This window comes from Kocuria sp., from assembly GCF_030538595.1.
Classification (GTDB): domain Bacteria; phylum Actinomycetota; class Actinomycetes; order Actinomycetales; family Micrococcaceae; genus Kocuria.
In genome coordinates this window covers 1-56,787 of record NZ_JAUNTS010000012.1, presented here as the reverse complement: position 1 = coordinate 56,787, position 56,787 = coordinate 1, and the positions used below count along the sequence as shown (strand labels likewise).

Below are 56,787 nucleotides of genomic sequence, written 5' to 3'. Positions count from 1 at the left end.
GGGAACCGAACGCTGCCTGTCCTCCCTGGTGCTGCACCACGCCATCCGGGAAGAAGATCTGTTCCTGGACAGCCTGGCCCATCAGTGGTCCACGCTGCTCACCGGGAACTGACCCGGCAATCACCCCGACCACCTGCGGGCAGCACGATGCCCCGCCGGGCGTGCTCCTGGCTGGAACACTCCGACGGGGCATCGGACGAGGAGTCGAGAATCAGGAAGCAGAGGAGCCGCTGTCAGCGTCGGCTTCCTCCGGGCTGGATGGCTCAAAGCTCCAGGCACCGTCAGCTTCCACCACCACGTAGTACTCACCGGCTCCGATGTCCAGGTAGCCGTACCCGGAGCCGATTTCATTGAAGGTGTACTGGGTGCCCTGGCCGCCCGGCTGGGTGTCCTCACCGCGGACAATGAAGTTACCGCTGCCCTCATGGCTGGCCTTGACGGTCACGTCCTCATCGCCTTCCCACTTGAAGACGCCGAATCCCTCACCCGTGATGGACTCATCCGGGCCTGCGGTGGGCAGCGCATCCACCTCGTAGAAGCTCATGGTGAAGGTCTCATCGGAGTCGCCTTCGACCGTGTAGGACTTGGTGTTGGTCTGCCGGTAGGACGAGTACGGGTCCACAAAGTTCACTGAAGTCTCACCCGTGTCCACACCGCTGAGCACTCCACCGTGATCTGCCGTGGCGTAAATGTAGGTGTACTGGCCGGCTGAGGTGTTCTCAAAGACCACGACGATCGGACCGTCGTGCTCGGGAACATCAACCGTGTCACCACCCTTGCCGGTCACGGTTGAGATGGGGTCGCCCGCCAACTCGGTGGTGTCAACATCACCGGAGGTGGCCACCCCGCCACCACCACTGGTGGGGCTGGGGGAGCCAGTTGCAGTCTTGTCAGCAGACGGAGAGCTGGTGGCAGGCTCCGTGGTGGTCGTGGACTCCGCGGTGGCTGTGGGCTCCTGAGTGGTCGGCTCCGCAGTCTGGGTCTGAGTGGTTTCTGTGGTTTGCGGGTCGCTTCCACCGTTGCCGGTGGGCACACAGCCAGCCAGACCGAATGACGCGGTCAGAGCCAAAACGCCCACGGTCAACGGGGTACGCAGAGAGTAGTTCTTGGTCATGACGACCTCCTTGAGGAGAAAGGACACTGGGTTTTCAGTTGGTCAGTGTGTGCCTTGGATCACCGGCACATCACAAGTGAAACACCTGGCGTTAACGATTGCAAATACAGCGAACGTCATAATGTGTCATGCAGTAGCAAATACGCAGGTCACTGAGCATTTACTCAATTCTGCGCGGTCCAGAATTTTGAGTCCGCATTCGCCCCGTCGTCGTGCTCCCACCTGCGGTCCGCATTCGCCCTCATTTGGTACGCAAAAGTCCCCGAATCGCCTCGATCAGTGGCGATTTGCGTACCAACTCAGGCCAGCCGCGCCGGAGTCCGTCATCCACGCCCCAGAACCAGCCCCCCTCAACCACACGTCGCACTTCCACCGAGAACCCCGGTCCTTCTAGGCTTAGCCCATGTTGAACACCGCGCTGCTGAGCACAGCCCGAACCGCTCTGTTCGCCCCCGCCAGCCGACCAGACAGGGTGCTCAAAGCCCAGGAGTCCGGGGCCGACGTTGTGATTGTGGATCTGGAGGATGCCGTTGCCGGGCAGGACAAGTCCACGGCGCGGGAAAATCTCACTGCATTGTTGGCGGGTACCAGCGCGCAGGGTTCACTGAGCACCCCCGTTGGCGTGCGCATCAACTCCCCCCGTACCGCAGCCGGGAAGGAGGACTTGGCAGCCCTGTCCGCGTTGACTGACCTGAGTCTGCTGGATGCCGTGGTGGTGCCCAAGGTGGAAGAGGTCCAGCACATCCGCGCGGTCCGGGAAGCCTTGCCCACGGTGAGTCTGGTGGGAACCATTGAATCTGCGGCCGGGCTCCTGAATCTGGAGCTTCTGGCCCAACAGGATGGAATGCTCCGGCTGGCAACCGGCACCCTGGATCTTGCCCAAGACCTTGGCTGCACTTTGGATTCACGCACCATGGACGCTGCGCGGGCCCGGCTGGTCACGGTCTCCCGTGCACTCGGGCTTGCTGGACCACTGGATTCCCCCACCCCGCAGTTCCGGGATCTGCGCCCGGTCCAGGTCTCCGCCCGACTCGCCAAGGAGGACGGCTTCACGGGGAAGGCCTGCATTCATCCCGCCCAAGTCCAAGCCGTGGCAGAGGCATTTGCCCCCTCCACCGACGAAATCGAGTGGGCACGGTCAGTCATTCACGCAGAAGATGGCGCAAGTTCCATCAACGGTTCCATGGTGGAAGCTCCGGTGATCGCACGGGCACAAGCCATCCTGGACCACTCTTGAGCCGCACCGCGGAACGTATGGCATGACCGTGTGCGCCGTGGGTTGGCCCCCGAACCTCTGAGGGGCCGACCCACGGCGCACACGGCATGTTCAAACCGCGAAGATCAGCAAGCAGCTCCGGCGGGCTGTCCGGCCTGCTCCATGTTCTGGGGAGCTCCCTCTGCGCCGAATCCGTTGGCGGCACCCATGGCTTGGTCACCGGCGGGCCGCTGGCCATCAGCCGGGGCACCGAAGTTGGGCTCACCCTGGGGTGCCGATACCTCCTGGGCACCCGCAACATCCTGCACGCTGAGCACGGACTCGTCCGTGGCAACCTCTGAAGCGGCAGTGTCTTCAGTGGTGGCAGCAGCCGAGTCACTGGAGTCTGCAGCACCGGTGGAGGAGGTCACGGCACCGGACCAGCAAGACTCAGAAGCCGCCCACGGGGTGGTGCCCTGAGCGTTGTAGAGCTCAATGGCTGCGGCGTCCTGCACGGATTCCGGCGCGCTGGAGGCGGTGGCGTATCCGGCAGAAGCGGACAGGGACTGCCACGTGGAATCCAGGAACTGGTAGGCCCCGGAAGCACCCGAGGATGCGTTCACTGCGGTGTAGTCGCCGCCGGATTCACAAGTCTTGATCTGCTCCAGGGCGGGGATTCCGGTGTCGGCAGCCTGGGCAGGTGCGGCGGCAAAGCCCGCACCGATCACCAGGGCTGCGCCACCGAGCCCCAAAGCACCGCGGCGCATCAAGGAACGACGACGAGTGGTGGTCAACGTGCTGGTCATGTTGTCTCCATTTCAGTTCACTGCTGTGTTGGATCCCGGCCGTCCTGCGTGCCGGGTTACGTCGAACAGCGTTCAGGGTTTGGGTGTCCGGACTCTGAGGGATTTCTGTTGGACGGACACAGACAGGGCTCATGTGAGGGATGGTGGGAGGGCGTCGTCGTCGCTGCGAACGGGCCGCACCACCCGCTCCACCGCCAGCGTGTGCGGAAGTGAGGACTCAGCACGGGCAGGTGCGCGCCACAGGCTCAGCACAGAAAATTGACCAATATTTTCTGTCATGCGAATTTTCACCGTGGATCTGGGATCCACACTCCAGACTGACGCCAGCCACATCCAACCGGACGCCGCCAGCACTCAGCCGGACTGGGCTGACACCGCGGACACGGTGCAGGTGATTGGCCGGCCGTCGTCATTGGCATGGGCCTGTATTGACCACCAGCCCGATGCCGTGGTGCTCACCGTGGACACGGCAGGCACCTACGACACCGTGGTGACCCAGGCCTTGCGGACCCAAGGCGTCCACACCCCCGTTTTGGTTCTGGCGCAACGCAGTGATCCCCCGTCCGCAGCCAAAACCTTGGAATCCGGGGCCGACGACGTCCTCAGTGCGCCTGCAAGCGTGGTGGAGCTGCGAGCACGGTTGCGCGCCCTGGCACGGCGCCCAGCCACCTGGGAGCCGGATGAGTTCTCCAACGGAGAGGTGACAGTGGACTTGCTGGGTCACCGAGCACTGGCCAACGGTCAGGATCTTGATTTGACCCCGGTGCAATTCCGGCTGCTCAGCGTTTTGATGCGCAACGCCGGGCGCACCTTGACCAGGGACCAGCTGCGGGAATCCGCTTGGGATCCGGCAGAGGTATTGGGGTCCAACGTGGTGGAGCAGGCAGTTTCCGGGCTGCGCACCAAGCTGGCCGAACGCAATGTGCGGGACTGTCTCAAAACCGTGCGCGGAGTGGGGTATCGCATGGAACTGGTGGAACGGACCGAGTCCGCGGCCTGACCCGCCCGGCACACATGCGGCCAGACCGGCCCGGTCACGGACTCGGTGAGGGTGGTGGACTCAGACGTCCCGGCGGGTGCGATTGACCACCTTGGAGCGCACGGTGATGGCCAAGATCAACAGCAGCACCGCGTAGAGCACCAACGGGATGGGACCGGTCACCAGGATGGACCAGTCACCGCCGGAGCTCAGCAGCGCATCCCGCAGGCTGGATTCTGCCAAGGGGCCCAGGACCATGCCGATCATCAGGGGCGCCAGGGGAACCCCGTAGCGGCGCATGACAAAGCCCAGCAATGCCAACCCCAGCAGCAACAGCAGATCGAAAATCCGGCCTGACGTGGCGTACACGCCCAGGCCACAGAACACCGTGATTCCGGCATACAGGTACGGCTTGGGGATCAGCAGGAGCTTGGCCCACAGCGGGGCAAACGGCAGGTTCAAGATCAGCAGGACCACCATGGCCACAAAGAAGCTGGCCAACAGTGCCCACACCAGCTCCGGTGAGCGATCAAAGAGCAACGGACCCGGCTGCAAACCGTACTGCTGGAAGGCCGCCAACATGATGGCCGCCGTGGAGGACACCGGGAGGCCCAAAGCCAGCAGGGCGCCCATTGCCGTACCGGTGGTGGCGTTACCCGCAGCCTCCGGTGCAGCCAGACCACGGATGGCACCCTTGCCGAACTGCGGATCTTTGCGGCGACGGTCCAGGCGACGTTCGACGTCGTAAGCCATGAAGGTGGGGACTTCCGAGCCGCCCACGGGAATCACACCGAACGGAAGCCCGATGGCGGTGCCACGCGCCCAAGCCGGTGCGGCTTCCTTGAACTCGTGCGCCTTCAGGAAGGGCCGTCCCTTGATGTTGATCTGCTTGGGATCGCGCTCGCGCTTGATCCGTGCCGCAACGTGCAGCACCTCACCCAAGGCCAGAATTGCCACGGTCACGGTGATCAAGGAAATACCGTCAAACATCTGCGGGGCGCCCAGAGTGAATCGCTCCACACCGGACATGGCGTCAATACCCACGGTGGCAATGGCCAGGCCGATCACCAGGGAAGCCAAACCCTTGATCGCCGAATCAGCGACCACGGAGGAAGTTGCCACAAAGGCGAACAGGGCCAGCGCAAAGAACTCTTGCGGGCCGAACAGGGCAGAGAGTTCAGCCAGTTTGGGGGCCAGGAAGACCACCAGGACGGAGGCGATCATACCGCCGATGAACGCGCCGATGGCCGCAGTCGCCAAAGCCTGCGGGGCGCGCCCGGCAAGCGCCATCTTGTGCCCCTCGAACGTGGAGGCGATGGCGGAACCTTGTCCCGGCGTGTTCATCAGGATGCCCATGGTGGAGTCACCGAACAGGCCGCCAAAGTAAACCCCGGCAAACATGATGAAAGCGGCGGTGGGGTCCAGCGCAAAAGTCATGGGCAACAGCAGAGCCACCGCCATGGAGGAACCCAGCCCGGGCAAAACACCCACGGCGGTTCCCAACAGACAGCCGACCAGCACCCACAGCAGGTTCATGGGCGTCAGAGCGCCCTGAAAACCCTCAGCCAGTAGATTCAGCGATTCCATCTCAGATGCCTCCCAGCAAACCGGAGGGCAGGCTCAATCCCAGGCCCACGGAGAAGCCCAGGTAGATCAAACTGGAAAACACCAGGGCCAAGGAAATGTCAAAGACGGGGCGCTTGCTGCCCACCCCGCGTGCCACGCACCAGAACAGCAATGCGCCGGCAATGATCCAGCCCAGGAACTCAATACCCAGGGCAAACACCAGGAAACCACCCACCAGCCACGCCACAGCCTTCCAGTCCGAATGGAATCGGTAGGCGGCGCTGTCTTCGGGTTCGCGGTGCTCAGGTTTGCGCAACACGTCCAGGACCAGCAGAACGGCCAGGACGTAGCCCGCGATGGCAAGCAGCAGCGGGTAGAACCGCGGGCCCGGGAAGTCGGTGTTCTCCGGCACGTTCATGGTGACCATGCCGAACACCAGGTACGTGCTGAGCCCTGCCAACACAAGCGGCACGATCAGGCCGGAACGCCCGGTGAGGAAGCCTCCTGCGTTGCCGGGCTGGCTCCCATTGAGCCCCCCGCCGGTGGAATCAGCTGAAGAGTTGGGAGAGTCAAAGTCGGGCGGCCCCGAGGCCGTCTCCGTTGACGAAGGGTTCACAATGGTCCTCTGAGTGTGGTGCGGTCATGCCATTATGGTGCAGATCACACAGGATCTTATGCCACGTCTAACCCTGGAGGACGCATGACAGTCGTCATTGCCCGTAGCAAGAGCCCGGAAAGTGAAGCCGCTTTGGCTGCGGGGCTGGTAGAGGCCAAGCGCCGCGGAGAGGATGCGGTGATTTTCCAGCTGGACAATGAGCAGCTTGATCCGGACACCGATCAGCTCGACGGCGTGTCCGTCACCTTCCGTTTTCCCCAACCACGCGGCCGTGACGCCACCGGGGACCTCCTGGACGTGGCGGAGGAGGTGGGCGCATCCCTGATCGTGGTTGGCATCAAACACCGCAGCCCCGTGGGCAAGCTGTTCCTGGGCAGTTCGGCACAGCAACTGCTCCTGGAGGCAAACGCCCCAGTCCTGGCGGTCAAGGCCACCGACCACTGAGGCACGGGCTTCTCACCGCCGGGAGCCGGAGGCCAGAGGCAACCGAATGGTGAATCTGGTGCCGCCATCAGCACCCGGCCACGGGGACTCAACGCCGGCTCGCCCACCGTGGGCCTCCACCACCGTCTGCACAATGGCAAGGCCCAGACCCGTGGACCCTTCCGCAGCCTGCTGGCTTCCGGAGGCTGCGTCGTGATGGGACGTCCGGGCGGAGTCCCCGCGAGCAAAACGATCAAACAGGTGATCGTGGAGATTCGCGGGGATCCCGGGGCCGTCGTCGTCAATGTGCAGAACAGCCTGATTGGCCTGAGTACGCAAGGTGATGCGCACCTCCGTGCCTTCGGGGGTGTGCTTGCGGGCGTTGGAAAGCAAGTTGCCCACCACCTGCGCCAGCTGCAACTTGTCCCCCATGACCACCACCGATTCCTCCGGTACGTCCAATGCCCAGCGGTGGTACGGGCCGGCCGCGGTGGCATCCATCACGGCTTCGGCCACAATTTCGTCAAAGTCCACGGGCTTGGATTCCGGTGCGCGTCCGGCATCCAAACGAGCCAACAGCAGCAAGTCCTCCACCAGCCCGCCCATCCGCTGCGCTTGGGCCAGCAAACGGTCCAGAGCGCTGCGCCCTTCCGGTGTGAGCTGCTCACTCAATCGCAGCATGTCCGCGTAACCGCGCACGGAGGCCAGGGGGGTGCGCAGCTCGTGGGAAGCGTCGGCCACAAACTGCCTGAGCTGGGCTTCTGAGGCGTTGCGTTGTTGGAGAGCGTTGTCCACGTTGAGCAGCAGCAGGTTCAGGGCATACCCCACGTCCCCCACCTCCGTGCCCGGCTGAGCCAGATCGCCGCGCAGCATGTGGTCCCGCACCGGCACCGCCCCGGATTCCAGCGGGAGAGCTGCCACCTGGGCTGCCGAGGAAGACACCCGGGCCAGAGGCCGCAGCGAGCGCCGCACCCACCACAGCCCCAGCAGTGCCGTGACCAACAGGGCCGCGGCAGATCCGCCAGCCACGGCGGTGATCAGCACATCCCGCGTGTGATCCACCTGGTCAGTGGGCAGGCCCGTGATGATCACCCGTTGCGCATCACTCCCCCCGCTGTGATCAGATGGCGACTGCTGCCCTTCCAGGACGACGGCGCCCACACAGTAGTTGCCCAAGGACAGTTTGATGCGCTGCAGTGTGGCCTGATTGACATTCTCCGGTGGGGTGGCCTGCTCTTGGCTGGTCAGATCTGATTGCTTCAGCCGGTCAAGATCTTCATCCGGAAGGTCCTCCGCGGTGCCTTGCGGCGTCAAGTACGTGGCTCGTTTGATCTCTCCGTGGACCACTTCAACGGAGAGCACCCCCGCAGGTTGTCCCGGCGCCTCCAGAGGGTCACGTTCGGTGGTGACATCACCGTCCGCATCTGTTGGGTCTTGTGTACCGCCAGAGTCCTGTGTGCCGCTGGAGTCCTGCGCACCGTCGGTGGCGGTGCTGTTCGCACTGGGATACCCGCTGGGAGTGGCACCGGCGAACGGGTCGGAGCCGGACTTGTCTGCGAACACCTGATCACCACCGGTGAAGGCGGCGGAGCGAGCCATGGATTGGCGGACGGCGTCATCCAACTGGGCATCCAGCGTGCGTTGCGCCAGCACGGTGATGAACACCCCGGTGGCTGCCAGAACCACAGCCAGCAGCAACACCACACCAGCCACCGTGCGGAAGGCAAGGGTGCGGTGAAATGGAAGTCGAGGGGTCATGGTGATCAAGCCGGGCGGATCACGTAGCCGGCACCACGGACGGTGTGGATCATGGGTTCGCGGCCTGCGTCAATCTTTTTGCGCAAGTAGGAGATGTAGAGCTCCACAATGTTGGCCTGACCTTGGAAGTCGTAGTCCCACACGGCATCCAGGATGCGGGACTTGGAGAGCACAGCGCGGGGGTTTTCCATGAGATAGCGCAAGAGCTGGAACTGGGTGTCCGTCAGATCAATGGGATCTCCCCCGCGGCTGCATTCGCGGGTACTGACATTGAGCACCAAATCCCCCACCACCAACTCATCTGCTTCCTTGGCCGTGACCCCGGAGCGTTCCACCAAGCGGTGCAGCCGCAGCAGCACCTCCTCAATGGAAAAGGGCTTGGTGACATAGTCATCACCACCGGCGGACAATCCGGCGATCCGGTCCTCCACGGAGTCCTTGGCGGTCAGAAACAGGGCTGGGACCTGGGGCTGAGTGCGTCGAATCTTGGTGAGCACTTCCGGTCCGTCATACTCCGGCAGCATCCAATCCAGTACCAGAACGTCTGGCACAAACTCCTTGGCGGCCTCCACAGCGGCTCGGCCCGCGTGCTCTATCCGGGTGTCCCACCCGACCATGCGGCACCCCATGGCCACCAGATCCGCCAATGCGGGTTCATCATCCACCACCAGCACCCGGACGGCAGAACCGTCCGGGTGCGACAACTCAGGAAGATTCAATGACGGCAGGCTCACGGTTCTCCTTGTGGGTCTGGGCACTTGGGGCCGGGGTTGGTGCATCGGGTTTCATGCACCTGGCTCTTGCGCACCCGGCCTGGTGCCGTGGGGTCGGGACCGTCCACGGGGTACTCGGGCTCATACTGGCAGAAATTTCTGATGGCGCCGCCCCTTGTGCTGTCCGCGCATGGATTTAGGCTCATCCTTAATCGCTCGGAGAAATATCCGGGCCTGACGGAGGGAATCTCCATGACCGCGCAAAAGCCGGTGGTAGTTGAGGGTGGACCCATTTGGATTGGGTTGACCACTCATGATGTTGATGGCGCAATCGAGTTCTACACGGAACTGTTCGGTTGGGAGTTCCCGGAAGGCAATCCGGAGTTCGGTGGCTACCGTGTGGTGCTCAAGAATGGTCTGCCGGTGGCCGGAGCCATGACTTCGCTGTCCGGACCGGAGGGTCCCACCGAGGAACCGCAGGCCCCCACCAACTGGACGGTGTATCTGCGCACACGGGACATTGCTGCCTCCACTGAGGCAGCAGCCGCCCACGGTGCCACCGTTCTGCTGCCGCCCATGCCCGTGGGGGACATGGGCACCATGGCAGTGATCGCCGATCCAGCGGGTGCCGTTGTGGGGCTGTGGCAGCCCGGGAGCTTTGACGGCCTGGAAATCTGCGCCACCGTGGGAGCCCCGGTCTGGTTCGAGTCCATGTCCAAGGACTATGACTCCGCTCAGGTTTTCTACCGGGATGCACTGAGCTGGGATGTCCACACCATGCCCGATGACGGCAGCGGATTCCGCTACCTCACCCACGGCACCGGGGAAACCACCGCGGCAGGTCTCTGTGACGCTCAGGGCGTGATTGCGGAGGACGCTGATTCCTACTGGCGTGTCTACTTTGGCGTGGCTGACCTGGATGCTTCGATCGCCCAGATCAAGTCACTGGGTGGTGCCCTGCTGGATGGTCCCGCGGACTCCCCGTGGGGTCGCCTTGCCACCGTGGAGGACCCACAAGGTGCCAGCTTCCAGATCATGGAAATCCCCGAGGAGTTCCGCTGATCCTGTAGCCCGCACTGCGCTGCCCTGCCCGCCTTGATGTGAGAACTTGATGCACGTCAAGGCGGGCTTGCCGCCACGTTGGAGACTAGAGCCATGGACTCTTTGCAGAACACTGCTCAACACCTTCTGGAGCAAGCACGGGCGGCGGGCAACGGCCGGGCAGCTCAACTTGTGGTGCATGACGGCCCTTTGCGGCAGACCGTGATGGCTCTGGCAGCCGGAACCGAGCTGCCCGAACACAATTCGCCACCGGCAGCCAGCATGCAGGTGCTGACGGGACGGGTTGCTGTCACGGCTCAGAATGCGGATGAGCTGGCGGCAGGTCACATTGCCCCGCTGACGCACCACCGCCACAGCGTCACCGCGTTGGAGGATTCCGTCTTCCTTCTGACCACCGTCACAGGTGTGCCCGGAACTTCCAGCCATGATGATTCCGGTACTGATACTGGGCAGCAGGCCGAGGTGGACAACCACACTTCCTCCTGAGCGCATAGGCTCGGGAGATATTGCTCCGGACAGTGAGGAACCCGTCATGGCCAAGATTTCCACTTGCCTGTGGTTTGGCAGCAACGGCCGAGAAGCCGCTGAGTACTATGCATCCCTGTTTGACGACTCCGAGATCACCCAGGTGATGGTTGATCCCGGTGGAAATCTGCACACCACGGAGGGGGAAGACCTGGTGGTGCACTTCCGGCTGCAGGATCAGGAGTTCCAGATCATCAACGGTGGCCCCATGTTCACGCTGGATGAGGCGGTGTCCATCGTCCTGGAATGCGAAACCCAGGAAGAGGCTGACCGTTATTACACCGAACTCTCCCGGGAAGGCTCCGAACAGCCCTGCGGATGGGTGCGGGACAAGTTCGGACTGAGCTGGCAGATTGTGCCTGCGGAGGTGAACCGGCTCTACCTTCACCCGGACCGTGCGGTGGCCCGCCGTGCCGTGGAAGCCATGCTGACCATGACCCGTTTGGACTCCGTGGCCATGCGTCGGGCCGCACTGGGCGAATAGCCCCGAGCACTTGTGCTGGCACCACCTCTGGGCCGCCTCCGGTCCGGAAGCGGCCCAGAGGTGGTGCAAGGTATCTCAGCTGCGGTGGCGCACTGCATCCGCCAGGCGCACGTAACCCAGGTGGCTGAAGGCCTGCGGGAAATTTCCGGCAAGGCGGCCGTAAGCCGGCGCGTACTCTTCGGCCAGCAGACCCAAGTCACTGGAGCATTCATCCAGGCGATCCAGAATCTGGTTGGCCTCATCAAGTCGCCCGGTGTTGGCGTACTGCTCCCCCAACCAGGTGAGACAGATCAGGAAGGGGTATTCATCCCCGTCCAGGCCATCCATTCCGGAGGCCGTGCGGTAGCGGTGCAGGAACCCGTGTTCATCCAGGAGATCGTGCTCAATCCGCTCTGTGGTGCCGATCATCTTGGGGTCATCCGCGCTGATGAATCCCGTGTGGGGCAACTGCAGCAGTGAGGCATCCACCTCCCGGTACCCCGGCCCCGGGCCGTAGGTCTGGACAAAGGAGTTGAGCTCGGCATTCCAACCTTGCTCCATGATCTCCTTGCGCAGGGCCTCACGCAGGGAATGCCACTGTTCCAGCTCCCGTTCAGAGGCCGCCACACAGGAATCGGCGGGCGCATTCTTCACGGCCCGCAGACCTTCGTTGAAGGCGGCCCACATCATGACCCGCCCGTGAGTGAAGTACGCGGCGTCCCCGCGCATCTCCCAAATGCCATGATCCTTGCGGTCAAAGTGCTCGGCGCAGAAGGCCAAAAGGTGCTTCTGCAAGTTCCAGGACCACTGATCCTCAGCACGGCCGGCATCACGCAGCGCCGCCAAGGCCAGCATGACTTCCCCCACAACGTCTGCCTGGTACTGATCAACCGCACCGTTGCCTATTCGCACGGGCTGAGAGTTTTCGTAACCAGCCAGGTGCTCCAGTTCCGTTTCCGGCAACTCCCGCCGTCCGTCAATGCCGTACATGATCTGCACCCGCCACGGATCCCCCGCCACGGCGCGCAACAGCCAGTCCCGCCACAATTTGGCACCGTCCGTGAACCCGTGTTCCACAAGTGCCTCAATGGTCAAGGAGGCATCCCGTAACCAGGTGTAGCGGTAATCCCAATTGCGCGAGCCCCCAAAATCTTCCGGCAGAGATGCCGTTGGGGCTGCCACAATTCCGCCGGTGTTCTGGTGGGTCAGGGCCCGTAGCACCAGAAGCGAGCGCTCCACCATGGCCGCCCGCTCACCCTGCACGTCCACGCGCGCGGACCACTCCGTCCAGAACTGCATGGTGTCCCGAATGGCAGCCTCCGCGTCCACAGCCTCCGGGATGGGGTTCCAGGACTTTGTCCAGGCAAGGCACCAGGTGGCGGTGGGGTGGGCGACGTCGTCGTGATCGCGCTGCACCTGCGGGTCTGCACACAGCTGCATGCGGCAACCCATGCGCGCACTTCGTTGGCCACCCAGCGGGACCGGGTGTGAGTGAGGACCACCGTTGTCTTCTTCGTGAACATCCAGCAGCGGTCCGCGCAGGACCAGCATTTCAGGGCCGGCCACGGACACCAACCCCTGACCGCCTTCGGGCAATTCGGCCTTACGGGTCCACGCGCCACTGCGCCCAAAATCCGGACGAATCCGTAAGTCGTGTTCCACCTGCACGGAGCCCTCGGTGCAGGTCACCTGGCGGATCAAGTTGGCTTCCTGATCCCCCGCGGGCAGCACATCCACCACCACCGCCTTCCCCGTGGGCGACTCCCAATAGGTTTCCAACACAAAGGAACCTTCCCTGTAGCGGCGTTGCACCACGTGGCCGTCGGCGATGGACAGGCGCCAGCGGCCGTCGTCGGCGTCGCCCAGGATGGCGGAAAACACCGCTGGGGAATCAAAATCCGGGAAGCACAGCCAGTCAATGCTGCCATGACGGGACACCAGCGGTCCGGTGTGCAGATCAGACAGGAGTGCGTAATCCTCCAGTGGAATCGAACGTGCAGTGTGCGGCTGGGTGGTCTTGGGCTGGCTCATGAACCGGTCTTTCTGCACGCAAAGCGCATGGCGGGCATTTGATCAGTAGCCTACTGTTCATGGGAACTTCCAGGCATGACGCACAGACCGGCCACCCGCAGCACGGAACGCAGCCCACCACTCTGGTGATTGTGGGCGCCAGTGGAGACGTGACCGAACGCCTCCTGCTACCCGCAGTGGGGCAGGTGCTCACGGTGGACCCAGACCGCGAGCTGACCGTGATTGGCAGTGCTCGGCATGAGGCAGCGGACTGGCAGCAGACCGTGCGTAGCGCCTTTGAGTCCGTCTCCGCTCACGGTCCGGCGGTGGAGGCCACGCTGGCATCCACTCGTTACGTGGTGGGGGACACCACTGACCCCACGGACCTCAGCCAGTTACTGGCCGCCACGGTGGGCAAGGTCATTCTGTATTACGCACTGCCACCGGCCATCACCGAAAAGGCGCTGGCCACGCTGGCTCAGGTGGAGCATCCGGATGACCTGTGGATCGCGCTGGAGAAGCCAATTGGCACGGATCAGGAGTCAGCACAGCGGCTCAATGCTGCGGTGGCCCAGATTGTGCCCCAGGACCGCATTTTCCGCGTGGATCATTTCCTGGGGATGCCTGCAGTGCTGGATTTGGTGGGTCTGCGGCTGACCAACCGGATTCTGGAACCGCTGCTGAACCGGGATCAGGTGGAACGCATTGAGATCGTGTTCGATGAAACGCTGGGCCTTGAAGGTCGGGCAAACTTCTACGAGGGCACCGGTGCCATCCGGGACATGATCCAGTCCCACCTCCTGCAGGTCATGGGCGTGCTCATGATGAACCCGCCGGCTGCCCTGGACGACCACGAAATCCCCACCTTGATCGCGGCAGTTCTGCGCCACACGCGCTTGGTTGGCACCGCACATGAGGCCACTGTGGCCGGGCGTTACACGGAGGGTGACGTGGGTGGAAAACACCTACCTGATTACGTTGCCGAGGAAGATGTGGACCCCCATGGGCGTACCGAAACCTTTGGTCAGATCACGGTGGAGGTGGACACATGGCGCTGGAACGGCGTGCCCGTCACCCTGCGTTCAGGCAAAGCGATCGGCAGTCCGCGCCAAGAGATTGTGGTGCACTTCAAACCTGCGCCGCACCACTACGACCATTACGGAACCTGCGCCGGCAACGCCCTCCGCATGGGGTTTGAGGACGCCGAGATCACGTTGGAGATCAACGCCGGTGGGCCGTTTGATGCCCGCGGGCTCAGCCGTCTGAACCTCAGTTCCTCCACCGGCCCTCAACCGCTGGGGGCCTACGGCAACGTGATGCGCTGGCTGCTGGACGGCAACCTGGCATTCTCGGTGCTGGGTGAGGCCGCCGAACAGGGCTGGCGGATTGTGCAACCGGCCGTGGATGCCATTCAGGACGGCACCGTTCAACTCCAGGATTACGCGGCGGGTTCCCGCGGCCCGGCCTGAACTCGGCTCTGGCGAGTTCAGGCCGGGCCGGCACTGGCATGAAGCTGCCCGACTCAGGCCGCCACGCTGTGGGCACCCAGGATCTGCACCGCGTGGACGCGGAACTCCAACCGTCCCCTGATGGCCAGGTAGTGTGCGCGCTCGCCGGCGGTCCACTGGTGCCAGTCGGCCAGCTCCCATTCACCGGTGGCGTGTACGCGCGCACCGGGAGTCAGCTCGCTGGTCCAGCCAGGCTGCCCGTGGACCACGATCTCCTCCCGGAACTGCCCGGCTCCGGTACGTTCGAGTTCCACTGCGGCAGCCTGCTCCCCCAAAACCTCAACGACGACGCCCGTCACCTGAGAGGAATCCCGCGGCCCCAAAGAGCTCAAGCCACGGAGACCCGTGGAGCCCCGGCGGGTTTCATCGGCGGCAGCGAATCGAGCGGTGGCGGCGTGTACTGTACGAGTCAAAGTAGTCATTGGTCTCTCCTGAGGATCGGGGAACGGGTGAGTGAACCCGATACCCAGGAGTGTGCGCGTCAGTCATGAGTCCCGCATGAAACGGCACCGCAGATTCTCATGAAGCGGGCCTGGTAGAACCTTGGAATTCACCCGGGGCAACCTGCGGAGGCAACCCAGCAGCGCATCACCGATCCCGGATGCTGCGCTCCACACCTGCGGCCGCCAACACCCCACACGTGATCCAGATGGCGGCCGCCGGACCCAGCGGCGCAGCCACCACACCGGCCAACAGCGGCATGCCCACCTGGCCCACGCGATTGGTCATCAATCGGACAGCCAGCGCAGAGCCGCGCCAACTGTCCGGAACCGCCGTGGTGATCATGGACATGGTCAGCGGTTGACCCAAGCCCAGGAAAAACCCGCCAACCGCCAGAAAAACGGCGGCCACCCAGTGCAGTTCGATCACCAGTGGTGGCACTGCAAGTGTCAGCGCGGAGATCACCAGGCTGGCTTTGAGCAGGGTGCGGCGTTGGAACTTTCTGGACAACCACGGCAGCACCACACGGGAGAGAATGGAACCGCCGCCGCGGATGGCCAGGAGCACACCGATCACCACGGGGGCCACGCCAGCTTCCTCACCAACCACGGGCAAGAACGCCGTGAGAATGTCGATCATGGCCAAAAGCCCCAATGAGGCCAGCATGTACGGGACCACACCTTTGGTGGTCAGGATTTTGTGCATGGAGGCGCGGGGGGCGCCGTCGTCCGTGATGACCGGGCGCAGAGTTGAAGTGCGGGGTTTGAGCGCCACGGGAAGCAACGCGGCCGCGGCAAGTGCCGCACCAACCCACAGAGCGAGCTCAATCCGCCCCAGGCTTTGCGTGGATTCAGTCACGGAAGCGGTCCCCAGAACCAGACCGCCCAACAACGGCCCGGCCATTTGCCCCAGGGAGTAGGAGGCGGTGAACCACCCAAAACCGGCGTCCAGCTGATCATTGGAAGCAGTCCGGGCAATGGAGGTTTGTCCCGCCACGGTAAATCCCAGATGCCCCATGCCGAGCAGGGCACTGGAGATCGCCACCACCTCCACGTTGGGGGCCAAGGCCAATCCGGCACCACCCAGCAGCAGAGCCACCACGCCCAGCACCAGCATGAGCCGCAGCGAGTTCATCCGGTCAGAAACTCGGCCCAGCCACAGTGCTGCAAACATGGGCAACAGGGCGTAAAGCGCGGTCACCACACCGATGGTGATTGGCCCGGCGCCCAAAGCCATGAGCTTGTAGCTGGTGACGGGGCGTAGAAGGTTTAATCCGCTCTGGGTGAGGGCACCGGCTGCACACAGCAACCAGAGCCAGGTGAGGGATCCTGATCCGCTCACCCCTCAGAGGCCCGGAATCTGACGGCCGGCTTGACGCATCAATTCAGCATCTGTGGCCTCAAAGATCCGGGCGAAGTTCTGTGCGTAATCGCCCAGGTCCGGGTCCACACAACCCACCACGGCCACCACTGGCGTGTTCGGTTTGATCCGCCGCACACGATCCAGCACCGCGTCAATGATCTTGCCTTCACCCGTCTGGGAATCAAGTTTTCCCTCACCCACCACAACGACGTCGGCTGTGGCCACCTGCCCCTCAAAGTCCACGAAGTCCAACACATGATCCGCACCGGAAACCAGCTCCGCATCGAACTGGGCCCACATGCCACCGGAGAAGCCACCGGCCGCCCCGGTGCGGGCAACTCCCACAGGATTCTTGGGCAGTTGCGCTGCTTGCTGATGCAGGCGCTGGGTGATGCGCTCCACGGTCTTAGGGTCCGCACCTTTCTGCGGGCTGAAAACCACTCCGGCACGCTCAAAGGCAGTGGTCACGTCAGTCAGGACAGTCACAGATACACCGTTCAGGCCGCCAGCTTGCTGGATGGCACGGATGGCACCGGAGGCGCCGTCGCTGGTGGCAGAACCCCCGGCTGAAACCAGAATGGCCCGTGCGCCCTCTGCAACGGCGGCCAGCATGAGCTGACCGGTGCCGTAGGTGTCTGCGGAAAAGGCGTCCCGCGGACCGTCATGAGCCACCGTGATTCCGCTTGCCTGCGCCAACTCCACAATGCCAACACCGTCCGGGGTCACGGCAAAGTTCGCTTCTACAGGGGCACCCCACGGATTGTTGACCGTGACCGTGTGCAGCTGCGCGCCTGTGGTGGAGGCCAAGGCGGTCAACGTTCCCTCTCCGCCGTCGGCAATGGGCAGCTCCACAGCTTCTCCACCGGCCTCCCGGACGCCTGCGGCAATGGCTGCCGCAACCTCAACCGCGGTGTAGGTGCCCTTGAAGCTATCGGGGGCGATCAAGACCTTCATGGTGGAACTCCTAGCGACGTCTCCGGCACCGTCAAACGTACAGGAGCGTCCGCAGCGGGTTACAAAGGATTGCCTTCACCATTCTCCAATCCCACCCCAGGAACTTCGGCACCCACAGATGATTCGGCCAGCAAAGCTGCCACGCCCTTGGCTGCGATCATGGCAGTTGATGCATTCGTGTTACCGGTTGGCACCGTGGGCATGACGGAAGCGTCCATGACTCGCACACCGCGCAATCCCCAAACATTCAAAGTCTGCGGATCTACAACAGCCTGGTCTTCCGTGCCCATACGGCACGTACCAACCTGATGGTGATATGTGGTCACCCAACGTTTGATGTACTCCCTCTCGGACTCCGCACTCTGCACCTCCGCACCGGGATAGATTTCCACTGCTCCCCAATCTGCGGCCAGAGCCGGAGCAGCCACCATGGCGCGTGCTTGACGTAAGGAAGCATGCAAAGCATCAAGGTCACGCGAATCGGAGAAGATATTAGGGTCCAGCTCCACGGGGTCGGTCACCCGCGCGCCCGTCAGCTTCAGGGTCCCGCGAGAATATGGCCTGACCAGGCCAGCATGAAGAGTGAATCCATCAGCTGGTCCCTCCATGCCGTCGTCGTACATGGGCACGCTGAAGTGAATCGGCTGAGTGTCTGGGAGCGGTAAATCCGGCTCTGATCGCCAGAACAAATGCGTCTGGGTGACGGACCAATCCGTATCCGGATGTGGAATCTCACGCCCCGTGGTCTCTGCTATGACCGGAGCCAACAGATGATCGTGGAGATTCTCCCCAACCGGAAGATCTGCCACCACAGGAATACCCAGCGACTTGAGATCGTGAGCTGGTCCTACACCTGAACGTAGCAAGATCTTGGGTGTGTCAATGGCGCCCGCGCACAGGATGACTTCATCGGCTCGATCAACCGTGCCTTCTGCATCAGGTGTGTCCAAAGGAGCAAACTGCACGCCCACCGCGTTGTTTCCGTCCCAAACCAACCGTTGGATGACTGCTCCAGTCACCACCCTCAACCTGGGGTGATCAGCAATGGACTTGAGCATGGCCATCCACGTGTTGAACCGGCGACCAGCGCGCACGTTGATTTGCTGTTGGGAAATCCCGTCCAACTCGCCGCTGTTGTAATCCGGGTTGTAGGCCACCCCCACTTCACCCGCGGCCTGGATGATGGACTTGAAAACGGGATTCAAAGGGTAGTCCTGGCGGACTGGTATTGGGCCCCCTTGACCGCGGGTAGCCGCAATCGCGTGGTCATCACCCGGCACAAAATCTTCCAATGCCTTGAACCAAGGCTCAACATCCATCCAGGACCAGCCGGAGCAACCATCCTTGGCCCAGGAGTCATAATCCTCTGCCGCGCCACGTACCCAGATGGCCGCGTTCAGCGCGTGAGAACCGCCCGTCACACGCCCCCTGGGCCAGTGGATTACACGCCCGTTGGAATGCTCCTGCGGCACCGTGAAGTAATCCCAATCTTCTGCAGAATGCCAAAGCTCGCCCAAGCGAGATATTTGGTGAATGGCCGGATTGTCGTCATACGGTCCGGCCTCATAAACCGTCACGGTGTGACCAGCCTCCACCAGGCGACGAGCCACAATGCAGCCCGCTGTGCCTGCGCCCACAACAATGAACGAACGCGCAGCACCGTGGTTGAAGGTCTGCCCACCACCATGAGCCTGATCTTGACGGGAAACTCCGGATACCTGATCCATATACCCAATGGTGACCTGCATCACTTTCAAAACCTTGGTGTTGCGTGCTCCGCAGTGTTCTCTGCGTGCACCTCGCGTCATCTGGGCGAGTAATCACGTAAAGTGACTCTGCATGTGAGCTGAGTCATACGACGCTGTATGACCGTCCGACCCTCTTAAGGAACGCACCCTTGAGCACCACACCCCACAGTCAGCCTGATTCCGCCTCCGCGGAGGTTCCGGCTGAATCTGCACCCAAGAAACGCCGCCCGCTGTTGATGACCGCCTGGGCGATCTGCGCTGTGGCCATTGTGGGTGTGGCCACTGCATTCTCCATTCAGGCTGCAGATGAAGGTGAGGACATTCGGGCCAACATGACCTTCATTGCCCCCGCCGGACCGGGGGGCGGCTGGGACACCTTCATGCGCGAGATGCAGCAAGCAGACACCACCAACAATCTGGTGGGCAACGTACAGGTGGTGAACGTGCCCGGTGCCGCCGGGACCATTGGGCTGGGGCGTTTGTCCACCATGGAGGGCAACGCGTCCAACATCATGGTCACCGGCACCGGGCTGGTGGCAGGTGTGGAGCAGTTGGGCGCCCCGGTTTCTCACGACGACGTCACCCCGATTGCACGTGTGGTGGAGGAGTACGACGTCGTTGTGGTGCCCGCCAATTCCCCCTACGACACCCTGGATGATCTGGTGTCGGCTTGGCAGGAAGATCCACGTTCCATTGTGTGGACGGGCGGTGGTTCCTTTGACCAGTTGGTGGTCTCCGAGTTCGCATTGGCAGCGGGTTTGGACCCCTCCAACATCGCCTACCTGCCCAACTCAGGTGGCGGTGAAGCCACCCAGGCTCTGATCACCGGAACCGCGCAGGCAGCAACCTCTGGCTACCGGGACGTCTCCGATCAGATCGACGCCGGGCGCCTCAAAGCTCTGGGTGTTGCCGCCCCGGAGCGCATGGAGGGCGTTGAGGAGATTCCAACGCTGACTGAACAGGGTTATGACGTTGACCTGGCCAACTGGCGCGCCATCGTGGCTCCCCCCGGGATCACGGAAGAAGAGCGGGCCAATCTGACCGACTTGGTCCAGGAGACCATTGCCACCCCCGAGTGGCAGGACGCCGTGCAGCGTAATTCCTGGGCAGAGGCGTACATGGACGGTGATGAGTTTGAACAGTTCCTCAAAGACGAACGCGAACGAATTGCCACCCTCTACGAAGAGATGGGCATGTGAGCACGTGACCGCCCGGTAATGCGGTGAACCAGGTAAACAGCAGCTGCCAACAGCAGGATGATTCCGGCCGTGACCAGCGGGTTTGCCATCCAGGCGTACACCACAGCCATGCCCACCGTGCCGTAGATGCAACCCCAGATCAACGTGCCGACCAACATGGCTGGAATCCAGCGCATGAGCGGCATCCGGGTGATGGCTGTGGTCAAGATGACCGCGGTCTGAAAGCCGATGGTCAAAAAGCACACCGGGACGGCCAACACACCCCAGCGGTTCACAAAAGCCGCAGCACGCAGGTACACCGGAGATTCAATGATGCGCTGCACCCAACGGACACTGCGCCGGGAACCCTCTGCCGCTGCCCGGCCCAGGCCGAATACGATTGACGTGCGCACAATGCCCACCATCCAGAAAAACAGCACCGCCCACAGCAGGGGCAGCGATTCGATCCAGGCGAGCACCCCACAATTTTAAGCGCTGCGCGCGGACAGGTTGGTGACGGAGTGTGTGCGCACGCGCCGCCTTGCGTACGGTGGTTGGCAGTGGCGCTGTGGTGCGGCAGCGTCGACGACGGAGCGGGAGGATGAATGCAGCGCAACAGCTGGTGGGTTCGATTCACGGCCGCGCTCATGGTGGCCCTGCTGGCGGGTCTGACCACAGGTGCAATGCGGGCTCCTGCCTGGTCCATGCTGATTGTGGTCAGCATTGTGTTCATCCTGATGCTGGTGGTGCCAGCGGCCCAGAATCGCGAGCGCGACTAATCCCCGTTACCTTCTTTCCAGCTCGTCCGTCCAGCAGGATGGAAGGGTGCTGACCGGCCGGTCCTCGGCGTGATCGTTTGCCCCCAGTCACCCATGATCCGGGGGTGTTGTCACCGAGGACCGGTCCGGTGGTCACGGATTGCTGATAGAGGCGCGACCTTCTTCTCGAGGGAGCTGGTAACGTGGATGCCGAGCGTGACCACCTCCCGGCCGGCCAGCATGTGCAGATGCCGGTGCAGTAGAAGGGGATGAGTCCATGGCGGAGCAACCACTGCCGGCGGTGTTCGTCGGTCTCGACGTCAGCAAATCCGACCACCACGCGATGGCGGTGACAGCGGACGGGAACACGGTCTAGGACAAGGCCCAACGACGAGGCCCGGCTGGGGGCCATCCTCGAGCAGCTGGCCACCGAGCACGGGCCGGTGCTGATGGTCGTGGACCAGCCGGCCACCATCGGGGCGCTGCCGGTGACCGTCGCCGAAGCCACCAACGACGCACACGTGGCGTACCTGCCCGGGTTGGCGATGCGCTGATTATCGCCGAGGCAGCCCGCACGATGCCGCACACCCTGCGCGACATCCGGGTGGACGAGGAACAGATCGCCGAGCTGGGAGCGCTGGCCGGGTTCGATGATGACCTCGCCGCCCAGATCACCGCGACCTCGAAACGATTTCAAGGCACACTCACCCAGATCCACCCGGCACTGGAGCGGGTCCTGGGGCCGCGGGGGAGGCACCCAGCGGTGGCCGACCTGCTCAGTCGCTGTCCGACCCCGGGGAAGCTGCAGGTCGCCGGGCGCGGGCATCTGCGGGCGAGGCTGAAGAAACACGCACCGCGGTTGGCCGAGGCCCTCACCGAGGAAATTTTCACCGTCCTGGGGCAGCAGACCGTGGTGGTCGCCGACACCGAGGCCGCTGCCACCGTGATCCCGATCCTGGCCGGGCAGCTGGCTGCCCTCGCCGCTCAGCGGGCGCAGGTGGCGACCCAGGTCGAGGCCCTCGTGGAGGCTCACCCTCTTTCCCCGGTCCTGACCTCGATGCCCGGCGTCGGCGTCAGGACCGCCGCAAGGATCCTCACCGAGGTCGACGGGAAGGACTTTCAAGATGCTGGGCACCTGGCCTCCTATGCCGGAACCGCCCCCGCCACGGGACGGTCGGGAACATCGATCCGTGGCAAACATGCCCCGAGAGGCGGGAACAAGAAACTGAAGCGGGCGCTGTTCCTCTCGGCCTTCGCCTCACTCAACCACGGTCCCTCGAGGGCCTACTACGACCGGAAACGGGCCCAGGGCAAACGCCACAACCAGGCAATCATCGCCCTGGCCCGCTGCCGGACCGACGTCCTCTACGCGATGGTTCGCAACGGCACCCTCTGCCAAGACCCCACCGAGCTTTAGACCCCGTCACCGGTGGCCCTGGCCGCTTGACGAAAACCATAGAGGCACGTGACGGTGAGACCGAGCTCATCAAGTCGGCAGAACGAGTCGAGATCAACGAGGGTGAAGGTAGCGTGGACCATGTCGAGGTCTTTCGGATGGACGGTGTGAGAAATCCCGTCGTCGGAAGACCTCGACACTCACCCCAGCACGGCGTGCCGCCCCATTCATACCACGGTTACATCCTCAACTAGGAAGAGCCGGTCAACTAACCGTTTGCACTTTCGGTAAGCACCCAGGCTCATACGCCGTCTCGTGCGACAGGCATCAAGGCTTCCTGGCAACCAGTGCAGATAAATCCCTCTCAATCCTGGTATGTACGGAGCACCTTTGCTATCGTGACGTACGTCGACCCTCTCGACGATGACCAGACCACAACCGAACAGCTGGATTGGATGCGATACTCATGGAAGCACCGAAAAGCATGACCATCGAAATCACCACCCACGGAAACGAGATCAACTACTTCGAGCCGATCGCTGCTTATTGCTCAAGCAGCTGCTTCTGTGGTGACTGTACCATCAATACCTAGGGAACGATCCCTTGCGGCAGCGATTATAGTAACGCTGCCGAGACGATGGGGTTTCCTGCAACAGCTGTTGCAGGAAACCCCATCGTCGTACTTTACATCAATCGTAACCACTGAATATTTCCCTTGGCGCAGCTCCTAAGCGTTCACTTAACGGCGGGTTCCAACGTAAAGGCCCCGAGGCGACAGGGCCTCAGGATGGTAGAGAACTGTCATGCCAGCCGCTTCGAACGACGATACGTACTCATCCTGGGTAAATAGGGAAATCTCGTGTCTCTCGTTCAAATGCCGCGTCCCGCTCGTTGGCGAGGTGACGAGATAGTCTACTGCTACCACTGCCCGGCGTCCTCTACGCGAGGAATGAGAGACACGGGTTACGGTAAAGTTCTCATAGGTGCCAGTAAAGGAGTCTATGTATCCGTCAATGAAATTTTCAGGAGACCACCACGGGTCAACCACGCAGAACCCGCCGGGTGCCACATGACGACCGAGTGTAGTCATGGCTTCGATGAGCTCGGACGTCGTCTCCATGTGTCCGATTGAGCTGAACAGGCACGTAACGAGGTCAAACGACCTTTCGAGCCTTAGACTTCGCATGTCCTCACACTGGAACTCAATACCCTCGTGGAGTGCCCGAGCTTTGTTGCACATATCAACGGACAAGTCAATGCCAACGACATCCGAACTGACGAGTCCCGCCTGGCCCTGCATCGCCGCTAAGTGGTGCCCAGTCCCACAGGCAACATCTAAAATCGACCGAGGAGACCACCCGCTCTCGACTGCCCCGAGTACCTCTGCTGCTTCGCGGTTGTAATTTTTCCCTCGCGCCATATGTATGAAGTCATACAACCAGACGAAATCACCGGAATATGAGACCATGATCTTGTGCCTTTCCCTCTGACAGCGCCAGCAAGGGCCTGTTAATCTTACCCGTTTACGAGCAATTTTTGTCGAGTCGCGAAAAATAGACCGTCAACCCTGTCGGTACACCTACATTGCTGAGAAAATCAGCCATATCCTCAGTATGCATAGGGTCCCAACTACGAGCCTGAACACCAGCCATACGTACATCAAATGAGGTCAACTGAACTTCTAGATCCGAGTAGGTCGATCGTAAACTTGATACTAGCTGCACCCAGCGCTTAGGTGTCAAGAGAATCTCAGCTTGATCCTCAAGATATTCGCGCTCGATTGGGTCATGAGCAAATGACAGCCATGTATCTATAGCAGCCTGACTCATCGGGCGTACTAAGTCAGAAATGAAAAGACCTTTCACGTTGGGCCCAGCACCCATGATCGCAACTAGGGTGTGGGCAGGATCGGGCCAGAGGCCGAGGCTGAGAGTGGAAAGCACGGTGACATCGTCAGTGATCTCCGCCAACCAGTCAACCACATCATCCGCATAGGCGACGATGAACTCCACACCGTTGCTTGGGGCAGTTGGCGCGTTGGGGTCGATACCCACATGTCGACTACCCCATCCAACCTGGCGAAGCTGGCGCAACAGCCCTCCCTCGCCGCAACCAATGTCCACAACAGTTGAGGCCAAGCCGACATCTACTCGGCACTGAATATCCTTGAAGGCTGCTTGAACGAATGCCGCAGAGTTACGCTGCTCGTACCTGTCGCGGGCCGCCAATTCTGGTGAAATTCGTTTTATCCACCATGAGTGAGGACGCCCAGGCCTATCACGTCCGTGCTGCATTGCTTCGCTCCAGGAAAGGAGTCATGACGCCCGGTGCAGCCTCATCCGCAAGTGTGAAGGCCTCCGCGGCATCGATATCTTCAACGTCGTATTCTCCCCAGCCCGCAGCGGTCATAAACGACACCGTACTGAGCCCCAACCAGCGCTGAAGAAGTGATTGGCGAACAGCCACAGTACTAATCGAATCACGTCTCAGAACAGCCGTGGAGCGGCTCGCGAGCCCAGATCGCGCGATTACATAGTCTCCGTACACGCGGTATCCGAGTGCGCGGTAGGCGATTACTGCACCAATCAGCGTCACCGGCCACAAAGCCACAGCAGCCCAGATAGTCCACAACGGGAGCACCCCACTAATCACGGGAACAAGTAGCGAGGCTATGACGCCAATCACGATAAGTGTCGCCCAATTCAGGCGACGCAACAGAGCCGCGCGCGGGTGGCGAGCAAGCCGGAGGCTAGCGTCTATGGCATCACCGACGACCTCACGGGCGACCCGGCGGGCCACAGAAATCGGCCCCCGAGGAACTAGCGCCGTCGCCTCGGTGAAGGAGTCCAGACTGAGGCCCGTGGTCAGTACGTGTGTATCCGCCATGCCCATCCACCGGAACATCAACGGTTCGTCAATGGAGATGCCGCGCATACGCGTCTCATCTCGGTTAACTTCACGTGTGCTCAGCAGACCACGTTGGGTCCTCAGATGTGGTGGACCACCATCCTGCACTCGGGCCAGCCGAAAGTTCCCATTCTCCAAGATGAAACTGATAGCGAGGAATAAAGAACCCAGCACCATCGCTACCGCGAGCCCGGCCACGGTGAGCACTAACGGGTGCCGACCGCTCTTGCTAATAACATCAACCGCCATGCCGAACAAGTCCAGTCCAAAGGTGGACAGGATCCCATATCCGATCCACAGGACTCCGGCCGTCATAACAACAGTCCAAAAGCTGAACATATTGTAGAGCACCCAGTGCCACCGGAAAGTCTCCAATATGTCCTCATGCTCACGATCGACGTCGGCAAAGCCGCTGGGACCGGACTCCCTTCCAAGTTGGTCCGGATTATCGCAAACGGGACTCTCCCCAGACACCACGTCTTCCGACATGGAAGACTCGCGGGCTTCGGGTACATCTCGACGAAATTCGACGGGCCGTAGCAACTCCTGCCTTAACCGTAAGGCATCGGCTCGCGATAACGCGTTTAGCTCAAACGCAGCCTCGCCTGCAGTCGCCTGCTGTCCCGCTCCGACCGTAACGACCCGCATCCTGCCGAGGCGATGCCGCAAACGAGCGTACGTGTCAACGCTACGGATTCGGTCCCTTTGAACGCTACGCGAGCGCCGTACGAATAGGCCGCTTCGGCGCTGAACTTCTGTTTCTGTCACTCGGTATCGCGTGGTCGCCCACCGGATTGCGTCACCTACCGCCGCCAGGAGCCCGAGCGCTGCCATCAATGACAACATCCAAAATGCACCGGTCGAAGGCTCAGCGGTGAGGGCTATAAATCCCGGGATCGCAAAGATAAAACCAACAACGACGTCGATCCAAATAACCCGCCGGCTCAGGCGTTGCCACTCGACTTGATCCCGTGTGACAACGCCGCGATGTTCCACCGCGCTCTCCTTCACGTCGCGTCTCCTGGAGTCACTTCGGCGAGGCTCGCAAGCCGCTCTGCCGCCTCACGAGCAGTCTTCTCGTCAAGCCCAACAACGTTGACAGCCCCGTAGGAGGACGCCGTCGTAATTCGAAGCGTCGACAGGCCCAGCATCTGGTCAATAGGACCACGAATAGCGTCCACTGTCTGAATCCGGGAGATTGGAGAGGCTCGCCACTCAACGCGGAGCCACCCAGTCACGGTGTAGGTAGCGTTGTCACCAATCTCCCACCGATGGACGTGATATCGCCAGAATGGCTCGATTAGGCAAGTAACCAGCAAGAGGGCGGCAATCACGAGCATCGGCGCTGCCAGCCACACTCGAGACGGATTCCAGAACGCGGCAACTCCTGCAAGCACGGCGAAGACGAGCCCCCAGCGGAGGAGCGCGCCAATCATCCATCGGGCGATCACTCGTCGCTCCACACGCAGTGCAGGTTCACGAGGTACGAGCACCCCGCCACCGATCACAGACCCTCCCGTGACATCGGCGGTCACGGACGATTTACTTCCTCGAACGCCATAATCGTCACTAGTCATAGTGTTTCCTCCCCGAGCCGCACCTGGGTCGGGTCGTCCGCAGCGCCCCACCCAGCGGACCCCGTTATTAGTTCGCCCGACTCAACGAAGGCGACGATGTCGCGAACGGCCACCGAAGGAGATCGACGCGCCATGTAGGAATCACGGCTAGCAAAAGCCCGCTCCCGAGCCGAACGATCCGCGAGCGCGGCCACGATTAGGTCCCTCATCTCCTCCCGTGACAGAGCACCGTGATCGATCGTCCATACGTGGCCGGTCTGATGCAGTCGACGAGAGAGGAGACGCTCACCCCAGTAATCTACGGGCGCTTCGAAATGTATCTGTGGTACCCCGCTGCGGTACGCCGCGAGTAATGTCCCAGTTCCGAAATGATGAATGACAAGATCAATACTAGGAAACAGTCCATCGAAGCTCACCGTTTCCGTGTACGAGAAGCCTTCACGGAAAAACCCTGCCTTACGCGCTTCAGCCTCATTGAGTGTTACTAAGACATCGAGGTCGAGATCCCGCAGCGCGTCCATAAGCACCCCAATCGGGGGGATCTTCAGGTTATGCTCTCGAGATGACAGACCTATGGTGACGCAGACACGAGGTCGCCCGCCCTTATGCCTTGACTCCAGCCAGGAGCCACTCGGCATGGGACTGGAGAAGAATCCTGGGTTAGCGATATCGATCCTCGCGTGATCGGGGGGTGTATGAACTCCATCCGGCATCGGGTTCACGGTGAGATCCCCGTATGCGAGCCTGTCCGATTCGGTCGCTAAATCGAGCACCCGCCCGCCATGGTGCTTCACCTGCCCGGCCAACCAACTCGACAGAGGGTCTCCCGACCCACCAAGTTCCTGGTACCGACGCCGAAGACTCGAGGCTTGATCGATGCCAAAAAGACTTCGAACGCTCGTCGCGCCGGCGATCTCAGCCGCAACAGAGCCCGCGTAGGTCAACGAGTCCCACACGACCAAGTCTGCATCCCAGCTCCGCGCGAAGTCGCAAATCCGCGCCGTGAACGCGTCATCCGTCATATAACCTGAGACGAAGAAAGCGAGGACCGCAAGCTTAGCGGCGATCTGCCCCGAGGTCTCAGAATCATCGAAATCTATAAAGGATCGGCCCGGTGCGCTCGTCTCAATCTCGGGTGGCACTCGCGGCCCCTGCGAATACTCGCCTGCCGTCTGCTCCAGTGCGCTCTTATCCCATTTCGGGGAGACGATTACGTAGGGAAGTCCTGCCCTTTGGAGAAAAGGCACCGCATCGGCGTGACTAGCAATACAAACCCGATGCCCAGCATGCGTAAATGCGTGCGCCAATGGCATGAGCAGGCTCAAATGTGTGCTTGCTCCGAAAGATGTAAACAATACCTTCATCACCTGCGCCTCCAGCCCTTCATTTACCGCATTTTCTCCCAGGAACCTAACCATTCGCACTCTACCATCGCTGTTGGCGCAGCACCATTGCTCCGAGGCGCAACGTCCCCTAAGTCGTAGTTATTCATACCGACACCCCAGGCGTACGGCGTCTCCATCCGCGACCATGTCAACGTGGTATCACACATACTTTTCCCTGGGAAACCAGTGGCTAGGCAGCGCGGGTTTTGAGGCCGGCGGGGTCGGGAGCTTTCCAGATGATCGACTGCTCCAAGCGCCGGGCCTTGCAGCCCGCGAGTCAGGTCAGCTCCTGGTGGGTCTCGGTGATCTAGGCAGGCCTAAGCGTGGCCTTGTAGGCCGCCAGCAGCCGCTGGCGAGGCGAGCGCAGCTTATGGCTGTGACCGACGTCATCGATGGCTGTAGCCAACGGGCCTTTTCGGCTCTTCACTATGGATCTTGTGGATCGAATGGTCTGACTCTTTGAAGGATGTGGCTGCTCCGACCCAGCGGGCACACGATGGTCTGGTGGGCGGGTCTGACCCACGGCTCTTCCGGCGCCACCGCTTGGTTGCTGCCCTGTCTGCGACGTGTCAGTCAGCTCGGCTCACTTTCTTGAAATGCAGCCCTGCGGGCCGCCATATCCTGATAGGAGTCTGGCCAGTCCCCGATAGTGACCTGACTGACGTCCTGCCGGACCGCACACCCATCAACACAGAAGGGCGCAGTTCCACGGTCAACAACAAACAAATCGAGGTTTACGGCGGGATCAACACACACGCCGCCACCCATCACATCGCGATGATCGACACGGCAGATCGCCGTCTCACAGACGTCCAGGTGCCAACCACGGCAGCTGGCTATCGGGCGGTGTTGCAGTTTCCTGGGGTCGTGGAACGGGCTGGTATGCGTGGGAATCGAGTGCACCGGCTCATATGGGGCAGGGGTGACACGCGTCGTCCGGGACGGGGGAATAGCGGTGGTCGAGGTCAACCGGTTCGATCGCAGACTTCGGGGCAAGCCCGATTCTTCGATGCCTACTCGGCCGCTGAGGCGGCGCCTTCCGGACGTGCTACCGCAGCGCCAAAGGGCGGCGAGGGTCTTCGTCGAGTCACTGCGGCTGCTCCGCACGTCCAGGTCCTCGGCATTATCGGCCAGGGCGGCGATGATCACTCAGATCAAGGGCATGCTCGTCACCGTACCGAGCAACTGCGTGCACGGTACGGGGGAGTGTCAAACACGAAGGTGATCGCCGTGTTAGCCGAGACACGGCCCACCACAGCACCCGTGACTGCGGACGAAGCGACGGCATACAGCTTGCGTCTGCTGGCTCGGAGCTGACAGACACCTACCGAGCAGATCGAAGATCTCGCCGGGCATATGCAGCGGCTATTGGAGGACCATGCTCCCTCACTGATGGGCGTGTTCGGCATCGGACGCGACACCGCCGCCCAACTGCTGATCACCGCCGGCGACAACCCCGAACAATTGCGCTCCGAAGCCGCGTTCGCAGCAATCACCGGGTCCTGCCGGATCCCCGCCTGGTCCGGAAAAACGAACCGCCACCGATTGAATCGCGCCGGTGATCGGCAAGCGAACTCTGCGCTCTACCACGTCCTCATCGTGCACCTACGCTACGACCAAGAGACCCGCGACTACGCCGCGCAAACCACCGAATGCAAGAAGAAGATGGAGATCATCCGCCGCCTCAAGCGTTACCTCGTTCGGCAGCTCTACCCCTCATCGTTCACATACTCCATCCTCGACAGGAAACGCTCACAGCTTGACGGCGAACTGTAGGAGTGTCGCAATTGAGAGTGTAGTCGGGGTTTGGTCGGCGGTGGCTTGGAATGGGTCGAGGTTCCCCTGAGGACGGAAGTTCCTACACGGCCCATCCGGAAGACGTCGACGTGTCCAACGCTACCTTCACTTCCCCTGACCTGAAGACCTTCTGTTACCTCGAGGAACTCGGGCTGGAAGTCACCGGCCAGCAGACCCGCATAGCGGTCTGTGTTGGACTGCCAGGCTGTGTGACACCCGAGGACTGGTGCCGCCAATGTGGCTGCCCGGGCAGGCCCCGTGACACGGTGACTCGTGAGTTAGCGCATGAGCCGTTGGGGTGGCGGTCGACGGGGCTGCTGGTGCGGGGGCGGTTTGGTGTGGCGCCAGACATCAGCGCGGCTGCTGGACATGATCGAGGGCCGCTCGAAACAAGTGTTCAAAACCTGGCTCGCGGCCAGGCCCAAGACGTGGCGCGACCGGGTCGAGACAGTGCCGATGGACGGGTTCACCGGCTTCAAAACCGCCGCCGCTGAAGAGCAGCCGACTGCAACAGCGGTGATGGACCCCTTCCATGTGGTGAAGCTTGCAGGGGACGCGGTGGAGAAATGTCGCCAGCTGGTTCAGCAAGCCACTCTCGGCCACCGCGGCCGTCCCGGGACCCGCTCTGTCAAGCCCGCCGGACTCTGCTGACCGGTGCTGATCTGCTCACCGACAAACAAGCCGACCGACTCACCGCCGTGTTCAACCATGACGAGCACATCTAGGTCGAAGCAACCTGGGGCATCTACCATGCGTCTGGCGCGGGCCTACCGTGCCGACGACTAAAATACTGGGCCGCTGGCTGCTGACGTGCTTGATCGACTCCATCGCCAGCGGGGTCCCAGCCGAGTTGGTCGAGATCCGCAAGCTTGGAAGGACGCTGAAGTGACGCGCCGCCGACTCTCTGGTGCTCTTCGACCGGCCTGGCACCAGGACCGACTCCACTGAAGCACTCAACGGTCAGCTAGGTGTGATGTCCAGGGAGGTTGGTCAGTCGGGTGACCGGTGGCCGGCCTCCGAGGGCGGAGTGGGCTCGATGGTGCTTGTAGAAGTGAAGCCACTGCGGTAGCCGCTTGTTGCGGGTATCGGTGCTCTCGTAGAACCGGGCGTAGGCCCAGCCGTCGGCCAGAGTGCGGTGGAAGCGTTCGATCTTGCCGTTGGTCTGGGGCCGGTACGGGCGGGTGCGTTTGTGGACAATTCCCAGGTCGGTGCAGGCATCACGCCAGGCGTGGGACCTGTAGGCGGATCCGTTGTCGGAGAGCACTCGTTCGCCGGTGACGCCCCGGTCGGTGAACCATGCCACCGCGCGCTCGAGGACCCCGATGGCCGTGGCGGCTTTCTCGTCGGCGTGGATCTCGGCGTATGCCACCCGGGAGTGGTCGTCGATGACGGTGTGCACAAACGCGGTGCCCAGACGGGGGCCGGGCACCGGGTCTTTGCGTCGATCGGTATCTGTAGCTGCGCGATTGCGTAGCCCCTGCTGTTTGCCGACGTAGCGCCAGCCGCCACCGTCGGGGATGTTGCCGAACTTGGTCACGTCGATGTGCATCATCGAGCCGGGATGGTCGTGTTCGTAGCGGCGGCGATGCCCAGTCGGCCGGTGATCTGGACCGGTCCCAGACGGTGGCGCCACCGCAGTCGCACGATCTTGCGGACCATCGCTGGGCAGGTGCGGTTGGGGCTGGTGCTGGGCCGTGAGCTGCGGTCGGCCATGCCGGCCGGGCCCTCGTCGCGGTAACGGTCGGCCCACTTCTTCGCGGTTCGAGGCGCGACCATGAACATCTTGGCCGCGGCGGCATAGGCCCAGTCGTCCTCGACGATCAGTTTTGCCAGCCGCAAACGGGTACGTGGGGTCAGGGTCGCGTTAGCGTGGGACTCAGTGTGAGGCTTGTTGGTGCCGCGGGTGTCGTGGTGGTTGGATTCCTTTTCACCTGGTGACTGGCTCCTAGGCTGGGTGCCGCTGTTCGTTGAGTTGGCTTGCATGCGTATTGCCGTCACAGGGTGGGAAGGACCGGTCGGCGTGACTTGATAGGAGCGTGCAGCTGCCCCACTGAGGTTTGTCCACCGACCGGCCCGACCGTTAAACCCCCACTCGAATTCAAGGGAGGCAACCACCATGGTGGTACTGATCGGCGCTGACGTCCACAAGAACTCGCATACCTTCGTCGCCGTTGATGCGGCAGGCAAACAGATCGGACAGATCACTGTCCGAGCGACTCACAGCGGTCACGAGAAGGCTTACCGCTGGGCCAAGAAGTCCTTCATCGACCAGGACCGCCGGTGGGGGGTGGAGGACTGTCGCCACCTCACCGGTCTTGTTGAACGCGACCTCCTGGCCCACGGTGAGCCGGTGCTGAGGGTGCCGACGAAGCTGATGGCCCGTCAACGCGCTGCGGTCCGGACTCGGGGTAAGTCCGATCCGATTGATGCGCTCTCGGTTGCCCGAGCGATGGCCAGAGAAGAAGATCTACCGATCGCGTTCACTGATGAGCCGGCGCGGGAGATCAAGCTGGTCCTGGCACGTCGTGAAGACCTGGTCGCGGAACGGACTCGGGTGATCAATCGTCTGCGCTGGCATGTGCATGAGCTTGATCCCGAGCTTGACCCTGCCCCACGTGCGCTGATTCATCGGCCTGCTCAGGCACGGGTGTGGGCAGTGATCGAGGCCAGCGATGGGATCGTTGCCGAAATCGCGGGTATGGTCCTGGCCGATCTGCAACGGCTGTGTCTAGCGATCAGGCAGCTTGATACGCGGCTGCGGGTCATGGTGAGTCAGGTGGAGCCGGTGTTGCTGGACATCCCTGGATGCGCGCAGCTCTCGGCGGCGAAGATTATTGCTGAGAGCGCTGGGATCAAACGGTTCTCTACAGAGTCGAAGTTCGCGATGTACGCCGGTTGTGCCCCGATCCCGGTCTGGTCAGGCAAGACCGAGGGAAGAGTTCGGTTGAACAGGGGTGGGAATAGGCAGTTGAACTGCGCGATCCACCGTATCGCGATCACTCAGGTCCGTCTTCAGGGGCCGGGTAAGGAGTATTACGAACGTCTGCGTGGACAGGGTAAGACCGTGATGGAAGCCCTGCGTTGCGTGAAGAACGCGATCGCTCGACGTATCTGGCGCGCCCTTACCCGAGCTCATGCCCAAGCCATCAGGGATACCCCGATCACCTTGAAACCCACCTTAACGACTTGCATTCCCCAAGCCGCTTGACATAGGAGATACACGAAGGCCTCCGGTCGGTGAAGCGTTGAACTAGACAGCTCCACTTCACAACCGGGGGCCTTCACCTGTCAGCCGAACTCACAATCGCGAGTCGGGACAACTTCCCTGGACATCACAGGTAGCCAGCCAGGTCTTGAACACCTTCTTCGAACGTCCCTCGACGATGTCGAGCAGGCGGGAAGGGCCTGTCTTGTCGCGGATCGGGGTGAGATTGATCATGACGGTGACTACTTGCTGCCGAACGGGGTATGCCGCCACACATGCTCATCGACTCCCAGGACGGTGACACCCTCGAACCTGTTGGGATCATCGATCAGCAGTTGCTGGCCGGCGGCGAGGATCGCGGTGTTGACGGTGTGCCACGCCGCACTGAGCCCCGCGGCGATACGGCTGATGGACATCCTGTCGATCACGAGGCATTTTAGCGCCCACAGCACGGCTGGCCGCGACAGTTTCGCTCGTGGTGCAGCGACTGGGGTGAGGTCTTCGCGCCAGACACGCACGCAGGACGGACACCGGTAGCGGCGCACGTGCAGGAGCGTGGGGCGCCAACCCAGTGGGACGTGGACGAGCCTGCGCACCGCGGTCCCGCGCCGGATGCCTTCCGCCCCGCAGTCCCGACACCAGGAGACCGGACTGTCGGTGGTGGTTCGGCATTCCAGGATTGGTTGATCGGTATCGACCGCTTGCCCTGTGATGGTCAGGTTGAGGTTGTCGAGGAGGCAGAACGCGTCGAGATCAGGGCTCGTGAAGCTAGGCTTGTCCATGTCGAGGTCTTCCGAATAGAGAGTGTAGGAACTTCCATCTTCAGGGAGGCCTCGACGTCTACCCGGGCAACGACACAGACGCACTCACAGAGCCAGGCTGTACACCCTCAATCGCGAAGAGCCTCTTCACCTGTCAGCCGAACTCACAGTCGCGAGTCGGGACAACCTCTCTGGACATCACAGCTAGAACACCTCCGCGGCTCAGCCCTCGAGTTCCGCAACCTGACCAACTACATCACACGCTGCCTCCTCGAAATTGGAGGATTCAGACCCCAACTCCACCCCCAAACTCGATGAGTCGGCCTAGACCCATGAAGTACCAGCCCGGTTATCCTCGGATCTTCCACGATCTTGAACATGCCAGGTCTTACATCGAGCGCTACGTTCTGTAGTACAACACCGAGCACAAACACTCCGGTATCGCGTTGTTCTCACCGGCCCAAGTCGGTGATGGTTTCTGGCGCCAGGCATGGCAGATCCGCAACCAGGCCTTGCAGCGCTACTACGACGAGCACCAGGACCGGTTCCGGGCACAACCCCGCACACCAAAACCAGCAGCTGTCGTTGGTATCAATCTAGATACCGTCCGTCAATGACTCACAACAGTTTGACACCTTCCGGAGTGTCGTCATTCAACGCCCCGAGACGAGTCTACAGTGTGTACTACACAAATGAATCGATTTATCCGTCACCTGCTGGCGCGGGCGGCATCGGTCTGTGGCTGTCACATACTTGCTCTATGAACCTGACGCTATGACCTCTCCCTTTATCACCTTGTGAGGAGGAATAGATGATTCCGATGTTCGACGCAGGCGTTCTACATGATCGGCTCGGTGTCACCCCCGCCCTACGTCAGCGAGCCCTTAAGGTGATCGAATCAGGCGTCTTCCTCAACGGCCCAGAAGAGCGGGAGTTTGAAGAACGCTTCGCCACCGAGATTGGTGCGAAATACTGCATTACGGTCGGATCCGGGACCGACGCACTCAAGCTGGCGCTAATTGCAGCAGGCGTGGGCCCAGGCGATGAGGTACTAGTCCCCGCCATAACCTTCGTCGCCACCTGGCTCGCTGTGAACTCCGTCGGGGCCACCCCTGTGCCGGTTGGCAGCGACGGCGATACCGAGGAGTACACAATCAGCTCGTATCTAATGGGGGTCATAGCATGTGAGGAAGCGTGCACCCCACGCACACGTGCCGTTGTGCCGGTACATCTCTTTGGCCATTCTGTGGACATTCGCCCCCTTCGTGAACTTGCCGAGCGCAAGGGATTACGGGTAATCGAAGACTGCGCACAGTCTCATGGTCTGGTGACCGAGGAGGAAGGGCACCCCGACTTGCTACGCGCTTACAGCTTCTATCCAACGAAAAACCTAGGTGCTATGGGTGACGGCGGCGCAATCGTGACGAACGATGCACGGGTGCGTGAGACAGTCCAGAAGCTTCGACAGTACGGGGGAAGGGACAAAAACAATATCGAAATGCACGGCGAAAACTCACGCCTAGGCGAGCTGCAAGCCGCGGCCCTCAACGTCAAGCTCCCCCACCTGCAGTCTTGGAACACCCGACGTGCGGCGATAGCGCGTCGTTACTCCGAGGCACTGAAAAACCTGGATGGGTTGAGTGCGCCACGGGCAGACACCCCTGGAGTACCTGTCTGGCACCACTTCCCCGTAACCACCCAGCACAAACCACTTGTACGCGGTTGTCTGCACTCCAGAGGGGTGCAGACAGGCGAGCATTACCCCAGAGCGGTCGGAGCTATGCCGTTCTACGCCGGGCGCTGGAGGCTTCATCAGACAACCCGCCTCGCTCAGCAGCTCCTTGACTCTACGTTCACGCTGCCCGTGGGGCCATACCTAAACGGCACCGAGATAGATGAGGTCATCAAAGCCCTCACCGCCACATCCCATGAGATCGTACGATTGAGTCAGTAAGTGAAAGGTGCACTCAGTGACCATTATCTGGCATTCCCTCCGCCCTTCCTTGGAGTGGACTGATGGATTGAAGGATAGGTTCCTCGCAGGCGAGAAGAAGGCTGGCCCCGACACGGGTGAGGTCCAGGTGCACGTCGTGGATGTGTTGGTGCCCTTGACCGATCCGATACGCGACCAGCTGGCACACCTACCGAAGGACGACCTCGTCGTCATCTTGACGACTGGAAGTCGGAGCGAGCACCCGACACAAACAGAGAGGGAGTTCCTGGCCGCTGAGGAGCAAGTTATCTCTACAACGACCGCGTCGTGGGTCATCATGCGCTGCGTGCCGCTTGCCCAAGAGTTCCTCGGCTCCATCCGTACCGCGCTCAACGAGTCAATCTTTGCCTCATGGCGTGAGATGCCGGTGCCATGGCTGGACTTCCGCGACGTACTTGAGCTGATTCCACTGGTAGCCATGGACCCCGAACGTCGATCCAAGACGTACGAACTCACCGGGTCCGAAGCTCTGACGCCCGGTGAGCTTACCCGCGTCGTAAGCAATGAGGCAGGTAAACCGTTCCACTATGTGGCAATGGACCTGGAGCAGATGGTGATCGCGGTTGAGCGGATGGGCACCAGCAGAGCGTTGGCCATCCAACGTGCGCAATACATGGACTTCTCCACCGGACCGGAGGCTATCGAAACAAACGATACCCTCCTCCATGCCCTGGGTCGCCGCCCGAGACCCGCCTCGCAGCTGATTCGTAGCGGTTGGTCCGACGCCTACGAGTTTGCCAAGGAGCTCTACTCACGGACCAACCTGCCAGGCAAAGGCCGAGCAGCGACAGCAGAGGTTGCAGATCCAGAGGATGAGCAGGGGACCCGATGACGTCACCACAAGTGCCGGAACCCCCTACAACAGCTGAACGCGTCACGCGCGATCTAACGGTTCAGCACCCATGGTCAATCATTGACGTCGGTGAAATCCTCGACGAACGTGGATGCATTGTAGTCGTTCCAGATGGGCTCAGCCAGGACCCTGACTTCGACTTGCAACGTGTCTACTTCCTTTACACGGAGCGTGAGGATGTTGAGCGTGGGAACCATGCGCATCGGAGGCTTCACCAATTGATCCTCTGTCTCCATGGATCCATGACCGTGGAACTTGATGACGGAAGTCGGAAAGAGAGCTTCCTGCTCAACTCACGCAAGCATGCCCTCAAAGTCGGACCGTTGGTATGGCGGCGTCTACATTCCTCCTCTCCTGGCTCGATTTGCGCAGTACTCGCCTCGCTACCGTACGACCCTGATGACTACATCAGCTCATACGATGAGTTCCGCCTGGCAACAGCAGCAATAGGACGCAGTGCAACCTAAGTTAACTGGCTTGCCCGCCCTAGGAGGCTCCAGTAATGCGATTCATGTTCACGACATTCGCCTCACTGCCACATCTGCAGCTACAGGCTCCTGCCGCGTGGGCCCTGCGCACTGCCGGGCACGAGGTCTGCATAGCCAGCCAATCGGACATTATGCCGGAGGTGCGATCACTTGGTCTCACCGGGATTGAAGTAGGACACCCTCTGGAGCTCAACAGCTATGTTGAGCGCGGCGGCCCCTTGCCCGGACGCCACGCACCCGCGGACATCGCCGAGAGTGATCCCCAAGTCCTAACTCCCGCGTACACACAGACTGCTTTGACCATCTATGGTCAGTTCATATCGGGCCAACTGGCAGACGACCAGATGCTTGCCGACACACTGGCTTTCGCCCAAGCATGGCGACCGGACATGATCATCTGGGACGCGCTCACCTATACCGGGCCTGTCGTGGCTCAGACGCTTAATCTTCCCCACGTCCGGACGCTTTTCGGGCCAGACTATTTCGCGGCCATGGTGGAGAGTCATCAAAGACACGGCCTTACTCAGGAAAACCCACTGTCCCGATGGTTGCGATCAAGGTTCGCGCCCGGTGTTGAAGTGCCCGACGGGGAAGGTGCCTTTCACGAGCTTCTGTTCGGCATGGCAACTATCGACCCCCTACCTCCTCCCCTTGCAAGGAGAGTCAACCACGGCCTGCATCTTCCCTGTCGGTTCATCCCCATGAATGCTTGCGGCGTAATCGACACTGATTGGCTTCTCTCGTCAAAACGCCCAGTCGTCTGCGTGACACTCGGTTACTCTTCGCGAGCGTATGGTCTCCCGTCCCCACACCTGCAGGCGATCCTAACGGGTCTGAGCCGACTCGATATCGACGTCGTAGCTACCCTCAACGCAGACCAGCTACAAGGAATCCATATACCTGGAAATGTGCATGTGTACGAATACCTGCCCCTTGACCTCATCCTGCGCCACTGTGCGGTCGTTATAAGCCACTTCGGCATCAACACTCTTGGCACCGTGGTGAAGCATGGTCTGCCACAACTGTACGTGGGAGACGGCCTCGACATGTGGGGCGGGTCGCGCGTGGCGGAGGACATGGTGGCGACAGGAGCGGCGCTCGCTGTTCATGCACAGGACCTCACCGCAAGCGCTATCGAAGACCGCGTAAACACTCTGCTGACGAATCCATCGCACAGGGCTGCCGCCCACCGTCTCCAGGAGCACCTTGAACGCATACCACCACCTCATAGCCTAGTGCCCAAACTGGAACGCATGATTGAGCTCCCCCATCTGCACTAATGAGTGCGAGGATTAGCCTCTCATCACCCCGATCGCGCCCGATCCAAAGGAGGACTCGTATGTCAACTTCACGCACAACGGACCCCGACGACACAGTCTGGTTACTGGACCCTTCTCTCAGTGTTCGGCTAACCGAGACCCGCGCGCTGCTTCTCGAGAATGGCCTCACCATTCACCGAATTATAAATTCCACCGTCGTCGATGTTGCCGCAAAGCTCTTCCGTCAGGCTACGGGTAAGGTCGAGCTCCCAGGACAACTCGATACGCCAGAGGCATCTGTCGCAGCTGAGCTTATGAAAGCGCTCGAGACGCTCGGCTTCGCTGTGAGACACCCTTCGGACGAGCAAGCGACGAGGGCGCTAGACACCTACTTCGACATGCGCCGACGCGCCTCGCGCACCCTCTCGTTGGAAGAATACGTTAGCCTCCTCGGACGAACCAGAGTAGCCGTCGTCGGACACGGAGCAGTGAGTGCGGCTATTCTGGAGGCCGTCGAAAACCTCGGGGTTTATGTCAGTTCAAGCACGACACAGTCCCAAACTAAGGCGGACCTCATAATTGTCGTGTCCGAGGGCGACTACGCCCGCAGCATAGATCAGTTCAACATGGCACGCCTCGAGCTGGACGATGGAACACCATGGCTTCTAGTTCAACCATCCGACGGGGCCCGGGCACTTGTCGGACCCATGATCGTACCCGGAACAACGGCCTGCGCTATGTGCTATTCCCTACGACGTACTTCAAACTTTCCAGACGACGCCGTGTCCAAGGACCTGGAGAAGGCTACGCTCCTGACGCGAGGCCCAGCCTCCAGTGCCAACTCGTTCAGTCACAGGTTTACCGTAGGGATGATCTCGCAGATAGTCCTCGACTTCGCGGTTGACGCGTTTGACGGCGCGACATCGGCACCTGGAATACTCTTCGCCCTGACCACCACTCGCGCGGAGTTATCCGTCACGACGCACAAGGTATTGCGCGTTCCACGCTGCCCATCCTGTTCCCCCGCGAGAGGTACAGGATCACCTCAGATCTGGTTCCCAGCACCGGCGGAGGAGAGCGATGGATGACGAGACAGTGCACACCGACGGGTTGGGGCCAGCGCAGCTTCAGGCTTACCGATCCCACCTGGTGGGTATAGTCCAGAAGACCTATTTCCGGCTCCACGACGTGTCCGACCTACACATCATCTCTGCGGGCGCGAAGATCAGTCGACCTGAAGCGCTCATCGGAACCGCCGTAACACGTGACAGCGGAGGCGAGGGAACGAGTCGTTCCAAGGCGTTGGGGGCCGCGACGGGTGAAGCCTTAGAGCGGTACAGTGCGGCATGGCTCGAGCCCAGCCGGTTTATCCACGGCAGCGCTCGGAGCCTCAGCGCTGCCGGTCTTGTACATCTGGACCCTGACCGCATCCGCTTCTTTACCGACGCACAGCTAGGCAGAGATGGCTTCGGCCTCACGCAACTGGACGCTGACACCAGGACGCCTTGGCTGGAGACTGCCGAGGTCGCAACTGGCCGCCGTGTCCTCATCCCAGCGCAACTCGCTTTCCTGCGGGTCATCCCCGATGCACCACGGATCCACACTCCGACATCGAACGGTCTTGCCTTCGGGACAGATCCCTACCGCGCACTCGTGTCCGCCATGATGGAACTGGTAGAGCGCGATGCATTCATGCTCACGTGGTACCACCGCCTCTCCATGCCCCGAATCGACCTACAGTCCGATATACGGCTTGCACGATTCACGGAACAGCATCTTGAACCCACGGGATTGCGGGTCCATGTGATGGACTTGAGCAGTTTCACCGGTTTACCCGTCGTGGCTTGCATCGCCAGGCCCGGTAATGACGAACCTGGGCCTATTGGTGTCGGAGCATCAGCAGCACTGCTACCCGAGATAGCGTGCATGAAGGCGATCACCGAGGCAGTTGGCAGCCGGTCGTGGGCCGAACAGCGTCGTCGACGAGGTGCCGACGAGCGCATTGGAGACGATTGGGACAACGCCATCCTCAGCTTCGAAGACCACATTGACCTCTTTTCTCGCTGGGACATGTACCAACATTTAGACTTTCTTGACGCCAACCCTAATATCCGTTCCCTCAACGAGCTGCCCAGGCTGAATATGCCCTCTAGGACCGCCGTCCGAAAGATCGCATCACGGCTTGCTGAACAAGGCATAAATCTGTACTCGATGGATGTGACCTCACCCGACGTCCGGGAGATGGGTGGATATGTCGTCCGGGCCTATTCTCCCGACCTCCAGCCACTCGATGTCTCCTACCGACATCGTTACCTCGGACATCCACGCTTATCCGACCCAACCGCACCACCCCGTGATAGGAACACGACAGATTTAAACCCCATCCCCCATCCATTTCCATAAGGAGCCCCTCGATGCAGTACGACAGCACAAACCTCGAGGACGTCGTCTACCCAGACGGTGTCCCCTCAGACAGTGATGCATCAGAGTGCTTCCTCGAGGCCTCCAAGATCTCCAAGGCGACGCTCCGAACTGACCTGCCCGGCATGGAGCGCCTCCAGTCGTCGGAGGCGCTACGTAGGATGACCCTGCGCGCTGGTCGACGGTACACGCTGCGCCCATCCGTTCCCTTACCCGAACCTGACCTACGCACGCAGGACACCTTCCAAAACATCGTGCTACGGAGGAAAAGCGCTGATGAATTCGGTCGCTCACCACTCACCGTCCAGGCTTTGGCGAATGTACTGCATCACAGTTACCGTGTTATTTACCGCACCGGAAGCATCGTCGGCTTCCGACCCACTCCGTCGGCCGGGGCGCTCTACCCCCTGGATGTCTTCTTCCTCACTTTGAACTGCGCTGACCCGCTCCCCACGGAACGATGCCTCTACTACGATCCGTTTAGGCACGACCTCGCTGATCTGGGTCATGCCGACAGACACGATATCGTTAACGCCTACGGGGATGATGCCCTTGTGTCTGATGCTGGCATCATCATCGTCATAACGGCCATGTTCGCCCGGTCTCGGATCAAATACGGGCAGCGGGGGGCCAGGTTCTGTTACCTGGAGGCGGGTCACCTCGCGCAATCTATAGCACTTGCAGCAGAGGCGTCCGGACTCCAGTGTCGTATTTGGGGTGGGTTCTTCGACGACCCGGTAACTGCGCTAATTCCCGGGCTGGACGGCGTTGACAGCGCCCCGTTGCACTCCGTAGTCCTAGGTACTGCAACCTAATAGTGAACCCGCCCATGGTCTCAGCTTGGATCGGCGTGATCGCATGCGCCACACATATCGTCTACACAGAGCGTGGAATATCCTCCACCCTAGGTTCACCCTTGATGCGAGGCCGGCTAAGCAGATCAACGATTGAGCTTCTATATACCGGTGGTACTGTCTTACTAGCTACGGTGGCGGGGATAATTGTGTTCTCGACGATCGGGCCACCCCCAGCGATCTTCCCTATGAATCCACTGATCTTCGCAGGACTGGCTACCGCAGTGACTATCCTTGCAGCCTTACCACAGGACGACGCGTCATTCCACGAGCCTCGACGTATGCGCCGCCTCCTGCTCTGTCTTGGAGGAGGTGCCGAGGAGGTGCTCTGGCGCGGCGCGGGCATCTCATCCCTGGCTTACCTCGGCCTCCCAATGCCGTGGGCGCATATAATCATCACGGTGGGGTTCACCGCAATTCACCTGGAGCGGTATGGTCGTCGCGGCCTCGGTTTCATCGCCATCTTTTCCCTCTTCATGGCCGTTACCACTTGGCTTCTAGGCCTCCTCATAGCGGTTTTTTTCCATGTGAGCTGGAACGCATTTATGTGCCTGCGACGGCACACATATCGCCCCTCACCCGGCACGCGCCTTGTACAACGCCGTCCCACAGACGAGTGGTGAGCAAACGGTTCACGCAGGTGAGACGACACGGAGACAAACAAGCGTGAACCTACAGTCAGCGCCTGGGGCTGCTCCACAAGCCGCGCCACGCACTAGGGGCGTGGTAGGCATGTCATTGTTGGACTCAGGTCGAAGATGCCCGCTAGCATGGGTCGTGAACCCAGAATCTACAGCCTCACTGATTGATAAACTTGATTTGAGGTCTCACTCGTTATCAAGGAGATATTCACCATGCGTATTACCCCATGGCTCGTCATTGGCGCTGTTGGCGCCATAGTAATGTTCCTCCTCGGTGAATTCTTACTGATCCAAGGAGGACTAGCCACGGCAGGCATCTTCCTTGCCATACTGGCTATCATCTTTGTCGTAATGCTCCTGATGAACGGAGGCTTCAAGGACCGCTCAGGGCCCACCGACACCGACCATTCGCGATAACGGCCCTGATTCGCATGTCAGTTGTCGAATGACATGCGAAGAATTCAGCGGCGCATCGCAAAAGAGGGCGTAGGAGCGGCCTGAAACCTCCGGTGTCTAGCAGTGCCCGGAGGAGGTAATGGTCGGCGGTTTCAGGGGGTGAGTGCAGCACCTGACGTGATTGGTGGTTTTGCACATGGGTGCTCCCGTAGTCGCCTTGGCCCGGCGTGCTCGAAACTCGCCGCCGTGAGCCGTTCCCGGTATTCCTTCGCAGCACAGCGCTGCAGCGACTTGTAGTAGGTGTTGTGATGGCTTGGAGTGATGCAGAGTTCCTCGATCACCCGGAGACTGTCCGGCTTCGAGGTCGGCTCCACTAGCCGGGCCAGCACGAGCTGGAAGAACGCCTCATCCTCGATCCGGACGAACCCGAGCCGATCCCATGCGAAGCGGATCACCCCCTCCACGACCGCACCGCTGGCACGGGGCCGGGCCTTGGAACCGTTGTCGAAGTCCAGTGTGGGCTGGTTCGCCGCGAGCTTGTCCCGCCCAACCCGCAGTAACGCGGCCATTTGGAACTCTGTGTGCGCGGAGCCCAGATGCTCCAGAATCCTGCGCTGCCCATGCTTCTTCTCCACGATCTGGACAGCCGTCGCCCCGGAAGCGGTCTTCACCTTCCGCAGGAACGGGGTCATGAACGCTGATTCTACCGATATTATTAGTGCCCCAAACCACACCACCAAAACGCCCGGACAAGCACTAATAGCTACCGGGAGGACCGTAACGGCCCCAAGGTGTGAAACCCAGGTGGCCAGGAACGTGGTCCAGGCTGCCGTCACCACTTTCACCGGCTGACCGGTCTCATCCATGGTGAACATGAGCGCACCCACGGGGACGTCGTCTTTCTGGATGATGGTGTAGTGACCGTAGTCCGGACCTTGGTCCACGAATTCCCACCCGAACAGGTCACCGTAGAACTTCTTGGCTGTCTGCGGGTCCCCCGTGCTCAATTCCAGCCAGGTGGGTGCTCCCGTGGGTCGCGCTTGTGCTGCCATGGCTGCCGCTCCTTGTACTCAGGGCCCTGCTGGTCTTTGGACCTGAGTACAAACCTACCCGCCGAGTTGTTCACGTAAGACGTTCTTGCGGATCTTGCCGGAGGCTGTGCGGGGAAGTTCCTCCACGATCGTCAAGGTTTTGGGCACCTTGTACCGTGCCAGCTTGCCGTCCAGGAACTCCTCCACGTGTGCCGCCGTGACGGATCCAGCACCATCGTGGAGTACGACCACCGCGTGGGGTACCTCTCCCCACTTCTCATGCGGGACTCCCACTACAGCCACGGACTGCACGGCAGGCATCCGCAGCATGGCGGCCTCAACTTCTGCGGGGTACACGTTCTCCCCGCCGGAGATGATCATGTCCTTGATGCGGTCGGAGATGTAAAGGAAGCCGTCGTCGTCGGTGTACCCCATGTCCCCGGTACGGAACCATCCTGCCTCCCAGGAACCGGCAGCGTCAGGACGGTTCCAGTAGCGGCTGATCACGTTGGGTCCGGCCACCAGGATCTCCCCGGGTTCCCCGACAGGAGCTGCGTCCCCCATGGGATCCACGATCCGGAAATCGGTCCAGAATTCAGAAATCCCGGAAGATCCCGCCTTCTCCCTGGATCTGTCCGGTGGCAGCGTGGTGACTCCGGGGGAAGTTTCGGTCATGCCGTAGCAGTTGGTGAAGCGTAGACCGCGTGCTTCATAAGCTTCAATCACCCGCAACGGAACGGCCGAACCGCCACACGTCATCTTGGAAACCGTGGAAATGTCCGTGGTTTCCCATGCCGGGTCCTCCGTGAGGAGCTGGTAGGTGGTGGGGACACCGGCCAGCCATGTAACCCCATGCTTCTCGATCAGTTCCAAGGTCCGCGCGGGGATGAACTTGGGCTCGACCACCAACGTGGCGCCTTTCAGCAACACGGGCAGCACACCCATTCCCAGAGAGGCCACGTGGAACATGGGTGAGATCTGAAGAGAGACATCCGGGGAGGCAACGTCAAAATCCACCAGAACGTTAAACGCATTCCAGGTCAGGTTGCCGTGGGTGAGACATGCACCCTTGGGCTTGCCCGTGGTGCCGGAGGTGTAGAGGATCACCGCAAGATCGTCCTGGGAGACATCCTGGTCCTCTGTCCATGGTTGAGTGTCCTTGATCTGCTCATCCAAGGACAGGGAACCTTCCTGGCTCTCCCCCAGGGTCCACAGTGGGACAGAAGTCCCCAAATTTCCGACGGCGGCGGCCGCCACCTGCATCAATGCTGGATCATGCAGCAGGATCTTGGCCCCGGAGTCTTCCAGCTGAAAGGCGATCTCACCTGGTGCCAACCGCGTATTGAGCGGAACGAACACGGCGCCCAACAGCTCTGTGCCGAACAGGACAGTTACGAAATCGGCGCTGTTCTCCCCGAGCAGCGCCACGCGATCACACTGCTGGACACCCGCTGCGTCCAAGGCCGTAGCGATCCGTGCTGACCGATCACGCAGTTGGGCATAGGTCAGCATGCGCTCCCCATCCACCAATGCAGTCTTGGTGCCCGAACGTTGGAATCTACGCTCCAGCCAAGATCCGATACCGAAGTTGCGCACGCGCCCTCCTTGCCACTGCAAATTGGCGGCGGATGGGCAAATTTGCGCATCGTCCTGGTGTCAAGACCGTCAGCCACCGCCACAAATCGTTGAATTTTTCAACTATTTGCAGATCCTACGATGTGACATGAAGCGCGTCCAGGGCTAACTGGCGGCCAGTTTGTGCAGCAGCCCCTGCAGCTGCGCTCTTTCACTCTCCGAGAGGTTCGATTGCAAGCGGTCGGATGCAGCCGCCACCTGCGCCTCAGCGTCCTTCAAGGCCTGACGCCCACGGTCGGTTGGGACGATGATCTTGGACCGCCGATCCCGTGGGTCCGCAGCCCTGCGCACCAGGTCCATACCCTCCAGATAATCCACCAACGCGACCACCTGACTGGGGTCAAGGACCAGAAAGTCGCTGAGTTCACGCTGAGTAGGCGCCTGCTGCTCGCAAGCCAGCGACAGCACGCAGTAGTGGCGAACTTTCAGCTCACACGCCCTCAGGTAACCGTTGGTCAGAGCAGAGCCCAGGGAGCCAAAACGGTTCATCAAGAACATGGATTCCTGAGCCAGGCGAGCGTCTTCAAAACGCGAGTTTCCCGTCATGAGCTGCAGTTCCACTGCTGATCTGCGCTCGTCGTCGCCATCCACCTGCGTTGTCGCCTGCGCCACCCGCCACCCGCCTTCATCCGCACCGAACTGTCACAGTCATTCTCCCCTACCGTCGCGTACTTTAATCGTTGACATTTTCAACGGTTTGGTCTGTGATGAACACTGAACCTGATGGTCCACGCAGTCAGCCCGCCATGCTGGCCACCTTGACCAGTTGTTGCAAAGGAGCACACACCATGACCCAGTCCGCCACACCTTTGGCCGGCAAAGTTGCCGTTGTCACCGGATCGGGCCAGGGGCTCGGCCTGGCTTACGCTCAAGAGCTGGCTCGCCGCGGGGCTGCAGTGGTCATCAACGACGTCGACCAGGCCACTGCGGATGCAGCCGTCGCCTCGATTGTGGACGCCGGTGGGCGCGCGAGCGCCGTCGTCGCCCCCGTGGGCAGCACCGAGACTGCTGAAGCCCTGGTCAAGGGTGCCATGGATGCCTTTGGTGGACTGGACATCCTGGTGAACAATGCCGGGATTCTGCGGGACAAATCCCTGCTGAAGATGACTGATGAGGACTTTGACCTGGTGATTCTGGTGCATCTGCGCGGCACTTTCACCTGCGTGCGGGAGGCCTACCGGTACTTCAAGGACAACGGTGTTGCCGGGCGGATCATCACCATCGGCTCCCCCACGGGGCAGTACGGCAACTTTGGGCAGACCAATTACGCCGCGGCCAAGGCCGGGATTGTGGGCATGGTACGCACCTGGGCGCTGGAGATGAAGAAGGCCGGGGTCACCGTCAACGCTGTGATCCCCGTGGCTGCCACGGCCATGACCAAGACCATCCCGTTCTTTGCTGCTGCGGTGGAGGCCGATGAAGCCGGTGAGCCCATGCCGCCGTTTTTCCGGCATGACCTGGGCTTTGGGACCGCAGGGGACGTTGCCGGGCTCATCACCTACCTGGCCAGCGACGACGCCGCAGGAGTCACCGGCCAGGCCATCGGTGCCGGCGGTGACCGTTTGCAGTTGTTCTCCCACCCGGCCCCCTTGGTGACCGAGTACAAGGAGGGTGGTTGGAGCTACGAGGATCTGGCTGCGGAATTCGACGGGCTGACCGAGGGCAAACTGCAAAAGTGCGGTGAGGTCATGCCGGCCCTGCCCGATGATTTGAAGCCACAGGGCTGATCGGACATGAGCGCTGTGACTCCGTATGAGTTCGGGATCGACCTTGAGAAGGTTGATGCGATCGACATGCACGTGCACATCGAATGCTCGGATCACGGGCATCTGTCCTTGCCGCAGCCATTGGTGGATGCATCGTCCAAGTACTTCAAGGCGGAGGATCGGTCGCCGTCGTTGGACACGATTGCCGAACGGTACCGGGAGTGGAACATGGCTGCGGTGGTCTTCACGGTGGATGCCACCACCGCCTTGAAGCATGAACCCAACTCGATCGAGGAGATCGCGCTGGGGGCGGCCCGCAACAACGATGTCCTGATTCCCTTCGGTTCCGTGGACCCTCTGCAGGGTGCTGCCGCGGTGGACCGCGCGCGAATGTTGGTGGAGAAGTACGGAGTGCGGGGATTCAAGTTCCATCCGTCCTTGCAGGGATTCGACCCCTCCTCCACTGAGTTCTACCCCTTGTGGGAGGCGATCCAGGCACTGGATGTGCCTGCTCTGTTCCACACGGGGCAGAACGGGATGGGCGCCGGACTGCCCGGGGGCTACGGCATCAAGTTGGGGTACTCAAACCCGCTACTGTTGGATGCTGTGGCTGCTGATTTCCCCGAATTGCAAGTGATCATGGCCCACCCCTCCGTCCCCTGGCAGGAGGAAGCCAACTCCATTGCCACACACAAGTCCAACGTGTGGATTGACCTCTCCGGGTGGTCCCCCAAGTACTTCCCGGAGTCTCTGATCCATGCCGCCAACCGCATGTTCCCAGACCGGGTGCTGTTTGGAACGGATTATCCGCTGATCACCCCGCAGAAGTGGTTGGGGGCTTTTGCGGAGGCACCGTTCAAGGACGAGGTGCGACCGGGAATCCTCAAACACAACGCCGCACGGCTGTTGGGCCTGACGGGCTCTGATGCGGCCGGTGTTTCTGTGGCGGAAGGAGGGGACTCATGAGCGAGCTCTACCCGGACAGTGACCCATTCGGCGTCGCCGATGCCCTAACGGTTGCCGAGCGTGCCCCGCTGCTGCGCCTACGGTCCGTGCTGGACTCCACCGTGCGGCCGCTGTTGGCCGAGCATTGGGAGGCGGGAACCTTCCCCACGGAGGTTGCCGCACCACTGCAGGAACTCCAGCTGATGCACCCACCCGAGTTGGTGGGTCAGACCCCGCGGGCGCTGTACCACGGGTTCCGTATTTTTGAGCTGGCCAGGTGCGATGCCTCGATTGCCACGTTCTACACCGCCCAGGCCGGACTGTTCCGCACGGCCTGCCGGGTAGGCGGATCGGCCGAGCAGTTCGCCGAATGGGACCCCAAGATCCAGTCCTTTGAGATGACCGGGGTGTTCTGCCTGACAGAACCGGAGCACGGCTCGGACATTGCGGGCGGATTGGCCACGGCCGCGCGTCGTGACGGAAACGAGTGGGTGATCGACGGCGCCAAACGGTGGATCGGTGGTGCGCTGACCGCAGACTTCCTGTGCATTTTTGCCCGTGATGTTGCCGATTCCCAGGTCAAAGCCTTCCTGGTCCCTCGTGAGGCCAACGGGGTGAGCCTGGAGAAGATCCACGGCAAGACCTCCCTGCGGATGATGCAGAACGCCCACATCACCTTGACCGGGGTGCGGGTTCCGGAATCTTCGCGGCTGCACAACTGCAACTCCTTCAAGGTTGTGGCGGCCATGCTGCGGGAGATGCGTTCGGACGTGGCCTGGATTGCCTGCGGCATCCAGGCCGGTGCCTACGAGGCAGCGGTGCGCTACACCCGCGAACGCGAACAGTTCGGTCGTCCCACGGCCAGTTTCCAGCTGGTGCAGGAGAAGTTGGCGCGAATGCTGGGCAATGTGACGGCGTCGTTGTCCATGGCCTCCCAACTGGCCGCCCAACAGCAGGCCGGGGTGTACCGGGATCAGGACTCCGCGCTGGCCAAAATGTGGATCAGTCTGCACATGCGCGAAACCGTTGCTCTGGCCCGGGAAGTGGTGGGCGGCAACGGGATCACCCTGGCCACGGACGTGGCCCGCTTCCACGCCGATGCCGAAGCCGTCTACTCCTACGAAGGCACCCACGAAATCAACGCCCTGGTGGTGGGGCGCGCCATCTCCGGCCGCTCGGCTTTCGTGTGACCTACGGGACTACGACGACGTCATAGTTGAACTCTTATGTTGAAAGGAACTGAACAATGACGGAGAACACTGCACAGACCGTGGTGAGCTTTGACGAGGTCAAGGACCTTGTGGGCGAGAACCTGGGCTACAGCTCCTGGCGGGAGATCACCCAGGATCAGGTCAACCTGTTTGCCGATGCCACCGATGACCACCAGTACATCCACGTGGACCCCGAGCGAGCTGCTAGCGGTCCTTTTGGGGGGACCATTGCGCACGGATTTCTGACCTTGTCCCTGTTGATCCCCATGTGGTCCGAGCTCTTTGACGTGACCGGGGTGTCCACCAAGGTCAACTACGGCCTGGACAAATGCCGCTTCACATCCCCCGTGCCTGTGGGCGCACGTATCCGTCTGACCGTAACCATCACGGACGTGCAGGAGGTCAAGGGCAACGGCCTGCACCTGGTGGCGGATGGCACCATCGAGATCGAGGGCCAGGAGCGCCCGGCGGTGGTGGCCACGTTCCTGAATCGCTTCTACGCGTAAGTGTGGGCCTGCCTGGGCACCGGCCGGGGCCGCCGCCCGGGCTCTCTCACGTTTGACAGGGAAATAACCACCAAACCATGCGGTTTTGCGGTCATTTCCCTGTCAAACGTGAGCGTGGTTCTTCCGACGTACACTGGGCAGCATGGCACCGGAGACTGTGGACGTAATGCGAGACGCTTTGGCGCTCGACGCTGATCAGCGTGCAGTTGTGGCCAACGCCTTGATTGAGAGCCTCCACGGGTCAGAGGGCACGGAGCACATTGACGCCACATGGCGCGTTGAGGCGACTCAGCGGCTGGCCGAGATACGCTCCGGATCGGTCGAATTAGTGGATGCTGATGACCACTTCACGCGTCTGCGAGCGTCCATCACGAGATGACATTGACTCAGCGGAAGCATCCCGACCGATACGGCAGCCATGGCCGCCGCCCTCTCCGCCATCCCGCCGCCACACCTGCCGAGTGTGTGAGTTTGGCCGTTTCCAGCGGGCGAAAACGCCCAAACTCACACACTCGGCAGTAGGGAAGCGGCGAGGGTGGTTGCCAGCGTTTCGGGGGCGATTGGGCTCCCGCCCGATGGACCCTGAGTGCTGCTGAGCATGGTGCTGCCCAGAATGAGGTCGGTCAGCATTTCTGCGTGGGGTGCGCTGGTCGAGGAGATTTCCCCGCGATCAATCGCACGGTCAAGGATGTCCCGGAGACAGTCCCGAGTTGGCTGGAACAACGCCTGGTCAAGCACCCCCAACAGTTCAGAGTCGTGCTGTGCTTCAGCTAGCAACCCCAGGAGCACGGGGCCCACGCGGGTCATCAGATCTTGTTTGTACCTAATTTCAGCGGTGAGGTCGCCAATCAGTGAGCCCGAGTCGATTGGCTCCTGCTCTTGCTCAGCAAAGGCCCGTGCGGCGGCCAGCACCAGCTCGCGTTTGGTTGGCCAGCGGCGGTAGAGGCTGGCCGTGGAGGCACCTGCGCGTTTGGCCACTGCCGCGGTGGACACCGCGCGATAACCCTGTGCGGAGATCAGCTCGATGGTCGCATCCAGAAATTTCTTGTCCAGGCTGACATTCATGGGGCGTCCCACGGGGCGCTCACTCATGACTTCACTGCCTGGAGTTGGTTGACCATCTCGCCCAGGGCGTCGTCGATGGCCCGATACGTGACCCCCAGCTCATCAGGGGTACGGGTTGTTGCCACGTGGACGGGGTGCCCAATGTTGTTGCGCGCGTAGGCCCGGTCCATACCTGCCACGGGCGCAATGAGGACGGCCAGGGGCTTGGGCAGCGCGCGAGTAGCCACCAGGCGGGGACGTGCGGTGTGTGGCTTGAGTCGACGCCCAAGGTCCACAAGATCGGTGGCTTCTGCCGCCACCAAGTAGCGGCCGTGGGCCTCGGGCGTGTAGGCGGCCGCGATATGGGCCGCAGCAACGTCGCGGACATCCACCACGGTCATGGTCAGGTTTGGAATACCGAACCGACCAAGTCCGCCCATGAGTTGTTCCACGATTGAGAAACTGTCGCTCGTGGGGCTGTCATTGAGGGCAGCTCCAAGGACCAGCGCGGGATTGACGGTCACCAGGTCCCATTGGTCCTGCTCCTCGGCAATCTCCCAGGCAGCTTTCTCTGCCAACGTCTTGGAGTATGGGTAAGGCTCGTGGGTCAGGCTGGACGTTGTGTTCCAGCAGGACTCATCAAGGTGCCCGTCAGTTGCTGCCAACTCAGAGGCATCCCCAAACATGGCCGCCACGGAGCTGGTCAGGACCACGCGGCGCACGCTGGGGGTACGGTTGGCCGTCCGCAAAACATTGGTTGTCCCCTGGACCGCAGGCTGCACCAAGTCGCGCTGAGCGTCCGTGACGTCACGAATGAAGGGCGAGGCGGTGTGGAAAACCACGCGAGTGTCCCACATGGCCTCATCGAATGAGCTCTCAGTCAGGAGGTCCGCGTCAAAGAAGTGGATTCGACCGGGCGACTTTTCGGCAATGCTGTTGAGGTGGGCCAGTCGCTTCGCTTTGGAGCTGTCGCGCACGGTGGCGTGGACGGTCACACCCGCCTCAAGCAGCCCCTTGATGATCCAGCCAGCAACATAGCCTGTAGCGCCAGTCACCAGGACTGGTTCCGCGGTGTCGATCGTGTGATTCATGAGCCCTCTCCTGGGTTGACGATGGTCGATGTGACGGGACCACAATGCACCTTTAGCAAAACGAAGTCAAGCCGTTTCGTATTTGCTAGACTCACTCTCACCGGAGTGAGACCCGCCAGGGGTCATCCTCACCCGCGCCCTGACCTCAGATGAACGGATACGCCCATGAAATCCTTCAGCCAACGCCGCATCATCGTGCTGGGTGCTACCGGATACACCGGAGGGCTCGTCGGGCAGGAGCTGGTTGCCCAGGGGGTTCGTCCCGTGCTGGCTGGCCGCAACGCTGCCCGGCTGCGGCACCTTGCCGAACAGCACGGGAACCTTGAAGTGGCGGTAGTGGATGCTTCCGATTCAGACGACCTCAAGGCCCTGTTTGGTCCGGAGGACGTGGTGATCTCCACGGTGGGTCCCTTTGAGCGCTTTGGCCGCCCGGTGGCAGAGGCTGCGGCACACGCCGGCAGCCACTACCTCGACTCCACCGGAGAGGTTGGCTTTGTTCATGAACTGATCAAGGGGCTCGACGACGACGCCAAGGCCACCGGTTCCACCATGCTTCCCGCTTTTGGATTCGACTATGTACCGGGTCTGCTGGCTGGCGCTCTTGCAACTCAGTCGGCTGGCGCTCAAGCCCGCGGACTGCGGATCGGGTATTTCCACATCGGACCCATGAACCCGTGGGTCGATCTGAGCGCAGGAACCCGGCAAACCCTGGCTGACTCGGGCGGTTCGGCGCTGCCGTCGTGGCGCAATCCCACCTTGGTCAACCTGCGTCCCGGATCAGCCAGTGCGGTGTTCTCCGTTACGGGCAAACGTCGGCGGGCGTTGCGGCTCAGTGGCACCGAAGTGCTCTTTCTCCCCCGCTCACTTCCAGGCCTGGACACTGTTGAGGTCTACAACGGGTGGTTCCCCACCCGCCCCGCCCAGGCGCTGATGGCGGTGTCTGGCGTGATGGCCAAACTGCCTTTGGTTTCTATGGCCTCCGCACCTGGGTGGATGATCGGTACTGGTGGGCCGGATACCCAGCAACGTGAGCGTCAGCGCATGAGCGTTGTGGCTGTGGCTCTTGATGGGCGTGGGAATGCGTTGTCTCAGGTGAGCTTGGAGGGTCCGAACACGTACACACTCACGGCTCGACTTCTGGCCTGGGGCGCACGTGAGCTGGCCGTCGGTTCGTTCCCAGCCGGTGTGTTGAGTCCGGTCGAGGTTTTCGGTCTGCAGCGGCTCGAAGATGGCGCCGCCCACCTGGGCCTCATCCGCGTTTGACAGGGAAATAGCCGCTGAACCGCACGGTTTTGCGGCCATTTCCCTGTCAAACTCGCGCGTGGTTCTTCCTGGCGCCCTCCGCCAAGATTTCGAGGGACTTTTGCGCTCTCATTCGCTCGGATTCCTCCGTGATCAGCTGCCAGGCGGGGTGGTCATGATCTAAGGCTTTGTGCAGTGTTCTTAGCCTGCTCCCATCGTTCTGAGTCCACTGCTCGGTGTCCTCAACAATCTCGTCAGCGTCCTCCACAGTGATCAGAAGAACAACCGCATCTTCCAGGTGTCGCTGCTTGTCGCGGGAATCTGTCTTGTAGGCCCCACCCTTCAAGGTCAGCGCTCCCAGAACGTTGGGCAGACTGACCATCACTTCCGCTGCGCTGGCTGTGGTGATGTGACAGTTGACCGTCTTCCGAAGTGCGCTGGTACCGCCTGGGACCTGCACCAGGCTCTCACCGCGGGTGCTCTGCTCCAGCACACGGTGGCACATGGTCAGCGATCATGACATCCACAACCTCATGTTCACCACCCTCCGCACGGACCCTGACGAACCGATGCGCAGCAGCGTTTCGATACAGCGATTTCTGCTGCTGGAATCCCGCAGGCAGCAGAGCTGACTTGGCGTTTGACCACGTCATGCCAATCTCCACGTGTAGCAACAGATCCACATCTGTGGTGGCCCGCTGCGGATGTATTCCTGTGCAGTGGGCATGAAGTTGGACCATCAGCCCACCCACCAACGTCCATGATCCGGACGGCAGGACATCGCAGAGCTCATAGACAAGGGGCCACGGCTCGCCGAACCCTTCAGCTGGTTCTTCCACCCACCATTCGGGCCGCGTAGGCTCAATGGGCACGCTGACCAGCCCCCTCCTGGAGGTGCCCACTGAGCACTGAAAGCGCTGCGGACTGTTCCCTGGCTGACCCCCGGATGTATAGGTCAAGGGCAACTACCAGTCGAGTGACGTCGGGCTGATCACCACCCGTGAGATGAATGAGAACATCACCGTCAACATCAGGCACCAAGCCGTAACGTTCTCTGATGTGCTCCCACGCAGATTCAACCAAGTATCCCTCCAATATGGCTGCTGCCCCGGGCGTCAAGCCAAACGCTCGTGCCAAGTCTGGGTCCTCCAGAGCTGACGCGCCGGTGAGCTGAAGTTCGCTACTGAGGTCACTGCGTCGCCGTCGAGTTTGAACAACACGCACACTCCGGGAGCGCCCTTGCGCCTGACACACAAAATCCTGAACAGTGATGCCCCACAGTGATCTGCGTAGACGCGAGAGCGCACTTCCTTGCAGGCGTTCCGTAGTGCCGCCGGACAACAATTCAATGGCAGCCCACGCCGTGGCTTGATTCCACCTACGCCCCTGCTTCACGCCCAGGAGCATCCGCTCGCGCACCGCATGAGAATCAAGCAACCATGAGTCACCAACACCTCGCTGCGCCGGGATCACGCCTGCTGCCACCAACCGCTGAACTTGCCGGGGAGTCACGCCCAGATGCTCTGCAGCCTTGGCCACTGTCATCGACATGACACATATAGTCGCTTAGACGACTATATGTGTCAACACAGAGCTGCCGAGTGTGTGAGTTTGGTCGTTTCCAGCGGCCGGAAACGACCAAACTCACACACTCGGCAGGAGGGGCGGCAGGAGGTCAGTGCTCGTAGGTGGTCAGGTCGATGTCCTTGGACTCCTTTGTCAGCAGGATCGCCAGGCCGGAGATGCAGGTCAGCACAATGAGGTAGGTGACCACGGCGCCGATCCGGCCGTCGCCGCCGTAAATGGCCGCCAGGATGGTGGGAGTGAAGCCCGCGCCCAGCAGCGTGGCCATCTGGTAGCCGACTGAGGCGCCGGTGTAGCGAGCCGCGGTACCGAACTGCTCGGAGATGAACGCCGCCAGCGGACCATAGATGGTGGAGTGACACAGCAGAGCCACGGTAAAACCCACAAAGATCAGGAAGGTGTCCGCGGTGCGCATCAGCGCGAACAGCGGGTACACAAACGCAATGAACGCCACCATGCCCAGCAACATCAGGGGTCGGCGACCCACACGGTCGGAGATTCTTCCGGCCAAAATCACCATGCCGATTGAGAGCACGGAGGCACACGCGAACGCATACAGCACCGGCTGGCGTTCAGCGCCGTGGGCCACTGCGTAAGCGACGGTGAAGGTGGCCAGCAGGGTCTGCAACGCAAAGCCTGCGGCACCGCCGAACATCACCAGCAGCAGGTTCTTGGGCCGCTTGATCACGCTGAGGATGGGGACTTCCCGGGGCTTGTCCTTGGCAGCATCGCGTTCGACGGCGGCCTCGAAGATCGGGGATTCGCTGATCTTCAACCGGATCACCAAGCCGATGACCAGCAACAACGCAGAGACCAGGAACGGCACACGCCAGCCCCAGCTGAAGAACTGCTCCTCCGGCAGGGAGGCAGCCAGGCCCATGGCAAACGTACCGAGTGCGGCACCGGACGGTGCGCCCGCATTCACAAAGGACGCCGCAAACCCGCGGTCCTTGGGGGATGCGTGCTCCAGAGCCATGAGCGCAGCTCCACCCCACTCACCACCAATGGCGATGCCCTGCATCAGGCGCAGGGTCAGCAGGATGAAAGCTCCCCCCATTCCAATGGTTTCAGCACTGGGAATCAGACCGATCAAAGTGGAGGCGCCACCCATGATGAACATGGACAACACCAGCATTTTCTTGCGTCCCAGACGGTCACCAAAGTGCCCGAAGATCATGCCGCCAATCGGCCGGGCCACGTAACCGGCCGCAAAGGTCAGGTAGGAGGCGATGGTGCCAGCCACCGGAGTCATGTCCGTGAAGAACACTTGGGGGAACACCAGGGCGGCAGCAGCGGTGTAGAGCAGGAAATCGTAGAACTCGATGGTGGAACCCAGATAACTGGACAACACCACACGGCGTGCTTCTTTCTGCCGAGCCTTGGTGGACATGCTTTGCAGCTCGGCTGGCTCCGTGACCGCACTCATCACGGTCCCCCTCTCCGTTGGGCGGGGAACCCGAGTCCCCGAGACCTGTAATTGAGGTGCCCACGGGAACGGTATGCAAGTGAGCCACCTCACAGTGCAGAGTAAGCCCAATAGTTGAAAATTTCAATGATTACTTTCCCCAACGGTCCCCTTGCCCCGCCACAACTGCCGAGCGTCCGAGTTTGGTCGTTTCCAGGGGGTGGTCACCAACAAAAACCGCCGGCGGGGCGCGGCCGGGGGGGTGGGGGGCGCGC

53 protein-coding genes and 5 pseudogenes (1 of these 58 only partly in view) are annotated in these 56,787 nt (G+C 61.4%); 28 read left to right on the top strand and 30 right to left on the bottom strand.

The window, feature by feature from the left end; all coding sequences use genetic code 11:
• Positions 1-112, top strand: partial view of a TetR/AcrR family transcriptional regulator gene (locus Q4G32_RS10560; RefSeq protein ID WP_303351262.1) — the end only. Its footprint begins 506 nt before the window's first position; 112 of the gene's 618 nt are visible here — the last part of the coding sequence; its start codon lies off the left edge, out of view; its stop codon occupies positions 110-112.
• A 99-nt stretch (positions 113-211) separates the two neighbouring features.
• Here the strand turns inward: Q4G32_RS10560 and Q4G32_RS10555 are convergent, their stop codons facing one another.
• Complete coding sequence (locus Q4G32_RS10555; protein WP_303351261.1) at positions 212-1,114, bottom strand: hypothetical protein; 903 nt, start codon at positions 1,112-1,114, stop codon at positions 212-214.
• Positions 1,115-1,517: 403 nt separating this feature from the next.
• Here Q4G32_RS10555 and Q4G32_RS10550 point away from each other — a divergent pair, with 403 nt between their 5' ends.
• On the top strand, positions 1,518-2,351 hold the full coding sequence (locus Q4G32_RS10550; RefSeq protein ID WP_303351260.1) for an HpcH/HpaI aldolase/citrate lyase family protein: 834 nt from the start codon (positions 1,518-1,520) through the stop codon (positions 2,349-2,351).
• A 104-nt stretch (positions 2,352-2,455) separates the two neighbouring features.
• Here the strand turns inward: Q4G32_RS10550 and Q4G32_RS10545 are convergent, their stop codons facing one another.
• Both Q4G32_RS10545 and Q4G32_RS10540 read right to left on the bottom strand, forming a co-directional pair.
• Positions 2,456-3,115 carry a transglycosylase family protein gene (locus Q4G32_RS10545; RefSeq protein WP_303351258.1) on the bottom strand — a complete coding sequence of 220 codons (660 nt, stop codon included), beginning with the start codon at positions 3,113-3,115 and terminating at the stop codon, positions 2,456-2,458.
• Positions 3,116-3,244: 129 nt separating this feature from the next.
• A complete protein-coding gene (locus Q4G32_RS10540) occupies positions 3,245-3,394 on the bottom strand; it encodes a hypothetical protein (protein ID WP_303351256.1) in 150 nt (49 codons plus the stop codon).
• On the opposite strand from Q4G32_RS10540, the gene Q4G32_RS10535 reads away from it, so the two are divergent.
• Positions 3,393-4,115, top strand: a complete 723-nt coding sequence (locus tag Q4G32_RS10535) for a winged helix-turn-helix transcriptional regulator (protein WP_303351254.1) — start codon at positions 3,393-3,395, stop codon at positions 4,113-4,115. The two genes, Q4G32_RS10540 and Q4G32_RS10535, sit on opposite strands and share 2 nt — an antisense overlap.
• A gap of 60 nt (positions 4,116-4,175) precedes the next feature.
• Here Q4G32_RS10535 and Q4G32_RS10530 read toward each other — a convergent pair whose 3' ends face one another.
• A complete protein-coding gene (locus Q4G32_RS10530) occupies positions 4,176-5,681 on the bottom strand; it encodes a tripartite tricarboxylate transporter permease (protein WP_303351253.1) in 1,506 nt (501 codons plus the stop codon).
• Between the two features lies 1 nt (position 5,682).
• Positions 5,683-6,276, bottom strand: coding sequence for a tripartite tricarboxylate transporter TctB family protein (locus Q4G32_RS10525; RefSeq protein WP_303351251.1), 594 nt, complete (start codon positions 6,274-6,276; stop codon positions 5,683-5,685).
• Positions 6,277-6,360: 84 nt separating this feature from the next.
• Between Q4G32_RS10525 and Q4G32_RS10520 the strand changes: the two genes are divergently transcribed.
• Entirely contained in the window at positions 6,361-6,720 is a 360-nt protein-coding gene (locus tag Q4G32_RS10520; RefSeq protein WP_303351249.1) for a universal stress protein, read from the top strand.
• 12 nt (positions 6,721-6,732) lie between these two features.
• Here Q4G32_RS10520 and Q4G32_RS10515 read toward each other — a convergent pair whose 3' ends face one another.
• Positions 6,733-8,457 (bottom strand): sensor histidine kinase, encoded by a 1,725-nt coding sequence (locus tag Q4G32_RS10515; RefSeq protein ID WP_303351248.1) that lies wholly within the window; start codon positions 8,455-8,457, stop codon positions 6,733-6,735.
• A 5-nt stretch (positions 8,458-8,462) separates the two neighbouring features.
• Positions 8,463-9,191 carry a response regulator transcription factor gene (locus Q4G32_RS10510; RefSeq protein ID WP_441327493.1) on the bottom strand — a complete coding sequence of 243 codons (729 nt, stop codon included), beginning with the start codon at positions 9,189-9,191 and terminating at the stop codon, positions 8,463-8,465.
• A gap of 141 nt (positions 9,192-9,332) precedes the next feature.
• On the opposite strand from Q4G32_RS10510, the gene Q4G32_RS10505 reads away from it, so the two are divergent.
• The 3 genes from Q4G32_RS10505 to Q4G32_RS10495 all read left to right on the top strand — a co-directional run bounded on the left by Q4G32_RS10505 (position 9,333) and on the right by Q4G32_RS10495 (position 11,241).
• Positions 9,333-10,232 carry a VOC family protein gene (locus Q4G32_RS10505; RefSeq protein ID WP_303351246.1) on the top strand — a complete coding sequence of 300 codons (900 nt, stop codon included), beginning with the start codon at positions 9,333-9,335 and terminating at the stop codon, positions 10,230-10,232.
• A gap of 93 nt (positions 10,233-10,325) precedes the next feature.
• Positions 10,326-10,718: a cupin gene (locus Q4G32_RS10500; protein ID WP_303351245.1), complete on the top strand. Its 393-nt coding sequence runs from the start codon at positions 10,326-10,328 to the stop codon at positions 10,716-10,718.
• Between the two features lie 46 nt (positions 10,719-10,764).
• Positions 10,765-11,241: a VOC family protein gene (locus tag Q4G32_RS10495; RefSeq protein WP_303351244.1), complete on the top strand. Its 477-nt coding sequence runs from the start codon at positions 10,765-10,767 to the stop codon at positions 11,239-11,241.
• A gap of 75 nt (positions 11,242-11,316) precedes the next feature.
• Here Q4G32_RS10495 and Q4G32_RS10490 read toward each other — a convergent pair whose 3' ends face one another.
• Positions 11,317-13,251, bottom strand: coding sequence for a glycoside hydrolase family 15 protein (locus tag Q4G32_RS10490; protein WP_303351243.1), 1,935 nt, complete (start codon positions 13,249-13,251; stop codon positions 11,317-11,319).
• 59 nt (positions 13,252-13,310) lie between these two features.
• Here Q4G32_RS10490 and Q4G32_RS10485 point away from each other — a divergent pair, with 59 nt between their 5' ends.
• Positions 13,311-14,699 carry a glucose-6-phosphate dehydrogenase gene (locus Q4G32_RS10485; protein ID WP_303351242.1) on the top strand — a complete coding sequence of 463 codons (1,389 nt, stop codon included), beginning with the start codon at positions 13,311-13,313 and terminating at the stop codon, positions 14,697-14,699.
• Between the two features lie 53 nt (positions 14,700-14,752).
• On the opposite strand, the gene Q4G32_RS10480 is transcribed toward Q4G32_RS10485, so the two are convergent.
• The 4 genes from Q4G32_RS10480 to Q4G32_RS10465 all read right to left on the bottom strand — a co-directional run bounded on the left by Q4G32_RS10480 (position 14,753) and on the right by Q4G32_RS10465 (position 19,222).
• Complete coding sequence (locus Q4G32_RS10480; RefSeq protein WP_303351240.1) at positions 14,753-15,160, bottom strand: hypothetical protein; 408 nt, start codon at positions 15,158-15,160, stop codon at positions 14,753-14,755.
• A 166-nt stretch (positions 15,161-15,326) separates the two neighbouring features.
• The gene (locus tag Q4G32_RS10475; RefSeq protein WP_303351239.1) at positions 15,327-16,520 is read right to left on the bottom strand and encodes an MFS transporter; all 1,194 of its coding nucleotides are present in this window, start codon (positions 16,518-16,520) and stop codon (positions 15,327-15,329) included.
• Positions 16,521-16,523: 3 nt separating this feature from the next.
• Positions 16,524-17,495: a glycerate kinase family protein gene (locus tag Q4G32_RS10470; RefSeq protein WP_303351238.1), complete on the bottom strand. Its 972-nt coding sequence runs from the start codon at positions 17,493-17,495 to the stop codon at positions 16,524-16,526.
• Positions 17,496-17,554: 59 nt separating this feature from the next.
• Positions 17,555-19,222, bottom strand: coding sequence for a GMC family oxidoreductase (locus tag Q4G32_RS10465; RefSeq protein WP_303351237.1), 1,668 nt, complete (start codon positions 19,220-19,222; stop codon positions 17,555-17,557).
• Positions 19,223-19,479: 257 nt separating this feature from the next.
• On the opposite strand from Q4G32_RS10465, the gene Q4G32_RS10460 reads away from it, so the two are divergent.
• Positions 19,480-20,442 (top strand): tripartite tricarboxylate transporter substrate binding protein, encoded by a 963-nt coding sequence (locus Q4G32_RS10460; RefSeq protein WP_441327496.1) that lies wholly within the window; start codon positions 19,480-19,482, stop codon positions 20,440-20,442.
• Here the strand turns inward: Q4G32_RS10460 and Q4G32_RS10455 are convergent.
• On the bottom strand, positions 20,421-20,900 hold the full coding sequence (locus Q4G32_RS10455; RefSeq protein ID WP_303351234.1) for a DedA family protein: 480 nt from the start codon (positions 20,898-20,900) through the stop codon (positions 20,421-20,423). The two genes, Q4G32_RS10460 and Q4G32_RS10455, sit on opposite strands and share 22 nt — an antisense overlap.
• A 126-nt stretch (positions 20,901-21,026) precedes the next feature.
• On the opposite strand from Q4G32_RS10455, the gene Q4G32_RS10450 reads away from it, so the two are divergent.
• On the top strand, positions 21,027-21,200 hold the full coding sequence (locus Q4G32_RS10450) for a hypothetical protein (protein WP_303351232.1): 174 nt from the start codon (positions 21,027-21,029) through the stop codon (positions 21,198-21,200).
• A 256-nt stretch (positions 21,201-21,456) separates the two neighbouring features.
• Positions 21,457-22,596: pseudogene (locus Q4G32_RS10445) on the top strand (IS110 family transposase).
• Between the two features lie 718 nt (positions 22,597-23,314).
• Here Q4G32_RS10445 and Q4G32_RS13985 read toward each other — a convergent pair.
• The 6 genes and pseudogenes from Q4G32_RS13985 to Q4G32_RS10425 form a co-directional block, all read right to left on the bottom strand.
• Positions 23,315-23,995 (bottom strand): class I SAM-dependent methyltransferase, encoded by a 681-nt coding sequence (locus tag Q4G32_RS13985; RefSeq protein ID WP_368660391.1) that lies wholly within the window; start codon positions 23,993-23,995, stop codon positions 23,315-23,317.
• Between the two features lie 103 nt (positions 23,996-24,098).
• A complete protein-coding gene (locus Q4G32_RS10440; RefSeq protein WP_303351231.1) occupies positions 24,099-24,869 on the bottom strand; it encodes a class I SAM-dependent methyltransferase in 771 nt (256 codons plus the stop codon).
• Positions 24,853-25,971, bottom strand: a complete 1,119-nt coding sequence (locus Q4G32_RS10435; protein WP_303351229.1) for a PH domain-containing protein — start codon at positions 25,969-25,971, stop codon at positions 24,853-24,855. The genes Q4G32_RS10440 and Q4G32_RS10435 overlap by 17 nt, the downstream gene beginning before the upstream one ends.
• A 66-nt stretch (positions 25,972-26,037) precedes the next feature.
• Positions 26,038-26,316: pseudogene (locus Q4G32_RS13980) on the bottom strand (PH domain-containing protein); the annotation flags it as partial.
• 173 nt (positions 26,317-26,489) lie between these two features.
• Complete coding sequence (locus Q4G32_RS10430; protein ID WP_303351227.1) at positions 26,490-27,017, bottom strand: PH domain-containing protein; 528 nt, start codon at positions 27,015-27,017, stop codon at positions 26,490-26,492.
• Positions 27,018-27,055: 38 nt separating this feature from the next.
• Positions 27,056-28,423 (bottom strand): glycosyltransferase, encoded by a 1,368-nt coding sequence (locus tag Q4G32_RS10425; protein ID WP_303351225.1) that lies wholly within the window; start codon positions 28,421-28,423, stop codon positions 27,056-27,058.
• A gap of 1,419 nt (positions 28,424-29,842) precedes the next feature.
• Between Q4G32_RS10425 and Q4G32_RS10420 the strand changes: the two genes are divergently transcribed.
• Together Q4G32_RS10420 and Q4G32_RS10415 are read left to right on the top strand one after the other, a co-directional pair.
• A complete protein-coding gene (locus tag Q4G32_RS10420; RefSeq protein ID WP_303351224.1) occupies positions 29,843-30,220 on the top strand; it encodes a transposase in 378 nt (125 codons plus the stop codon).
• 110 nt (positions 30,221-30,330) lie between these two features.
• Positions 30,331-31,208, top strand: a pseudogene (locus Q4G32_RS10415) (transposase); the annotation flags it as partial.
• Here the strand turns inward: Q4G32_RS10415 and Q4G32_RS10410 are convergent.
• Positions 31,206-32,098, bottom strand: a pseudogene (locus Q4G32_RS10410) (DDE-type integrase/transposase/recombinase). The pseudogenes Q4G32_RS10415 and Q4G32_RS10410 overlap by 3 nt on opposite strands.
• A gap of 259 nt (positions 32,099-32,357) precedes the next feature.
• Here Q4G32_RS10410 and Q4G32_RS10405 point away from each other — a divergent pair.
• The gene (locus Q4G32_RS10405; RefSeq protein ID WP_303351223.1) at positions 32,358-33,449 is read left to right on the top strand and encodes an IS110 family transposase; all 1,092 of its coding nucleotides are present in this window, start codon (positions 32,358-32,360) and stop codon (positions 33,447-33,449) included.
• 132 nt (positions 33,450-33,581) lie between these two features.
• Here Q4G32_RS10405 and Q4G32_RS10400 read toward each other — a convergent pair.
• Positions 33,582-34,228: pseudogene (locus Q4G32_RS10400) on the bottom strand (ISL3 family transposase); the annotation flags it as partial.
• Positions 34,229-35,018: 790 nt separating this feature from the next.
• Here Q4G32_RS10400 and Q4G32_RS10395 point away from each other — a divergent pair.
• The 8 genes from Q4G32_RS10395 to Q4G32_RS13970 are packed head-to-tail and all read left to right on the top strand — an operon-like array spanning position 35,019 to position 42,698.
• Entirely contained in the window at positions 35,019-36,161 is a 1,143-nt protein-coding gene (locus Q4G32_RS10395; RefSeq protein ID WP_303351221.1) for a DegT/DnrJ/EryC1/StrS family aminotransferase, read from the top strand.
• A 16-nt stretch (positions 36,162-36,177) separates the two neighbouring features.
• Positions 36,178-37,032, top strand: coding sequence for a hypothetical protein (locus tag Q4G32_RS10390; RefSeq protein WP_303351219.1), 855 nt, complete (start codon positions 36,178-36,180; stop codon positions 37,030-37,032).
• A complete protein-coding gene (locus tag Q4G32_RS13975; protein ID WP_368660388.1) occupies positions 37,029-37,520 on the top strand; it encodes an FdtA/QdtA family cupin domain-containing protein in 492 nt (163 codons plus the stop codon). The genes Q4G32_RS10390 and Q4G32_RS13975 overlap by 4 nt, the downstream gene beginning before the upstream one ends.
• Positions 37,521-37,555: 35 nt before the next feature.
• Positions 37,556-38,821, top strand: a complete 1,266-nt coding sequence (locus Q4G32_RS10380; RefSeq protein WP_368660387.1) for a nucleotide disphospho-sugar-binding domain-containing protein — start codon at positions 37,556-37,558, stop codon at positions 38,819-38,821.
• A 59-nt stretch (positions 38,822-38,880) separates the two neighbouring features.
• Positions 38,881-39,888 (top strand): TOMM precursor leader peptide-binding protein, encoded by a 1,008-nt coding sequence (locus Q4G32_RS10375; RefSeq protein ID WP_303351215.1) that lies wholly within the window; start codon positions 38,881-38,883, stop codon positions 39,886-39,888.
• On the top strand, positions 39,881-41,203 hold the full coding sequence (locus Q4G32_RS10370; RefSeq protein WP_303351213.1) for a YcaO-like family protein: 1,323 nt from the start codon (positions 39,881-39,883) through the stop codon (positions 41,201-41,203). Before Q4G32_RS10375 ends, Q4G32_RS10370 begins: the two co-directional genes overlap by 8 nt.
• Positions 41,204-41,214: 11 nt before the next feature.
• Positions 41,215-42,036 carry a SagB/ThcOx family dehydrogenase gene (locus Q4G32_RS10365; protein ID WP_303351211.1) on the top strand — a complete coding sequence of 274 codons (822 nt, stop codon included), beginning with the start codon at positions 41,215-41,217 and terminating at the stop codon, positions 42,034-42,036.
• Positions 42,037-42,050: 14 nt separating this feature from the next.
• Positions 42,051-42,698 carry a CPBP family glutamic-type intramembrane protease gene (locus Q4G32_RS13970; RefSeq protein WP_368660390.1) on the top strand — a complete coding sequence of 216 codons (648 nt, stop codon included), beginning with the start codon at positions 42,051-42,053 and terminating at the stop codon, positions 42,696-42,698.
• Between the two features lie 566 nt (positions 42,699-43,264).
• Here the strand turns inward: Q4G32_RS13970 and Q4G32_RS10360 are convergent.
• The 3 genes from Q4G32_RS10360 to Q4G32_RS10350 form a co-directional block, all read right to left on the bottom strand.
• Positions 43,265-44,164 carry a hypothetical protein gene (locus tag Q4G32_RS10360; RefSeq protein ID WP_303351209.1) on the bottom strand — a complete coding sequence of 300 codons (900 nt, stop codon included), beginning with the start codon at positions 44,162-44,164 and terminating at the stop codon, positions 43,265-43,267.
• A gap of 54 nt (positions 44,165-44,218) precedes the next feature.
• Complete coding sequence (menE, locus tag Q4G32_RS10355) at positions 44,219-45,739, bottom strand: o-succinylbenzoate--CoA ligase (RefSeq protein ID WP_303351208.1); 1,521 nt, start codon at positions 45,737-45,739, stop codon at positions 44,219-44,221.
• A 144-nt stretch (positions 45,740-45,883) separates the two neighbouring features.
• A complete protein-coding gene (locus Q4G32_RS10350; protein ID WP_303351207.1) occupies positions 45,884-46,390 on the bottom strand; it encodes a MarR family winged helix-turn-helix transcriptional regulator in 507 nt (168 codons plus the stop codon).
• A 176-nt stretch (positions 46,391-46,566) separates the two neighbouring features.
• Here Q4G32_RS10350 and Q4G32_RS10345 point away from each other — a divergent pair, with 176 nt between their 5' ends.
• The 5 genes from Q4G32_RS10345 to Q4G32_RS10325 all read left to right on the top strand — a co-directional run bounded on the left by Q4G32_RS10345 (position 46,567) and on the right by Q4G32_RS10325 (position 50,525).
• Entirely contained in the window at positions 46,567-47,505 is a 939-nt protein-coding gene (locus Q4G32_RS10345) for an SDR family NAD(P)-dependent oxidoreductase (RefSeq protein WP_303351206.1), read from the top strand.
• Between the two features lie 6 nt (positions 47,506-47,511).
• Positions 47,512-48,450, top strand: a complete 939-nt coding sequence (locus tag Q4G32_RS10340) for an amidohydrolase family protein (RefSeq protein WP_303351205.1) — start codon at positions 47,512-47,514, stop codon at positions 48,448-48,450.
• Positions 48,447-49,619: an acyl-CoA dehydrogenase family protein gene (locus Q4G32_RS10335; RefSeq protein WP_303351203.1), complete on the top strand. Its 1,173-nt coding sequence runs from the start codon at positions 48,447-48,449 to the stop codon at positions 49,617-49,619. Before Q4G32_RS10340 ends, Q4G32_RS10335 begins: the two co-directional genes overlap by 4 nt.
• Positions 49,620-49,675: 56 nt before the next feature.
• Entirely contained in the window at positions 49,676-50,146 is a 471-nt protein-coding gene (locus Q4G32_RS10330) for a MaoC family dehydratase (protein WP_303351202.1), read from the top strand.
• Positions 50,147-50,288: 142 nt separating this feature from the next.
• A complete protein-coding gene (locus Q4G32_RS10325) occupies positions 50,289-50,525 on the top strand; it encodes an addiction module protein (protein WP_303351201.1) in 237 nt (78 codons plus the stop codon).
• A 125-nt stretch (positions 50,526-50,650) separates the two neighbouring features.
• On the opposite strand, the gene Q4G32_RS10320 is transcribed toward Q4G32_RS10325, so the two are convergent.
• Positions 50,651-51,238 (bottom strand): TetR/AcrR family transcriptional regulator, encoded by a 588-nt coding sequence (locus Q4G32_RS10320; protein WP_303351200.1) that lies wholly within the window; start codon positions 51,236-51,238, stop codon positions 50,651-50,653.
• Positions 51,235-52,281 carry an NAD-dependent epimerase/dehydratase family protein gene (locus tag Q4G32_RS10315; protein WP_303351198.1) on the bottom strand — a complete coding sequence of 349 codons (1,047 nt, stop codon included), beginning with the start codon at positions 52,279-52,281 and terminating at the stop codon, positions 51,235-51,237. The genes Q4G32_RS10320 and Q4G32_RS10315 overlap by 4 nt, the downstream gene beginning before the upstream one ends.
• A gap of 165 nt (positions 52,282-52,446) precedes the next feature.
• Here Q4G32_RS10315 and Q4G32_RS10310 point away from each other — a divergent pair, with 165 nt between their 5' ends.
• Complete coding sequence (locus tag Q4G32_RS10310) at positions 52,447-53,544, top strand: saccharopine dehydrogenase family protein (protein ID WP_303351197.1); 1,098 nt, start codon at positions 52,447-52,449, stop codon at positions 53,542-53,544.
• 46 nt (positions 53,545-53,590) lie between these two features.
• Here Q4G32_RS10310 and Q4G32_RS10305 read toward each other — a convergent pair whose 3' ends face one another.
• From Q4G32_RS10305 to Q4G32_RS10290, 4 genes are all read right to left on the bottom strand, one after another.
• Positions 53,591-54,016, bottom strand: coding sequence for a hypothetical protein (locus Q4G32_RS10305; protein WP_303351195.1), 426 nt, complete (start codon positions 54,014-54,016; stop codon positions 53,591-53,593).
• Positions 53,991-54,395 carry a hypothetical protein gene (locus Q4G32_RS10300; RefSeq protein WP_303351193.1) on the bottom strand — a complete coding sequence of 135 codons (405 nt, stop codon included), beginning with the start codon at positions 54,393-54,395 and terminating at the stop codon, positions 53,991-53,993. The genes Q4G32_RS10305 and Q4G32_RS10300 overlap by 26 nt, the downstream gene beginning before the upstream one ends.
• Entirely contained in the window at positions 54,385-55,074 is a 690-nt protein-coding gene (locus Q4G32_RS10295) for a helix-turn-helix domain-containing protein (RefSeq protein WP_303351191.1), read from the bottom strand. Before Q4G32_RS10295 ends, Q4G32_RS10300 begins: the two co-directional genes overlap by 11 nt.
• A 124-nt stretch (positions 55,075-55,198) precedes the next feature.
• Positions 55,199-56,533, bottom strand: a complete 1,335-nt coding sequence (locus Q4G32_RS10290; RefSeq protein WP_303351189.1) for an MFS transporter — start codon at positions 56,531-56,533, stop codon at positions 55,199-55,201.
• Between the last annotated feature and the right edge of the window lie 254 nt (positions 56,534-56,787).

Bases quoted from the DNA above. Each gene is read 5' to 3' on its own strand.
- Q4G32_RS10490 (WP_303351243.1), bottom strand. From the start codon at position 13,251: ATGAGCCAGCCCAAGACCACCCAGCCGCACACTGCACGTTCGATTCCA.
- Q4G32_RS10315 (WP_303351198.1), bottom strand. From the start codon at position 52,281: ATGAATCACACGATCGACACCGCGGAACCAGTCCTGGTGACTGGCGCT.
- Q4G32_RS10545 (WP_303351258.1), bottom strand. From the start codon at position 3,115: ATGACCAGCACGTTGACCACCACTCGTCGTCGTTCCTTGATGCGCCGC.
- Q4G32_RS10485 (WP_303351242.1), top strand. From the start codon at position 13,311: ATGGGAACTTCCAGGCATGACGCACAGACCGGCCACCCGCAGCACGGA.
- Q4G32_RS10535 (WP_303351254.1), top strand. From the start codon at position 3,393: ATGCGAATTTTCACCGTGGATCTGGGATCCACACTCCAGACTGACGCC.
- Q4G32_RS10380 (WP_368660387.1), top strand. From the start codon at position 37,556: ATGCGATTCATGTTCACGACATTCGCCTCACTGCCACATCTGCAGCTA.
- Q4G32_RS10470 (WP_303351238.1), bottom strand. From the start codon at position 17,495: ATGAAGGTCTTGATCGCCCCCGATAGCTTCAAGGGCACCTACACCGCG.
- Q4G32_RS10295 (WP_303351191.1), bottom strand. From the start codon at position 55,074: ATGTCGATGACAGTGGCCAAGGCTGCAGAGCATCTGGGCGTGACTCCC.
- Q4G32_RS10345 (WP_303351206.1), top strand. From the start codon at position 46,567: ATGACCCAGTCCGCCACACCTTTGGCCGGCAAAGTTGCCGTTGTCACC.
- Q4G32_RS10505 (WP_303351246.1), top strand. From the start codon at position 9,333: ATGGCGCCGCCCCTTGTGCTGTCCGCGCATGGATTTAGGCTCATCCTT.
- Q4G32_RS13985 (WP_368660391.1), bottom strand. From the start codon at position 23,995: ATGGCGCGAGGGAAAAATTACAACCGCGAAGCAGCAGAGGTACTCGGG.
- Q4G32_RS10435 (WP_303351229.1), bottom strand. From the start codon at position 25,971: ATGTCGGAAGACGTGGTGTCTGGGGAGAGTCCCGTTTGCGATAATCCG.
- Q4G32_RS10500 (WP_303351245.1), top strand. From the start codon at position 10,326: ATGGACTCTTTGCAGAACACTGCTCAACACCTTCTGGAGCAAGCACGG.
- Q4G32_RS10515 (WP_303351248.1), bottom strand. From the start codon at position 8,457: ATGACCCCTCGACTTCCATTTCACCGCACCCTTGCCTTCCGCACGGTG.
- Q4G32_RS10530 (WP_303351253.1), bottom strand. From the start codon at position 5,681: ATGGAATCGCTGAATCTACTGGCTGAGGGTTTTCAGGGCGCTCTGACG.
- Q4G32_RS10550 (WP_303351260.1), top strand. From the start codon at position 1,518: ATGTTGAACACCGCGCTGCTGAGCACAGCCCGAACCGCTCTGTTCGCC.
- Q4G32_RS10395 (WP_303351221.1), top strand. From the start codon at position 35,019: ATGATTCCGATGTTCGACGCAGGCGTTCTACATGATCGGCTCGGTGTC.
- Q4G32_RS10460 (WP_441327496.1), top strand. From the start codon at position 19,480: ATGACCGCCTGGGCGATCTGCGCTGTGGCCATTGTGGGTGTGGCCACT.
- Q4G32_RS10480 (WP_303351240.1), bottom strand. From the start codon at position 15,160: ATGACTACTTTGACTCGTACAGTACACGCCGCCACCGCTCGATTCGCT.
- Q4G32_RS13975 (WP_368660388.1), top strand. From the start codon at position 37,029: ATGACGTCACCACAAGTGCCGGAACCCCCTACAACAGCTGAACGCGTC.
- Q4G32_RS10340 (WP_303351205.1), top strand. From the start codon at position 47,512: ATGAGCGCTGTGACTCCGTATGAGTTCGGGATCGACCTTGAGAAGGTT.
- Q4G32_RS10440 (WP_303351231.1), bottom strand. From the start codon at position 24,869: ATGCAGCACGGACGTGATAGGCCTGGGCGTCCTCACTCATGGTGGATA.
- Q4G32_RS10540 (WP_303351256.1), bottom strand. From the start codon at position 3,394: ATGACAGAAAATATTGGTCAATTTTCTGTGCTGAGCCTGTGGCGCGCA.
- Q4G32_RS13970 (WP_368660390.1), top strand. From the start codon at position 42,051: ATGGTCTCAGCTTGGATCGGCGTGATCGCATGCGCCACACATATCGTC.
- Q4G32_RS10405 (WP_303351223.1), top strand. From the start codon at position 32,358: ATGGTGGTACTGATCGGCGCTGACGTCCACAAGAACTCGCATACCTTC.
- Q4G32_RS10375 (WP_303351215.1), top strand. From the start codon at position 38,881: ATGTCAACTTCACGCACAACGGACCCCGACGACACAGTCTGGTTACTG.
- Q4G32_RS10290 (WP_303351189.1), bottom strand. From the start codon at position 56,533: ATGAGTGCGGTCACGGAGCCAGCCGAGCTGCAAAGCATGTCCACCAAG.
- Q4G32_RS10465 (WP_303351237.1), bottom strand. From the start codon at position 19,222: ATGGATCAGGTATCCGGAGTTTCCCGTCAAGATCAGGCTCATGGTGGT.
- Q4G32_RS10310 (WP_303351197.1), top strand. From the start codon at position 52,447: ATGAAATCCTTCAGCCAACGCCGCATCATCGTGCTGGGTGCTACCGGA.
- Q4G32_RS10450 (WP_303351232.1), top strand. From the start codon at position 21,027: ATGCAGCGCAACAGCTGGTGGGTTCGATTCACGGCCGCGCTCATGGTG.
- Q4G32_RS10325 (WP_303351201.1), top strand. From the start codon at position 50,289: ATGGCACCGGAGACTGTGGACGTAATGCGAGACGCTTTGGCGCTCGAC.
- Q4G32_RS10425 (WP_303351225.1), bottom strand. From the start codon at position 28,423: ATGAAGGTATTGTTTACATCTTTCGGAGCAAGCACACATTTGAGCCTG.
- Q4G32_RS10555 (WP_303351261.1), bottom strand. From the start codon at position 1,114: ATGACCAAGAACTACTCTCTGCGTACCCCGTTGACCGTGGGCGTTTTG.
- Q4G32_RS10320 (WP_303351200.1), bottom strand. From the start codon at position 51,238: ATGAGTGAGCGCCCCGTGGGACGCCCCATGAATGTCAGCCTGGACAAG.
- Q4G32_RS10520 (WP_303351249.1), top strand. From the start codon at position 6,361: ATGACAGTCGTCATTGCCCGTAGCAAGAGCCCGGAAAGTGAAGCCGCT.
- Q4G32_RS10370 (WP_303351213.1), top strand. From the start codon at position 39,881: ATGGATGACGAGACAGTGCACACCGACGGGTTGGGGCCAGCGCAGCTT.
- Q4G32_RS10365 (WP_303351211.1), top strand. From the start codon at position 41,215: ATGCAGTACGACAGCACAAACCTCGAGGACGTCGTCTACCCAGACGGT.
- Q4G32_RS10335 (WP_303351203.1), top strand. From the start codon at position 48,447: ATGAGCGAGCTCTACCCGGACAGTGACCCATTCGGCGTCGCCGATGCC.
- Q4G32_RS10360 (WP_303351209.1), bottom strand. From the start codon at position 44,164: ATGGCAGCACAAGCGCGACCCACGGGAGCACCCACCTGGCTGGAATTG.
- Q4G32_RS10330 (WP_303351202.1), top strand. From the start codon at position 49,676: ATGACGGAGAACACTGCACAGACCGTGGTGAGCTTTGACGAGGTCAAG.
- Q4G32_RS10495 (WP_303351244.1), top strand. From the start codon at position 10,765: ATGGCCAAGATTTCCACTTGCCTGTGGTTTGGCAGCAACGGCCGAGAA.